The sequence below is a fragment of the Halomonas sp. MS1 genome, assembly GCF_024182575.1.
Classification (GTDB): domain Bacteria; phylum Pseudomonadota; class Gammaproteobacteria; order Pseudomonadales; family Halomonadaceae; genus Vreelandella.
The window spans coordinates 4,540,934-4,598,604 of record NZ_CP098926.1 but is presented as its reverse complement, the minus strand read 5'-3'; the positions used below and the strand labels follow the sequence as shown (position 1 = coordinate 4,598,604).

Sequence of the window (57,671 nt, the reverse complement as noted above, 5' to 3'; positions counted from 1 at the left end):
CGATTTTTCACCGGCTGCTTGTCGCCGCCATGCCGAGCAGTTTAGTAACGCCTGCTTTACTCAGCGTTTAACAATGCTGGTGGATGAAAAGTTAAGCGCAATGTCGACAAAAAAGCACTGAAACGTATCCAGTGAACGATTTGAATGCACAAGGAGCGACGCGTGATCAAGGCTGCCATCAAACAGCGACTGCGCATTATCATAAAGAAGCTGATCAGCTACCCGACGTTTAAGTGGTTAGGGCAGCGTTTGCTGAGCCCATTTCCAAGATTAAGAGGGTGGGTCATTCGATTGGTGCAGGCGGGCCAGTATAGCGACCTTGCAGTGTCAACCCGAATCGAAGGTTATGGAGAGCGTCAGCAGCGGTTGATGGATGGCCTTGAGCGGCGCAGGAAGCAAGCCACTCATGAATAATGTCACGCTTTATATTGCCGATGCTCGTCATACAACGCGATTCACCCGGCTGGAAGATTGGTTGGCTGCGTTCTCGGATGCGTTCATGCAGGATGGCTCTGCAAACATCGCTGATGCTCATGTGCTGCTGCTTGGTTTTGATCAGACTGCTCTGATAGATTGCCATCGGCATCTATTTAAGCTTGGCATTGCGCCAAGGCGCTGTCATGCCTTGCTACGTGAGCAAGAGGACGTATTGGCGTCAGTCAGTGACGCTTTGGTGGATATTGTCGTGCAGCATATGGCGAATGCCATGAATCCCGCCGCCATCGTCAATATTGCCAGCGGCGAAACATTAACGGCTGCTTCTCCAGTTCCTCCGCCAACTACTGCGGCTAAGCCTACACTGGCATTTGTGTCACCCTTACCGCCGCAGGCTACTGGCATTGCCAATTATAGCGCGGAACTCCTACCGTATTTAGCGCCTCATTTCACACTTACGTTGGTGGTTGACCAGCCTGAGCTTGATGTTGAGCTGAGTCGTGCATTTGAGTGTATCGATCCAGCTACCTTTAGTCAGCGTGCCAGCGAGTTTGATTACACCGTCTACCAAATAGGTAATTCGCTTTATCACGCTTACCAGTTTGGTTTGCTGCAACGCCACCCGGGTATTGTCGTACTTCACGACTACTTTCTGTTTGATGCTGTTTGGTGGCTTAATGAAAGCGGACTGAAGCCTAATGCATTGCTCCAGCAACTCTACATTGATCACGGTTATCCGGCGTTACTTGCCCATGCCGAAGCAGCGCAAGATGCCCGAGGTGCCGAGCAGTTCCCGGTGAATGGTTTGGTCACTCATCAGGCTGGCGGGATGATCTATCATTCCGCTTTCGCACGTTCTCTGGCCGATCGCTGGCAGTTGGGGCAGCTGGCACCCACTTACTTGGTTCCCCATCTACGTCAGTTACCGATGCCGTTTGATAAGCAAGCAACACGTAAGGCATTAGGAATAGCTGTTGACGAGCGAGTCATCGCTAGCTTTGGGGGAGTTAATCCCAAAAAGCTGACACACGTGTTGTTAGATGCTTTTCTGGGTGATGCTGATGCACAAGCGCTTCCTGTGGCTAGTGCAACAGGACGCTCCGTACGGTTGGTGCTGGTCGGTGCTCAACATAGTGGTGAATATGGGCATGCGTTGGCGCGTCGACTTAAGCAACACCCCAATGGTCACCAAGTGACTGTTACCGGCTATGCTTCTCGCGAAGAGTATCAGCACTGGTTGCAGGCAGCCGATATTGCCGTCCAGCTACGCACGCAATCTCGAGGTGAGACCTCGGGAGCTATTTTTGATGCTATGGCCCATGGCGTTGCGGTAATTGCTAATGCTCATGGTAGCAGTGCAGAACTACCTGAGCAGTGTATTTGGCAATTAGCTGATGGAGCTGGAGAGCAGTTGGTCACGCCGCTGCGAGAAGCGCTTTGCCAACTGTGTTCTCATGACGATGAACGTGAGCTCCTGGGTCAGGCAGGGCGCGACTACGTGGCGACAACTTTGGCGCCAGAGACGGTGGCTGAGCAATATCGGCAGGCGATTATAGATGCGCCATTAGTAGCACCTCGTTACCGTTATGAGCGCTTTCTGGATCAGTTGGCGGCACATGCGCCGCTGAACGCGGCACTACAAACACCTGAAACGGCTAAGCAACTGACTCGGGTACTGAGCGATGTAGATGTTACCCCCGATGAATGTACGCCAAGGCTGTTGTTTGATGTCAGTACGATCGCTTGGGAAGATTTAAAAACAGGCATCGAGCGTGTCACGCGGCGTATTGCTGACCATCTTCTACGTCATCCTCCCGCTGGCTGGAGGGTTGAGCTGATTCGCTGGGGGGGAGACGATTTTTATCTCGCACGTGGCTTCGCGAGTGAGCAACTAGGCCTTACGCCCCCAGGTCCTGACGTACCTATTGAAGCGCGTCCCGGAGATCGCTACGTAACGCTTGAATGGGCGCCGCCATTGTTAAAGCAGGCGGGGCATGTGATGCGTCGGATGCGTGCCTCCGGCGTCAGGTTCTATTTTACTGTTCATGATTTACTGCCGTTATCCCTGCCAGAGTGTTTTCCTGAACATATTCCGGCCACTATGAATGAGTGGTTTGCTTCTATAAGTGAGCTGGCGGATGGCATTACCTGCGTATCACGGCATGTTGCTGATGTAGTCGAAGCTGAGTTGGATCAGCGGGAAACTGCTAAAGAACACCGGCCCTGGGTTCAACATTTTCATCTTGGCGCTGATTTTAAGTCTCCTGCAAATAGCGCTGATGCAGCGTTAAGCAAAGTCGAGCGCCAGTGGCTTGAGCCGTTAGCGCAATGCCAGGGCGCTACCTTGCTGATGGTTGGCACGATTGAGCCACGTAAAGGCCATCGTCAGGTGCTGGACGCACTGGAGCAGTGTTGGTCTGATGGTGCCGATATCAATCTGGTGATCGTTGGTAAGCAAGGTTGGCAGGTCGGTGATTTGATCCGCCGTATTAAGCAGCATCCGCGGCGAAACACACAGTTATTCTGGGCTCAGGGTGCCAGTGATACGCTGTTGGAGACTCTTTACCGGCGCAGTGATGTGCTGGTGGCCGCGTCCTATGGGGAAGGGTTTGGTCTTCCACTGATCGAGGCGGCTCATCATGGCATCGCTATCCTCGCTCGAGATATCCCCGTCTTTCGTGAAGTGGCAGGCAAGTACGCCACATACTTTAATGCGGATACGCCGCAAGCGTTGGCTCAAGCACTTCAGGACTGGGTTCGGGACTGGCAAGCTAATCAGGTGGCAGGATCTGATGGTATGCCGTGCCTTGACTGGCAGCAAAGTAGCCAGCAATGGCTGGCGGCAGTGCTAAGCGACCATTTTTGCTAAATGATGCTAATTACTCTTCGAAGTTGATGATCCACCAAAGGAGCCATGTTCATGGCATTGCTTGGTAACAGCAAGCCACGCTTAGCGCTGGCGCAGCGACTGCGTCAAACCCTGAGCTGGTGGCGGCAGCACTTGCCGTTGATTATCCTGCTGACGCGTCAGGAGTTGGTAGACCGCCATAAAGGCTCAGTGCTAGGCCGGATATGGACGCTGCTTTCACCGCTGATTAATATCCTGGTGTTTGTGCTGATCTTCTCGGCCATTATGGGGGCGCGGCTTGAAGGCTTCGGCGCTGAAGTCGAGCGGTTTACCTATAGCATCTATCTGATCAGCGGCATTCTCGCCTGGACGGCCTTTGCGAAAAGTTTAAGTGCTATCACCAATCTGTTTATTGAACGGGCGGGGATGATCACCAAAGTCAATACCTCGCTAGCGGCGTTGCCACTCTCGGTACTGTTTGCTGAATTAGTGGTATATCTGATCAGCATGATCTTTTTTGCGATATTTTTGTTGATGATCGGGTTTTCTATTGACTGGCACTGGTTAGGGATACCCTTTGTGCTGGCCCTGCAGCTGGGCTTTACCTATGCTCTGGGATTTTTGTTGGCCATTCTAGCCGTTTATCTGAAGGATATTCGTGAAGGTGTCGCAGTGCTGTTACCCGTTTGGTTCTGGCTGACACCGATCGTATATGTTGACGATATTATTCCAGCTTGGGCACTGGGGTTGATTAGCCTTAATCCGATGTTTCAGTTTATTGACGCCTATCGTGAGCTGATACTGTATCAACGCCTGCCAAGCGTTGCAGGGTTGGCGACAATGCTGGTGATAACCCTTGGATTGATGTATGCCGCCTTCTGGTTGCTTAAACGCACCGAACGGGATTTGCGCGATTCGTTGTAATAAAAGTACAGCGCACATTGTTAGCGTTCAGCGCCTCAGGAGATGACTGTGATAGTTGTTAAAGATTTGCATAAATCCTTCAAGCTGTTCACCTCGCCACGTGAGCGTTTGAAAGAAGCCCTGACAGGCAAAAATTATCACACTCAGCATATCGCGCTGGATGGCGTCAGCTTCGAAGTTGCTGCAGGTGAAGTGCTGGGTGTTCTAGGTCGCAATGGTGCCGGCAAGTCCACGTTGCTGAAGCTGCTTACTGGTGTGCTGATGCCCGATGCCGGCAGTCTGCATATCGATGGCCGTGTCACGGGACTGTTAGAGCTAGGGACGGGGTTCAATCCAGAACTTAGTGGCATCGATAACATCACGATTAATGCCTTAATGCTGGGTATGAGCCACGCGGATATTGAGCGCCATCGAGACGCAATTATTGAATTTTGCGAGCTGGGTGACTATATCCATGAGCCGTTGCGCACTTACTCCTCGGGCATGGCCATGCGGCTTGGGTTTGCTATTGCGATTCACGCTGACCCCGCCTGCTTTCTGGTGGATGAAGCGCTTTCAGTGGGGGACGGCTATTTTCAGCAAAAATGCATTCAGCGTATTCGTCAGTTTAAGCAGGAAGGTGGGGCGATTCTGTTTGTCTCCCACGATCTTAATGCCGTGAAAGTGCTGTGTGATCGGGCGATTGTGCTTGAAGGAGGGCGTCTAATTTATGACGGAGACTCTGAAGGCGCCGTTAATCACTACAATCGCATTATGGCCGAACAGGCTGAGGGCGATGATTTACGTGATGGGGAATCCGGTGCTTTTGGTACCCAAGAAGTGTTGGTAACCCATTGCCATGTTCAGGGGCAAGATAGTCAAAGCCCGATGATTGCGAGTGGCGAAGTTTTAGAGATTCATTTACGTCTCAAAGCAAATGCTACGCTCGATGATGTCGCTCTAGGTGTACTGCTGCGTGACCGTTACGGGCAGGATGTGTTTGGCCAGAATACCCATCAACACAAGATTGTGTTCTCTGTGGTAGAAGGCGAAGAGCGCGAGGTTGTGGTACGTATTAAGGCGGATATTGCGCCAGGTAAGTACACCCTTTCTGCAGCACTACATTCCAGTGACCACCATTTGGATGATTGTTACTGGTGGCATGACAGCCTTGACACCTTTGAAGTGGCAGGCTATCGCTACAGCAAGTTTTCGGGTTTCTGTCGATTAGACTGCTCTTTTGATATGGGGCCCTTGGTATGACAGACCCTGAGCGCGACATAGATGCTCTGATCAAGCAGCTCAAAGATGAATCGATGCTAGTGGATACACAGAATTCACTGGCCATCGAGAGTTGGTTCACGCTATGGCAAAAGCGCCTTGTGCCTATTTTTAAACTGTCACGCCATCGACTTTATGAACCACTGCAGCCGCGCCTGGCTGAGCTGATGAGTGCGCATCTTGATGATGAAGTGTTTGTAGATCGTGCTTACATCTTTCTGATTGGGCGCTCATCAGACCAACAAGGTGCTGCCTACTATCAGCAGATGGCTGCCTGTGAAGGACGAATTTCCACGCTGATTGAATTGCTGGAGTCTGGTGAGGCGCAAGAGTATGCCAAGCAGCAACGGTTAAAGTTGCCTGGTCATTTACTTAGGCTGTGTGGTTTGCGGCAGCGTCTCGTTTGTCTTCCAGGTATAGGGCGCGGGGCTTGGCGATTGGTAGCGAGGCTAGTGTGGCGCCATTATGAACAGCGCTGGCGTGAAGCAGGTGAGTACTATGACATTCTCGCCCATTATGGAAAGCGTCAGGAGGAGCATCGAGCGCTTGCCATGACTCTAGCAGAAATGGCGAATGTTCAGCAGCGTATCGTGGCACAGATAAATGCTGCGTCGTATGACCAATCATCAGGTAGTGCTCAATTTGCTAAATGGCTAACTGCTGAACAAGCGGTTGCGATGATGGATATGCTGAAGCGCGCTGAGCAGGAGTTGAGCAATAACGAGGAGAAAACGCCATGAAGGTTTTGGTGACGGCCAACCATACTCCTTTTATTGCGGGCGGTGCCAACTATCACGTAGACGGGTTAGTCGCGGCGCTGAGACTCTATGGCCATCAAGTGGAGTGCCTACGCCTGCCATTTCACTACGAGGAAGCCCAAATTGAACGTCAGATGATGTTCGCCGAACAGTTAGATCTCAGTGCGCCAAACGATGTGGCGGTTGATCGTGTAATCAGCCTGCAGTTTCCTACCTACGGTGTGCAGCATCCCGAGCATGTTATCTGGTTGATGCATCAGCACCGTGTTTGTTATGAGCTCTATAACCCCTCACAAGCAAGTGCTGCCTTGACAGCCTTAAAGCCGCAGGTGGAAGCATTTGATCAGCGCCACCTTGGTGCTGCCAAGCGTTTGTATGCTAATTCGCCTCGTGTAGCTGAGCGTCTAAGTCACTACAACGGTTTGTCCGCAGTGCCGCTTTATCACCCACCTTATCAGGCAGAGCAGTTTGTCTGTGGTGACGATTGGGGGTACGTATTTTATCCAAGTCGCCTAGAGCCGTTAAAGCGCCAGTCGCTGTTAATAGATGCCTTAGCGTTGACGAAAACGCCTGTGACATTATTGCTAGCGGGAGAGGGGAGTCAGCGACGCCAGCTGGAAACTCAGATAGATAAGTTAGAGCTGAGCAACCGAGTGCGTTTTTTAGGGCATATTTCTGAGCAGGAAAAACTCACTTTGTATGCGCACTCATTGGCTGTGGCGTTCCCTACTTTCGATGAGGATTATGGCTATATCACTCTGGAAGCCATGCTGGCTTCGAAGCCCGTCATTACCTGCACAGATAGCGGTGGTCCTACAGGATTTGTTGAGCATGGAGTAACGGGGTGGCATTGTGAGCCAAGTCCTCAAGCGTTAGCTGACGTGTTAGATGAAGCCTATACTCATCGTGCTATGGCTAAGCGGATGGGAGACCAAGGTCGTGAAGCCTACCAAGCGGCAAACATTTCATGGCATCATGTTGTCACAACGTTAGTCTATGATGAATAGAAACAGTGGTTCCTGTTGTGCTTATTTAAAGGTCTATCAAAATCAGTAATCTACCTGGGGAAGCCTGCTTTTAAAGCGTTGCTAGCGATTTCTTACTAGTGTGTTCCTCTTGCCACAGCGGGCATCATGCCCATCTAGTATTGCAAGAGTTGCTCGCATCGCTTTATACTGATTATTAGCGACCAGTGTTCGAAAACGTGAGATTTCGAAAATTTACTTCATGGAAAGGTTCTGACACCGCTGGCTCAATGGTAGCGCGAAAACTTTTAGTGCTTCGGCCTAAGGTAAGTTTTGACATTGAGTACGTACTTTGTAATTTGTAAGTAGCTTGTGGAGTTCTTGCTACCGTCGCAGAGAGATTGACTTATCTTGGTACGTGACATTACATTAGGCGTGTTCCAGCTACTGTTATGTAGTGTAAGAGTATCAGCAGTATAGGTTTGAACCGCCCCGGCTTTACCGGAGACTTCATATCTTGAGAGGATGAAGTCATGAACTCACCAAAACGATATTCCCCGGAATTGCGGGAACGGGCTGTTCGTTTAGTTATTGAACAGCAAGGCGAATACCCGTCCAAGTGGGCGGCGATCTGCTCCATTGCCAGCAAGTTCGGTTGTACACCAGAGACTTTGAGAGCCTGGTGCAAACGCACAGAACTCACGCAGGAAAACAGCTCGGTTAACCTGTCTGAACATGAACGACTCAAGCAGCTAGAGCGTGAAAACACCGAATTGAAGCGGGCCAATGAAATCCTCCGTAAGGCGGCTGCTTTTTTCGCCCAGGCGGAGCTCGACCGCAAACCCAATTGATGGTGTCATTTATCGACGAGCATCGTGCTCAGTTCGGGGTCGAGTCGATTTGTAGCCAACTGCCAATCGCCCCATCGACGTATTACCACCACAAGGCACTTGAAACTGATCCTGAACGGCGGGCAGACCGGTATCGGCAGGATGAGTTTCTTACTGCTGAGATTCAGCGGGTGTGGGAGGAAAACTTCTGCGTCTACGGTGCCCGTAAGGTCTGGCGGCAACTCCGCCGTGAAGGCGTTAATGTTGCTCGTTGCACCGTAGAACGGCTCATGCGCCGCCTTGGAATTCGTGGCGTGGTGAGAGGCCAACGACCCTTCACGACCATCAGTGATCCCGGCCAGAAACGAGCACCTGATTTAGTGAAACGTGACTTTACGGCCATGCGTCCTAATCAGCTTTGGGTGGCCGATTTTACCTATGTCGCTACCTGGTCTGGCTTCGTTTACGTTGCGTTCGTCATTGATGTTTATGCACGCTGTATTGTGGGTTGGCGTGTAGCGACATCGATGAAAACGGCACTGGTGCTGGACGCTTTGGAGCAAGCTCTGTGGGCACGAAAACACAGGCAAGGGTTGATTCACCATAGTGATAGGGGAAGCCAATATCTCTCGATCCGCTACACCGAGCGTATGGCTGACGAGGGTATCAATGCCTCAGTCGGCACCACCGGCGACTCCTACGACAATGCGCTGGCTGAAACCATCATCGGCTTGTTCAAAACGGAGGTGATCCATCATCGTGGCCCATGGAGGGGACTGGATGCCGTTGAGTATGCCACGCTGGAGTGGGTTGACTGGTTCAACAACCGCCGACTGCTGGAACCCATCGGAAACGTTCCACCAGCAGAACGAGAAAGGACGTATTATCATCAACTGGAAGAGTCGGGTGAAGCTGCCTGACTCAAACAAACCGGTCTCCGGAATAACCGGGGCGGTTCAGTTCGTACCATACGCTGAAACTGCACTATTTGAGGAACCTAGAAATACCTTGAGCGCTCAAGGTGATAAGAGCCGCCTATCGTAGGTGGTATCTTTCTTAAGCAAGGAGACTATAGTCCCATGGCAACACAAGAGAATTTGAACTTGGCTCAACAACTGTATGTAGCTTATTACGGCCGTCCGGCTGACGCAGCTGGCTTGCAGTTTTGGGCAGAAGAAATTGAAGCCAACGGAATTGACGCCGCCATTAGCGCTTTCGGTAACTCTGCTGAGTTCACAGAGCGTTTTGGTGATTTAGACAACGAAGAACTGGTTAACGGTATTTATCAGCAAGCGTTTGGTCGTGATGCTGATGCTGAAGGCCTGGCTTTTTACACCGAAAAGCTTGAGTCTGGTGAATTAGATCTGGCGACTATCGCTCTGACAATCGTTCAGAACGCGACAGATACTGACGCTAAAGATGCCTCTGCGCTGGAAGCAAAAGTAGCAGCAGCAGATAAGTACACTGTGGCAGCTGGCGATAAGCATTCAGGTGAAGCAGCTGATGATTACGCGGCTGAATTCCTGACAACAATCGATGCCGATACCGACGTTGATGCACTGGACTTAGGCCCGGTTGTTGCCGGTATTCCTTCTGACGGTGGCGACGGTGACGGCGACGGCGGCGAACCGTCCGAAACCATCAACATCGACTTCAACAACACAGCTTCTGTTGGCGGTAATGGTTCTTTCATTATCGACGATGAAGGTCGCTTAGTGTTTGTTCCTGGCACCGAAGACGCCGACGGCGGTTACGTTGCCGTTGAAAATGGCACTGGTGGTACTACCGTCAGCGATATTGGCAAAATCGAGTGGGACGAAGCTGGCCAAGTAGTTACCAGCTCTAAAGACTACACTTTCAATCTGGCTGACCAGTTGCACTCAGGTGAGCAGTACAACGGCCTGTTCCTGAGCCCGGTATTGACCGCTGAAGACCGCAGCGCGGATTCCCAGCTGTTTATTGACCTGCTTGACCTGCGTACCGCGCAGACCAACCGTCCGCTGGGTGACCTGCCGGTTAACGGTTTCCGTTTCTCTGTCGGCGGCGAAACAGTTGTTGTGCAGTCTGAAGACATCTTCGCTGCAGAAACTTACCCTGAGCTGCTGACTGCGGTACAAAACGCGATTGCTGCTAGCGACGATCCGCTTCTGGAAGGCTTCCAAGCCACTCTGGGCGGCGAGTTCCGCGCTCAAGATGACCAAGGTGTTCAGGTTTCAGGTACCACCCTGGTACTGACCGACAGCAAAGGTCGTCAGATCGAAAGTGGTAACTTTACCTACAGCGAAGACGCTTCTGCCGGTGGCTTCACCCTGTACGGTGAGCAGAGCACTGAAGCGCCGCAAAGCATTCAGGAGCTGATCGAAACCAATCTGAATCTGGATAACATTGGTTACGGTTCACAAGGCGGCTCCATCAACCTGGTCGGTCAGTCTAACTCCGACAAGGGTATTGAGCAGATGAACGTCACTGCAGACAACACTGTCTGGCTGACGCGTCTGGAGTCTGACTCTGCTGGTCGTGGAAATACCGGTGCTAATGTTGATGGCTCTCAGTTCCTGAAAGAAATCAACCTGGAAGGTAAAGGTTCATTCCTCGTTGGTCAGCAGGATGGCGAAGCTGTTCTTGGTCTAGCTGATCTGGTTGGCGCTGACACAACAGCTTACGGTCTGGTTGACGTTCAGGACTTCAATGGTGGTAGCTATAACGGCGACATCAAGCTGAACGCTATCATCACTGAAGACGTAGTGGCGCGTGATCTGGATGCGATGGACGATGACGTCGATCCGAAGAGCGACAACGCTACCTTCAACTACACCACCGCTGCAGGCGACGACCAGGTTTCTCTGGCGCTTTCTGATGAGCTGATGGCGCGTGAAGATGCTAACGTTGTAGTCGACACTGGTGCCGGTGATGATGTCGTTGAGACATTCATTACTCTTGAAGACTCTATTAGCTTCGACGACTTGGCTGACCTTTCTGATCAGCAGCTGAACGCTAACCTGACCATCGCCACTGGCGAAGGTAACGATGTTGTTCGCACCTGGGGTGCAGGCGATGCCGTTATCGGTACAGGCACAGGTAACGATGTTGTCTATGCTGACAACTCTGGCTACCGTAACGATCGTTGGGAGTTCAACTCCACTGCCGCTGCTGGCGCAATGCCGACAGATGTCTCCAACAGCGATACCTCGCTGTCCGATACTGCTAATGGCGTTAAGCAGACGTTCAGCGTTGACGAAGGTGCTGACATCCAGGTTCGTGTATCCTTTAAAGGCCACGAGACCGTATGGGTTGACGTACCGAGCACCGACGGTGGCAACACTGGCGACACTATCAGCACCCTGCAGGTTAACCAGGCTATCAAAGACGCGGTTAATAACGACCACGTGCTTGCCAACCTGCTGGAAGCATTCGATGGCGATGGCAACATCCTGAACATTGAATCGCTGATCGATGGCAACAACCTTGACGCGCTGGATATCTCCTTCCGCGATCATAACAGCAACACTACCTCTACCGATGGCCTAGCGGCTATCAATGCGCTTTACGGTGAGAAGGTAGATTCTGATGTTGCTGGTCAAACGAATGGCGGAGCTGACAGCGAAGCTGAGAGCGACAACACCATTGACGTTGGTGCTGGCAACGATGTTGTTGTACTGGGTACAGGCGCATTCAGCAATGACACGCTAGTACTGGTCGATCAGTTCGGCAACAACGATATCGTTAACTTCACCGTTGGTGACGTTGATGGTCACGATATCCTTGACTTCACCAGCTATGGTGTTAACCGTGCAACTGTCGGTTCAACTGACTACAACGTTGCTAATGATGAAGTTAACCTCGTGTCTTTCAATGCAGCCGACTTCGATGCGGACACTACCTTCGGTAACCTGAATGCCGATGATATCCGTGACGCGATTGGCAATACTGTCGATAACGGCCGTGTTGATAGCATCGTGATGGTTGAGTCTGGTAACAAGGGCATGTACAAAGTCTTCGATATCAACTCTGCAAACGACTCTACTAGCTACACTGTAGAGCTGGTTGGTACTCTGGACTTCGGTGACTCTCTGGCGCTGGTTGATACCAACATCGCCTAAGCGACACTGCTCAAATGATGGGTGACTACTAAGTAAGTTGGTCACCTGTCATAAGCATCTGTTGTACACATAAGCCCCACTTAGCTTGCTAAGTGGGGCTTACTAATTTGTCTAAATATAAATAGGTAAGCATATGTCACGATATGTACCACTAGATGCTAATCAGCATGCTCAGGGTGGTTGGTTGCCTTATACGGATTATCTTTTTGCCGCTGATCAAACGTTAGTCGCTGTATCATTGGAAGAAGTGCCCCACATTCTGAAGTCGGTTCCCCTTGCATTTCGTGAGGTGGGCGCGGGTCGTTATCAGTTGGTGGCTGTTCAATCATTGACTCAAAACGTTAATCTTTGTGTGGCGCCAAACGGTCGCTGGCTAACGGGATATATTCCGGCGCTGTATCGTGCTTATCCCTTCCGGTTACAACCTAACGAAAACCAGCGCCAGTGGTCGCTTTGTGTTGATATGGATAGTGGTCTCTGGCTAGCAAATGCCGGTGAGCAGGGCAAGCGCTGTTTCAATGACAGTGGCGAGGATTCTGAGACGTTAAAGCAGCTGCGTAGCTTTTTAAACAAAGTGATGCAGGGGCAAGCATTGGCTGCTCGTGCAGTTAATGCGTTGGCAAATGAGCAGCTAATTCAGCCGTGGCCGCTGAAAACACAAGGCGATAATGAACAAGTTCAGCAAGTCGAAGGGCTATATCGCATTGACGAAAAACGGCTTAATGCCCTAGCGCCCGAAGCGTTATCAACGTTGCGTGATGCGGGCGGGCTTAGTCTTGCCTATGCGCAATTGCTATCTCAGCATCGTCTAAATAACCTAGCTGAACTTTATCGCCTACACCACACGGCTGCGCCGAATGTTGAAAGCTTAGATGAGTGGTTTGAGGAGAGTGATGACCTACAACTGAGTTTTGATGATTGATGTTGATTGATTAATTTCTTGCTTTCTGAATTAACGGTTCGATGGGGAGCAATATCTCGCTCATGACGACGTTTTGCCTTTTTTACTGAATAAATTTAGCTTTATAGGGTTGCTGCTTGGCTTTGAAAAAAGATTTTTTACCAAGCGAGTTGAATTCAGTAGAATATGGCGCTTATTTTAAAGGCGACGAGATTGGAGCCTAATGTCTAAAATGCCCAAAAGCGTCGTGCTGGAAGGACGTCGATACCCTACGTGGGTACTGAGTTCGCGTGCGCGTGCTCAGTTGGTGAACCTTCAGCAGGTAGACGCGCATATTGCAGAGCTGCGTGAGCGATTGGCGCATTACTCAATGGCTCGAACGCTTTGCCAGCAGCGTCTGCTAAGTGCACTACCTAAGCCTCTCGGTATACCTGCGGGCCGATGTTATTGGCATACGGTGCCAAGAGAGTGGGTTGAGCTTTCTGATGTGTCATGCCCTTTACACGCTGTACCGGGCGGGCATAGCTATCAGGAAGGTGATACGCTGGTCGTATATATTAAAGGGCTTGGCGTTGTTGGTTGGGGAGAGGTGACGGTTGACAGCTCTTCAGCCTGTCACTTCACTTGGCGTTGTAGAGTGGCGTCAATGGCAAGTGTTATACAGGCTAAAACGCTAAGCCAATTTGCGCTTCGCCATCCCACCAGGCCATCACAACGTCTGCCTAGTGATGCTAACATTGGTCGTTTATTTGAAATGCTGAATTCTCGATCACTTTCCAAGTGATCGGTGATTTTATATATCGTTTTTATGATCGATAAGTAATAGAAAAAATATGGCGATATTGTCGCATTAAATTTTATTTTGATTTATTAAGGAGCTTTTATGGAAAAGCAAGAAGCCAAGACAGTCACTATTGATGGTCAGGAATATAACCTTTCCGATCTCTCTGAAAATGCACGTAATCAACTGACAAATCTTCGTCTTACAGACCAAGAGATTCAGCGCCTTAACCAGCAGCTTGCTATTGCTCAAACAGCTCGCGCTGCCTACGCAAATGCACTCAAAAAAGAGCTGCCAGAGCAGCGCAAGCACTAAACCATAAAGCAGCGTTTTTGTACTGTGCGCAGCACCTCGGCGAGCGCTGTTCCTGGAAGTGGACTATTGATCCAGGAGCAGGGTAATGGCTTAAATGTTCTGCTCGAACAGTGATATAAGAAACTTTATGCGCGTTAGTGGGGTAGGGTGCCGGAGGATACTCAGGCCCCCTATCTTTGCTTGCCCACCTACTTTATTTGCCCCCTATTGCTCCCGACTGTGTGCTATCTAACGATACCATCGTCATGTCTCTTATATTGAGCATGGCTGTGGCATCTTCAGGTGGGTGGTTATGCTACTATTCGTGGTTTCCATATAACCGCTGGGTCGCCTACCTTTATGTTTAGTCGTCTTTTTTTCCTTCTGAGTCACTAAGAAGTGTTACTGGGATTGCGGTGTTTCTAATGGGAGCCTTGGCCCTCATTGTTCCATCGGGTTATTCCATTGGCCCTCTGTTGTTATTACTTGTCAGCATTTCCCTATTGTTTTTGCAAACGCCTTATTCACTCACTTCAAAAGACCGCTGGATAATTCTGACCTTAGTGGTCTACGGAGTTGTTGTGGGGGGGCTGTCCATTATAGATCTAGGCGCTAAGGGCTTTGATCGCCCATTACGCTTTTTGCTAGCCATTCCGGTATTGCTACTCATTTTGCGCTTTCCGCCACGCCAGACATGGTTATGGAGCGGGTTGTCGCTGGGTGCCATAGGAGCAGGTAGCTGGGGGTTATGGCAACGGTTTGGCAATGGAATAGAGCGTGTTGGCGGCTATTTACATCCCATCCAGTTTGGCAATCTAAGCATGTTGATGGGGGTGTTATGTCTAGCAGGTTTAGGTTGGGCGGTACTTCAGCGTCGACGCGCTATTTGGGTGGTTTTACTGTTGCTAGGGGCTTTGCTGGGAATGCTGGGGTCGCTGATGTCAGGTAGCCGTGGTGGTTGGGTGGGTCTGCCTGTCATTGGCTATGTTCTTTATCGTGGTTTTGGCCGTCAGTTACCGTTGGCGTTAAAAGTGAGTGTGGCTGGGCTGGTTGTGACACTGGCTACGTTGGTATTTGTACTGCCTCAGACGGGGGTTCAGCAGCGCGTTAATTCGGCGATTAGCGATATCAGCCTCTATGTTTCAGGCGAGGAGAGCAATACCTCTCTTGGGCTACGTTTTGAAATGTGGCGTGGGGCATCGCAATTAATTATTCAGCGTCCGCTGCTAGGCTGGGGAGAGTCGGGGTATGAAGCGGCGATGCTTAATTTGGGGCAGCAACACAGTATCTCTCCAGTGGCGGCTCAATTTGGCCATGCGCACAATGAATTTATCGATGCGCTGGCTAAGAGAGGGGTAGTGGGGTTGGCTGTGCTTGTAATGCTCTACATGGTGCCGCTTAAAATGTTTGCCTCTGGACTGGTGCACGAGAACCTGCAAATACGAACATTAGCGGTGGCGGGCACGCTGCTTCCGGTTGCGTTCATTGACTTTGGGCTTTCCCAGACCTTTTTAGCCCATAATAGCGGTGCAATGTTTTATGCGTTTTGGTTAGCTGTTATATGGGGATGTTACAGTGCTTACAGTAGAGCATTTCAAGGCTAGAACAATGTTATAAAGCTGAATCGTCTAAACGTCGGTTTATTACCAGCTGTGGCTGGATATAGGCCGACGTTTATTAACTTATGAGTCGTTTTTATGCGGCGAAGTTGTGGATTGCTCTACGGTTTCAGGAGCTACAATTGCAACTTCTTTCTGCTCCCTGGTCCATTTGCCCGCTTTTTTATCAATATACTGGAAGTGCTCGTTAGTAAAATTGCCTTGGTTGCAGGCGTGACGGTATGACACTGTGGGGACGGTGCGTTGATCTAATAGCTGAATGAATACGCCAGGACCAGTGAGCTCAAACACGTTGGTGAGAGTGTTCTCTTCAATGTTTTGCTGCACTTGATCAATCAATCTGCGTAGGTTGGGGTTACCTGGTTTGCTGGCGATGAAGTAATTGCTCAGCTCACCTTTACGGGTGGTGACGTAGAGTTCGTCAATATCACCAGGGACAACACGGGAAAGCGGCCAGATGGCATGTGCGTCAATATCAAGGTAAACGCCGCCGTATTTGTAAAGTACCATGAGGCGCCAAAAATCAGCCTGCGCCGCACCAATTTGTAACTTTGAATAGCTGGTGAATAGGGCGTCGTCGAAATTTTCTTTAATGAAGTCACTCCGCGCGTCGGTAATCATGAAACGATATTCGAAACGAGGGGCCATGAGACGATTAAACAAGTAGTTCAGGTAAACCGGAAGAGTCACTCTATTAGTGAAGTTGGTCTGCCAAATAATACGAGGAATAGTCGACTTGTTTTTAGGTTTCAGCCAGGGCGCGGCATAGGCTGGCAGCGTGAAGCGCTTGTTCGGCAGCACGGCATGAAAAATATAGCTAAGCAGCTTGGTAATGTTTGCGCATAGCTTTATCAAGCGACTAGTGGCCACGATAAGTGGTTTGCTTGTGCGGGTGGGCATGTTCATCCTTTTCATTCGTATCGCGGCAAGAGGTGAATCGGCTACCAGCCGCCTTGGCCTTCCAATAAGCTTCGGGTGTTATTATCCAGCGGCAGCTTAAAGTCAGCGCTGCCAAGCACCATCGCATCACCAGCGCGAACGACTCGTGCACTCACATAGAGATAGTCCTGGCCTTGTGCATAAGTACCCATCAGTATCGAGCGTGCATTGTGCTGGGCGCTAAGACGTTGGACTTGGCGGGATAAAATTAATTCACCAACGGTTTCTTCAATAAACATGCTGTCACGCATCTTGACTTCGCGTACCTGCATGCCTTGCCTTGCAAGTGCAGACGCCATAATTTCTGAGCTAATACGGCCAAATGTAGATGATTGGCTTAAGTTATCAATACTTACAAAAGTAGCCGCAATCATCGGGCTATAGCGTGTAAGGTCCGGGTTGCTGGCGACCATTTGCGCGGCAGCCTCATGAGCTAGTTCGGAGAGATCTGGCTGAGGCTCGGCATTTCGCGTGCCATTGTTATTGCCAAGTGCAGTGCAACCAGCCAAAAACATCATAAGCAACGCAGCGATAAGCAGGCGAGCGCCAACTGCTAAGCCGCGCAGTGGAGAAAGAGAGGAAGAGAGTGAAAGCATGTAATTACCAAGTATTGGTGATAGAAACAGTAGGGGTTACAGGCGCTTGAGGAACACGATGTGGTGCATAGTGACGTCGATCACCAGCATTTATGTAATAAATATTAGAAGAGGAGTAGAGAATGCGGTCATTATCAACGATCTGGGTAGTGATGATAACCTCCTCTTTGCCCTCATAAGTCCAACTGCCGCTGGTCGTATCTGCCACCATCGCCGCGGGAATTAATGCAAGTGCAGGTTCGCTCCAGTTTCCTAGTGCCATGCTAGCCACGGTCACGCCACCGGCAAGGGCGGTGTAAGCACCAAACGGTGGGCGTATATAGCCGCGATCACGATGCTCAACAACTTCAACGTCTACTTGGACGGTGGCGCCGCCAGTGCTGGGGTGTGTCATCACGCTTCCACCACGCGACACCAGTTCGCTTGTTAATAGCGTACGAAAGCCACGTTCAAATTCGCCACCATAGTAGGCGCTAACTGACGTATGCTCTTGCGCTGGAATATGCAGGTCTCTAAAGCGAACCCGTTCACTGCGAAGAATGCCTGCCGCTTCGTGTTGGGCTAGCACTTCCCAGTGCTGAGCCGCTTGCATGCGCTGCTGCTCACTATAAGGATAGGTAGTCGCAATGGGGGCCTGCGATGTGTTGGCATAAAAGCAGCCGCTTAGCACCAGGCTCGCCAGTCCAATACAGGCAGGGCGCAATAGTTGAACCATGGATGGTGACATTGTCGATAATGAAGCAGTTCTTGATGACATAGGTCGGGTGCGCACCTGATTGTTCCTTCTCGCTACGAAACGGCTTTTGATAGACTAGTTTGCCACGCTTACCCTATATCGGCCACGAGGTTAAAAACTTGAATGAGTGAACCCCCCCATGCTTGAAGACCACCGCGCTGGTCCGCGCCATGATTCACTGCTAACTGCCTATCCAGAAGATGAAAGTAATAGCGGTTGGATGATTAGCTATATTGACATCATGACGCTACTGGTAGCCCTGTTCGTTATTATTATTGCTGCGGCAAATGTGACAAGCCCATCATTGTTTCAGCAAGAAACAGCCGATGAGTACGGCTATGAGTCGTCACCTGCTAGAGAAATACCCTTGCCGGATGCGCTTGCTGAAGTCCGCCAGCAGCGCACGGTACTCGGTGTATCACCTAGTAGTGATACGCTCAGCCCGTTTGCGATTAGCGCTGCGTTGGGTGTGGCAGGGTTGCCTAAAGCTCGCACTGCTGTTGTGGAGGTGCCTCCTTTATTGGCGCGGATTGAAGAGGACTCGATAGATACGCAGCCATCGGCTGTCACTAGTAGTCTTCCGCAGTTGCTGCTGCCTACCGATGAGCGTAAGGCTGTTTCGCCGTTGGCGGATTACATGGTAGTGCTCACCGATCGCCCACCTATTAATGTACAAAAAGTGTCTGATGTGGCGATGAATAGCGCATTAGCACTTGATGAGAGATTGGCTGAGCGTGTGGAGGCCTCGACGTATCTACCTAATTTGGAAGGCGTTGAAGTTTCCCGGGTTGCCGAAGGGATCAGCCTGCGTGTACAAGATCGGTTGCTATTTCCCTCTGCCGATGCTCAGTTGACAGAAGGGGGCTCAACGCTAGTGGGGTCGTTGATGGATACCATTCAGCGCTTCGAGGGGGAAGTATGGGTGGAGGGGCACTCTGATAGCCAATCCATCAATACCCCAGAGTTTTCGTCCAACTGGGCGCTTTCAAGTGCGCGGGCGATTGCGATCGTTGAGGCACTGGAAGCCGCAGGGGTTGCTCCGGAGCGTTTACGAGCGGTTGGACTAGCCGCAACCCAGCCGCTAGAAGATAACGATACTGTTGAAGGGCGAGCGCGAAACCGTCGCGTTGAGGTGGTTATTCACGTTGACTAGGGAATAGATCAAAAAAAACCCGCCGGGGAGGCGGGTATGAAAGGGCTTGTCTCACTGCAGCCCACTGGTATCAGGTGAGGGGTGTACAAGGTTGCCAGTGGGTACAATTTGAGTATAGCTATTTGTGAGCTTTTGCCAAGGGCTTGTCGAATTTTTTTCAATTTATTTGCGCGCTATTTTGGTGCGTCAAGATTGCGTTGTTTTGGTGCTTATAAAAAGACAGCTGGTTTTTATGAGCCAATCTTCTGATTATTAACAATAAAATTGTATTGGCATACAAACTGCTTGGTTGCTTATCTAAAAGTGAGCGTGTGTAACGACTTTTAAGATTGCAAAAAGGTGGTGCTATGACCGAACAAAGGCATACTGCGTTGCCCAGTGATGCTCAGTCACCAATAGACCCAGCGCTTCAACCGCGTTTGGTAGTCACCGACTTGGATGGTTCATTACTAGATCACCACAGTTATGATTTCTCACCTGCCAAGCCCTGGCTTGCCCGCCTTAAACAGCTAGGGGTTCCGGTCATTCCGGTTACCAGTAAAACTCGCGCTGAACTCATTCCTCTCCGGGAAGCCCTTGGGCTAACGGCGACCCCCTTTATTGCTGAGAATGGCGCCGTTATTGGTCTGCCGCCTGGTTGGTGTCATGCGCGTTTAGATCGCCCTGGTAATGGCCGGGATGGCGTCGTTATTAAACACACCGGCGTTGATAGTGGCTTCATTAAAGCGCGACTAAACGTTTGGCGTAAGCGCTTGGGTGTTCGGTTTACCCGCATGGGCGACTTAAGTCTTCAGCAGGTAATGGCTTTAACTGGGCTTGATGAAACCCGTGCGAAAGCAGCGCGGCAGCGGGAGGGGAGTGAGCCGCTTATTTGGGAGGATAATGCAGCTGCACTTGAAACGTTCCGCATTGCGCTTGAAGGCGATGGCCTTGAACTCACTCAAGGGGGACGCTTTTGGCATGTGATTGGGCGCTTATCTGACAAAGGTGGTGCTGTAGAGTGGCTAATCAAGCGATTTACTGCATTACGAGGCAGCCAACCACTGTCATTGGGCTTGGGCGATGGTCCAAACGATATCACGATGCTGGAAACTGTCGATCAAGCGGTGGTGATTCGAGGTTGCCACGCACTTAACGTTGAGCCGCACAACAGCGCGCTATATCGAACAAACGCGACTGGGCCAACTGGCTGGGCTGAGGGGGTAGCCCACTGGTGGGGGCGAGATAACGGGCGTCTAAAAATGACGCCAGTGAATGACATCGCTGCATCAGATTACAAGTCACGGGAGGCTAGCGTATGAGTGATTTTCATCAAAATGGTGTGATAACCGATTTTCACAACTTAACGCGCCGGCCAGTTGAAGCCCTTGAACAGGAGCTTTGCCAGTTTGCCAAACGCCGCCCGATGGGGCTAATTCTACCCTCGCTTTTTTCTGAACTGGAAGGGCCTGCGCTGTCGGCGATTGTTGATGAGCTGGTGAAAGTGCCTTATCTCAATGAAATTGTCATTGGTTTGGACAGGGCAGACCGGGATCAGTTTTTATATGCACGGGAGTTCTTTTCGCGCTTGCCCCAGCACACTCGAATCTTATGGAATGACGGTCCGCGCTTGCGCGCCATCGACCAAGAATTAGAACGTCATGGTTTGGGGGCATTAGAGCCAGGTAAAGGAAGAAACGTATGGTATTGCGCTGGCTATGTGCTTAGTTCAGGTCGCTCGACCACTGTTGGTCTTCACGATTGCGATATTCTTACCTACGACCGTGGCCTTCTAGCGCGCCTTATGTATCCCGTCGCGAATCCTCGTTTTAATTACAGTTTTTGTAAAGGTTATTACCCGCGTATTGCCGAAGGAAAGCTCAATGGGCGTGTTTCTCGGTTGATGGTGACGCCGCTGCTACGTGCCTTGAAAACTGTCTGTGGCCCGTTACCCTATTTGGATTATTTAGACAGCTTCCGTTACCCGTTATCCGGTGAATTTGCCATGCGCAGCGATGTACTTGAGGGCATCCGAATTCCCGCTGACTGGGGATTGGAAATCGGCGTGCTGTCGGAGTTGCAGCGTAACTACTCCCATCGTCAGCTATGTCAGGTCGATATTGCCGACGCCTATGACCATAAGCATCAGCCCGTTAGTGAAGAGGATGCGACCAGTGGCTTGAACCGAATGAGTCTGGATATCGCTAAAGCGCTGTATCGTAAGCTGGCTACCCAAGGGGTTAGCTTTAGCAGCGAAGATTTCCGGACGCTCAAAGCAACCTACTACCGTTTAGCCTTAGACCTCATTGAAGCCTATGATCACGACGCAACAATGAATGGACTAAGTTTAGATCGCCACTGTGAAGAACAGGCAGTGGAGCTATTTGCCAGCAATTTGCTAGAAGCCGGCAATCTGTTTTTAGATAACCCCCGCGAACGTCCCTTCATTCCCAGTTGGAACCGTGTGCAAGCGGCGATGCCTGACGTGCTAGCCCGTATGCATGAAGCGGTAGAACTTGATAACCAGGGTGAGGTTTAACGCTCCATGCCTATTTTTTCTAGGAATATTTAAATTTATCAGTTGGTTGAGCTTATCAGGTCTAGAAGTAAATAAGGCTTTAAGTAGATAGAAGCTGGTGAATGTCGCTTAACCGATAATGTCACTCTCATCACAGCACCTCGTTGGCAGCGAGGTGCTTTTTTTATCTCGCGGCTACTGGTAGGCGAGCAATATTGACCATGCTCAAGAAATGGCTTTAAATTCCAGTAAAATATAAGCATATAACCTTTTTGTGGTCTATGATGGTTGCATAGCAATATCACTACTTGCCATTAGCGGGAGGCACAGAATGCAACACCCGATTGTTACTCACTTCTTTGATGAGCCCACTAATACCTTTAGTTATGTGGTGCAGGACCCAGAGAGTAATGCCTGCGCTATTCTAGATTCGGTACTCGATTTCGATTATGCCGCGGGGCATACGGATGTACGTTCTGCGGATGAAATTATTGAATTTATTCGCGATAACCGCCTTGAAGTGACCTGGATTTTAGAAACCCATGTGCATGCTGATCACCTCTCTGCGGCACCCTATTTGCACCAAACGTTAGGTGGAAAAACCGGGATTGGCGCACACATTGTCGACGTACAGGAAATTTTTGGTAAAGCATTCAATGCGGGCACTGAGTTCGCTCGGGACGGCAGCCAATTTGATGCCCTGTTTAACGAAGGCGATACGTTCACTATCGGCAGTCTTCAAGCGCGCGTGCTTCATACGCCAGGCCATACGCCTGCCTGCCTTACTTATGTGATAGGCGACGCGGCCTTCGTTGGCGACACACTGTTTATGCCAGATTACGGCACCGCCCGCTGTGATTTTCCCGGTGGCGATGCCCGTACGCTGTACCGCTCTATCCAAAAGGTGTTGGCACTGCCGCCGCAAACGCGGCTGTTTTTATGCCATGACTATAAAGCGCCAGGCCGAGACGTTTATCAGCACGAGACCAATGTGGCAGAGCAGCGTGACGCGAACGTCCATGTACATGAAGGCATTACAGAAGATGAGTTCGTGAAAATGCGCACTGAGCGTGATGCCACGCTAGGCATGCCTAAACTCATCATTCCTTCCGTACAGGTCAACATGCGCGCGGGAGAGATGCCGCCTGCCGACGACAATGGCGTTGTCTATCTAAAAGTCCCTATCAACCGTTTTTAACCGATATTGATTATTGAGGAGCCGAAAATGAAAGCAAACGTCGGCGGTATCGACAAAGTGGCACGAATCGTTGTTGGTCTTATTCTGATCATGCTGGCGCTTACCGGCACCATTGGCGCATGGGGATGGGTTGGCGTTGTACCGCTCGCCACTGGGCTGTTTAATTTTTGCCCACTGTATCCTCTGCTGGGCATCTCAACCTGTAAAAACAGGCATTAACACAGCAAGGAGACACCTGTGGACTGGATGGCAAGCCTGCAAGGGCTCGTTGGTGGTGTATTGATAGGCTTATCCGCGGTGTGGTTGATGGGAGCCTTGGGACGCATCGCCGGTATTAGCGGCATTATTGGAAACTTAATAACCCAGCGACCTAAAGGCGACAGCGCTTGGCGCTTAGCCTTTTTGGTTGGGCTGGTGAGTGGCCCGTTACTGGTCATGGCAATGGGAGGCGGGCTGGGCAACGTTGCCGATGCTCCCGGTGCGGTGATCGGTGCGCCAGCTGGCGGCGTGCCGCTGATGTTGATAGCCGGTCTGTTAGTTGGGTTAGGCACAGGGCTTGGCAGCGGCTGTACCAGCGGCCATGGCGTTTGCGGCTTGGCACGCTTATCCCCCCGCTCTATGGCCGCCACTGGGGTGTTTCTACTCACAGCGATCGCCACGGTCTATGTGATGCGTCATATGATTGGAGGTGGTGTATGAGGCGCGTGATATGAATAGTGCAACAGTAAAAACCGCTGCTGGCTATGTCGCTGGGTTGCTATTCGGGCTTGGGCTAGCTATCTCGGGTATGACGGATCCTGCCCGTGTACTTGGCTTCCTTGATGTGGCTGGCGCCTGGGATCCAACGCTGATGTTTGTGCTAGGCAGTGCGGTAGGCACAACGTTTGTGGGCTATCGGTTGGTATTTGCCCGTGGCGAGCCGCTGTTTAGCACTAATTTTCAGCTTCCAACTAAGCAAGCGTTAGACGGCAAGCTGCTGGGTGGTGCGGCGCTATTTGGCATTGGGTGGGGGCTTTCTGGCTACTGTCCTGGCCCTGCCATCGCCTCCATCGGTGGGATCTCATTGCCGTTATTGGCGCTGTTGGTCGCGATGGTGGCTGGCTGGTTTATTGCAAAACGTATTAGCCAGTAGCGTTAATGTATAAACCACTGCGATCGCCCTTGTCTCCCTAGGCAAGGGCGTTTTTGTAGCAGGTTTTTGTGAATGAGCTTTGGTAAATGAGTTTTTGTAATCAGTTTATGGCACAGCTCGCTAGCTTAATGCTGGGTTAACGTGCATTTGCCATGCTAGTAGTAATAAAAGGAAAACCGCCATGCACGTCTTACTCATTGAAGATGATCCACTTGTTGCATCAGGAATACGCTCCGGCTTAATGATGTACGACTTTGTCGTCGATCATGTGTCTACGATTCAAGCCGCGGGACAAATCATGCAGTCAGTGGTGAGTGATGTTGTGATACTTGATCGTGGTCTTCCCGATGGCGACGGCTTGCAACTGCTGCAATCGTGGCGCGACCAAGGCAACGCTACCCCAGTGTTAATGCTAACGGCGCGTGATGCGGTACGAGACCGTGTTGACGGCCTGCAGTGCGGAGCCGACGACTATCTGGTGAAACCCTTTGACCTTGATGAGTTAGTGGCCCGTCTTCATGCACTGCTGCGGCGAGTATCAGGCCGTAGCCAGGGTATGACGATACATGGGGTGCTAACGCTGGATCCCCATGCGCGTGAAGTGAAAGTCTCCGGTCAGTTGGTATCGCTATCACGCCGAGAATTGGTGCTTTTAGAGACCTTTCTGCATTCGCCACGCAGCGTGCTTTCTGCCGACCAGCTAAAAGATAGCCTTTATGGTTTGAGTGACGATGTAGAGAGCAATGCACTGAACGTGCATATCCACCACCTACGCCGAAAATTAGGCAGTGGCATCATTGAGACGGTTCGTGGGTTGGGCTATCGGTTAGGCAAGCCTGAGGCTGTTCACATTCCAGGTACGTCTTATAAGGGGCAGCAATGAGTTTACGAGCCCGCCTATTGCTCACTCTGGGGGTGACGTTGGCATTGCTGTGGGGTGTTGCTGCGGCTTGGTTACTCAATGATTTAGAAAAAAAATTCGTAGAAACGCTAGATCAGCGCCTTGCTCAGTCGGCACGCATGGTCGCCGGGCTCGTGCTTCAGCTGCCTGAAGATGTCTGGGAGCAGAGCCAATCTCACGCTTTGTCTATCCCTCCGATCGAGGGGTTGGCCTGTCAGGTGCACTCTCCACGTGGCGATATCATTGCCCGCACTCATGCCAACATGGAAACCATACTGACACCGGGTGAGCGCGGTCATGCTTACCGGCAGGAAGGCGATACTACCTGGCGTGTCTTTACCTATGAGCGGGGCAATCTGGTCATTACTACCGCCGACCGGATGGATGAGCGGGACATATTGCTAAGCGATGTATTTCGCGTCGCTGTCTTGCCGTTTGTGGTGGCATTAACAGGCAGTTTAATTGCGCTCTGGGTGGTTGTTTGGCGTGGTTTGGCGCCGCTAACAAGGCTGCGCGAATCGCTTGCCAGTCGTCATCCGGAAGCATTGGCACCCGTGTCTACCTATGGTGTGCCGAAAGAGATTAAACCGTTGATTGAGACGCTCAATGGGCTACTCGTAAGAATCCAACAAACCATTGTCCGTGAGCAGCGTTTTACCAACGATGCCGCTCATGAGTTACGTACGCCCTTAACGGCGATTAAAACCCATCTACAAGTAGCGCAGCGAGCCGACGGCGAAACGGCGAAAGAAGCGCTCAGATGCGCAGAGGCGGGGGTGGTTCGACTGGCGCATACGCTAGATCAGTTACTGACGTTAGCAAGAGTTGAAGGGCGCATGCGCTTTGATGATGGCGAGCCAAGTCAGGTAGGTGAGATTGTTGATCTGGCGATCGCCGACAGCATGGCAACCGCCGGGCAGTGCCAGATTACCTCCCAATTACCCCAAGTGTGCGTTGCTATGCCTAGAGAGCTGGCAATAACCGCACTACGTAATTTACTGGATAACGCACTGCATCATGGGGCAAGTGAGCAGCCTGTAGCGTTAAACGTGCAGTCTGCCGCTGATCAGCGTCATGTAACGTTCACGGTGCATGACCAGGGTAGCGGCGTCGATGACGCTACACTAAAACAGTTAACTCAGCGTTTCTGGCGCGTGAGCAAGCAGCAAGGTAGCGGTTTGGGCTTAGCGATTGTGGCGGCAATTGTTGAGCGTTTTGGGGGCTGGGTAAGTTTTGAAAATGTCCAGACCGGCGGGTTTAGCGCCCACTTAACCATTCCTACGGCAGAGGATGAGCAACGAGAAGGATCTGAGGCTATTCGATAGCGCTCGCTGCGTTATCTCTGTCAATGAGCAATGGCTAGTCAATAACGGGCAGGTAAGTAAATAACGAACAGCAGTCAGGGGGATATATGAATAAAAAACAGTGGGGCAAGTATCGCTTGTTGATGGGCGTCAGCCTTATAGGGGCCAGCACTCTCGCAGGTACGGCCTTTGCCGAAACAGGCGATGCCGAGCGTGGCCAGGCCGCCGCGGCAACCTGTACGGCGTGTCATCAAGCTAACGGTAGCGGGATGAATATACCGGGAGGCGAATCGTGGCCGCGTTTGGCTGGGCTGAATGCCGATTATATCGTTAAGCAGCTACACGATTTTAAAGAGGGACGTCGCCAAAACGCTACCATGATGCCCTTTGCTAATATGCTTAATGACCAGCAAATAGCGGACGTTGCCGCCTACTATAGCGAAATGCCGATCACCCCTGGCCAAGGCGGCGATGATGTGGACGAGGCGCTATTAGCCCGTGGCGAACAGTTAGCTGAGCGCGGAGATTGGGATGCCTACATTGTGTCATGCAAGAGCTGTCATGGCCCGGGTGGCACTGGTGTTGGGGAGACGTTCCCTGGTATTGCAAGCCAGCACGCAGGTTACATAAGCAATCAGTTGCATGCCTGGCAAAATGATCAGCGCCATAATGATCCCCAAAATTTGATGGGGGCCATTGCCAAGCGTATGAGCGATGAGGATATTCAGGCGGTATCAGCGTGGTATGCCACCCAGGACGTTAGTACCCAAGTCGGCAGTGAAGAAGGGGAGGTAGCGCAATGATTATGCATAAAAAACGTCTCGTGCTGGCGCTAACAGGCTGTTCATTAGCTACCGGGCTAGCCGTCAGCGCTTTCGCTGACAATGCTGCCGACCCATCGAACGAAGCGCCCTATCAGCGGTTAGTGGAGCTTGGCTTTCCTGCACCGCAAGAGGGCGAGTTAGTTCATGTTCCACCGACCATGGCAGACCTGGACGACGCTGATATCCATCCAGAGCTAAAAAAGGTCATTCGGTATGGCTATGACCTGTTTACCAACACGCAGCAGCTACGTGGTGAAAACGTTTTCAATGACATGAACTGCTCAAGCTGCCACTTAGGTGAAGGGCGTCAGCCGTTTAGTGCACCGGTCTGGGCAGCGGCGGTCACGCTTCCTGACTTCAGGGGGAAAAATCAGCACGTTAACAATCTTGAAGAGCGCATTGCTGGCTGCTTTGCTTACTCGATGAATGGAACGCCGCCTGCCTATGGCAGTGATGAGATGCTCGCACTCAGCGCTTACCATCAATGGCTGGCTACCGGTGCGCCAATGTACCCCAGTCAGCCTATTTATGGGCGTGGTTTTCCTGCGCCAGACGAGCCAGATGAATCCCCCGATTACGCCCGTGGTGAAGCCGCATACCAAGAAAACTGCGCCATTTGCCATCAAGACAACGGCGCTGGACACTATGAGAACGGCGAGTATGTGTTCCCCGCCCCCTGGGGCGATGGCTCTAATAACTGGGGCGCAGGCATTGTCAGAGTCGATACCGCTGCAGGGTTTATTTACAACAATATGCCGCTAGGACAGCCACGCTCGTTAAGTGACCAGGATGCCTGGGACATTGCCTATTACATGACTAGCCAAGAGCGACCGCAAGATCCCCGTTACACGGGTGACGTTGCTGAGACACTAGAGCGCTTCGGCCCCACCTTCCATAAGCGTTCGCTTTATGGGCAAGTACGTGAGCATGATGGCCATGTACTTGGCGACCATGCGAACTTTGGCGAAAAAGGCGATATCCAGCCATGGAACGTCGGTATGCCGCGTTTTGAAAACCTTTCAGACGAGTAGCTAGCTGGGCAGCAGCGATAGAGGCATCGCAACCAACGTATCCGGAAAAAATAGTAGCCCGTGGTGGTATAACCTCACGGGCTAGTGATTGGTTTGAGGATGCTGGATGGGCGCTTTAAAACTTGCTTATATTGTCTGCTTTAAGGCGCTTCACCGCCCATCATTTCAATTAAGCGCTCCTCGCTTGGTAAGCCTTGAATTCGGTCGATACGTAAACTGCCACTGTCTGTCTCGCGCTGGAAGGCGCTGGTGGGCGTAGCGTACAGGCCTAGCTCTTCAAAAAGCTGATTGTTGGCATATACCTGTTCTTCAATATCTCTAGGCTGAGCGCTTGCTGAAAGTGAATCGCCGCTGCTGTGGTCATGTAGCGCGGCAGAAGGGTCATCTGCACCTAATATAGTGGCCGCCAGCGCGGGACTGTTCGGTGCCAAGATGCCCACCATAATATGGCGCAGCTGCACTTCACCAGCCTCTACCCAGGGGCGGCTTTGTTGCCACAGCTGGCGACAGTAGGGACAGTTAGCATCGGTAAAGGTATAGATAACCCGCGGCGCGTTTTCATCGCCATCTTGAATCCAGTGGCTCTCTTCCAGTAACGCCCAGGTTTGCGCTTCAAGCGGAACCCGAACATGCTCCTCTATCTGTGCTTCGGTGAGATCGTTGCCTTGATCATCCATTAGCGTGCCGATAATGGTGTGTTGGCCATCAGGCGTTAAATAGATCGCCAGCTCTTGGCCCTGCACGCTAGCACCGTAACCACGCATGCCCCCTGGCGCCTCAAACTGGCCGTGAATCGTTATCCCCTGATTGGTGAGCGCTTGAACCGGTGCGGGCAGTTCTTCGGCATAACTCAACGACACGCTACTCATCGCTACAGTAAGCGCTAAGGTGCGCAATCCCGGCAAAAAAATGTGAGGCATAACACGTCCTTATACATGCGAAAAGTCGGCATCAACGCTATCGTCATTGATGATGATAGCGACAGTATCTCAGTCGTCGATTATTTGACGATTATATTGCCTAATTGCTGAGACATTATGCCGCAATGCACCTTTCACGTGTCTGCCACCATCCATCTTATTGCATAGGGAGGAAGCGCGGTTTCCTCCTGGGCGTTTTGCAGATCTAAAGCACGCCAAGCATGTTGGCTAAGTGCCTGCTCAAGTGCTTCTCCTACATTATCTAATGGCAGTAGCGTATCGGTGACATTAAACAGGGCAAGCAGGCGGCGGCCGTCGCTTAGCGGGCCTCGCTCAATGGCTAGCACTTCAGGCGGCGTGGTCAGTACGCGTTGTGTGGCGTTGGGGTGGAAGCAGGGCTCTGTGCGCCGAAGTTCCAGCAAGCGGCGAAGCGCATGAAACACATCGTGGGTCGGCGTTGAGGGGCTTTCGAGTAACAGTGTTAGCTCATCACGCTGCCAGCGGCGTCGATTAATTGAGCGCAATCGGCCACTGCGCTCCACTCCTTCGACATCGTTAAGCGTGCCGGTCAATGTATGAATATAGAGGGCAGGAATGCCCTGTAGAGTGAGCATAATAGCTTGGCTGCACAGGAAGCGGGCAATTTGCCAGGGGTCTGGTCCTCTACGCGTGCCGCGCATGGCCTCAAACCAAGTAATATTGATTTCGTAGGGCGAGTCACTGCCATCAGGATTGCTCCGCATGCTGACAAAGCCACCAAAGCGATGCATCAGTTCCAGCAGCGCATCTCGCTCATGATCGGGTAGCACTCCTTCTAAAGGACGCACGCCAATCCCATCATGGCTCGCGGTGAAGTTTAAATAGGTGCAGTGTCTGGGCAGTATCGGCAGGCTGGAAAGCCATGTTTGAAGGGTAGTGGCTTCACCACGGGTGAGTGTGTGCAATAACAAAGGGGGCAGGGCGAACTGATAGACCATGTGGGCTTCGTCTGGCTCCCCGTTGGCTAACCGTTCTAAGCCAAAGTAACTGATGTTTTCTGCGTGAGGGACATTGGTCTCGGTAATTATCAGCGTGCCCGGCGCTATTTCATCCACAATGGCGCGCAGTAAACGGACCACCGTATGGGTTTCGGGAAGGTGGATGCATGGCGTGCCCAGACGCTTCCATAAAAATGCCACTGCATCCAGGCGAATGATACGCACGCCCTGTTGAAGGTAAAACAGCAAGATGCCAACAAACTCAAGCAATACGTCAGGGTTTTCAAAGTTTAAATCGATCTGATCTTCTGAGAAGGTTGCCCATACATGGCGCGTACCCCGACGCGTGGAAATGGGCACTAGCAATGGACTGCTACGTGGTCGAACCACGTCAGAAACATCGGTTTCTGGGTCTACTTCTATAAAGTAATCACGACCTGGCAAGCTTCCGGTTAAATAATCCACAAACCACAGAGACTCGCGAGACACGTGGTTTAGCACTAAATCGCCCATCACGTCATAGTGGCTTGCCAGCTCACGGATATGCTGCCAATCGCCTAGCTCTGGATTAACCTCACGGTAATGAATGACTGAAAAGCCATCATCGCTACTCCAGGGAAAAAAAGGCAGCACATGCACGCCGCTAATACGCTCCCCCAAATAGCGCTGAAGGAACTCATTAAGCACGGCAAGAGGCGGTGTTTCCTCTGCCACAATGGAATCACCGTAGCTAATGACCCATTGATCTTTTTCGCTCCATTTTGGTGCATTATCGCCTTCAGCCGCGGTATTTTCAGTTATGGCTGGCGCCTGTGATGCACTGCGAAAGTGGTCAATGTGTTGTCCAAGACGGCGTTGTACCTCGCTGGCGCGGGGGCCGTAGAGGTGCGAAAGGAAATGGTGGACTGTCTGCTCAAATGGGGTCATAGGGATGTCCTCTTAAACAACCTACGACAAACGCTGCAGCTTGTGTGCCAAATCGTTACAATGCTAGGTTAACGCCGCGTTTAAAGAAGCGACTATTTTTGCTTGCAAGCGCCCTTAAACTGCATGTCGTTGTAGCGCGTGGCTACTCCGCTGCTAATAATAGTTTGCAATATTGCTTATATGTGCCGTTATCCGCACAAGCTGACACGCTGCACGTACTGACAACAGGTTGACTGCCATGCATTGCCCTTTTTGTGGTGCTAATGATACTCGAGTGACCGACTCGCGGCTGGTAGCCGACGGTGACCAGGTGCGCCGTCGTCGCCAATGCGCTAGCTGCCAAGAACGCTTCACCACGTATGAAACCGCAGAACTGATTATGCCGAGGGTCGTAAAATCCGACGGCTCACGCGAAACCTTTAACGAGAGCAAGCTGCGGGCAGGCATGTTGCGGGCGCTAGAGAAGCGTCCGGTGAGTGCTGAGGCAATAGAAGCCGCCGTGGAGCGTATTCGTCAATCGCTTCGTGCCCGCGGGGATCGCGAAGTTAATGCGCGGGATATCGGTGAAGCCGTCATGAAGGCATTAAGCAACCTGGATCAGGTGGCGTATATCCGCTTTGCATCGGTATATCGTAAGTTTCAGGATCTAGACGAATTTCGCGCTGAGATAGACCGTCTTTCTCAAGATCCAGGCGATCACCCTGCATCAGCCCACAGCGACCCAGATCGCGGAGAGGTTTGATGAACGAGTTGATGGAGAGAGGCTTTACCAGCGCTGATCATCAATTTATGGCGCGTGCTCTGCAATTGGCGGCGAAAGGGCTGTATACAACAGACCCCAACCCCCGGGTAGGCTGTGTTATTGTCCGCTACGATCAACACGCGGAAGGGCAGGTGGTTGGCGAGGGCTTTCACCTCCGTGCTGGCGAACCTCATGCAGAAATTCACGCGCTTAACGCCGCTGGTGCCAGGGCAGAAGGCGCAACGGCTTATGTCACGCTGGAACCTTGTTCCCATACAGGTCGCACTGGCCCTTGTGCCGTTGCGTTAGCGGATGCCAACGTTGCCCGCGTGGTCGTCGCAATGGTTGACCCTAACCCTTGCGTGAGTGGACGCGGTATCAAGCGGCTTCGGGAATCAGGAATTCAGGTAGATGTTGGGCTGTTGGAACAGGATGCCCGTGCGTTAAATCCTGGCTTTATTTCCCGTATGCAGCACAAGCGTCCCTTTGTGCGTTTAAAAATGGCCATGAGCCTGGATGGCCGTACTGCCATGGGCTCTGGAGAGTCACAATGGATTACTGGCCCAGAAGCTCGTAGCCAAGTGCAGCGTCTGCGAGCGCGTTCAAGCGCTATTTTGAGCGGCGTTGAGTCCGTCATTATGGATGATTCACGACTAACCGTGCGCGCAGACCAGTTGGGGCTGGATAACGCGGATACAATTAGTCAGCGGCAGCCACTACGCGTTATTTTGGATTCGCGTCTACGGTTACCGTTAGCGGCCGCTTGTCTTCGTGAACCAGGCCGCACATTGATTATTACCACTGAACACCACAGTGAAGAAAAACGCCAAAAGCTGGAAGCTGCAGGCGCTGACATTAAGGTACTGCCCGCGGCTCAAGAAGGCCGAATCGACCTCGCAGAGATGCTGAACTGGTTGGCTGAGCATGAGCAGGTAAATGAGCTGCTTGTTGAAACCGGCGCTACGCTGGCAGGCGCGCTGTTAGATGCAAATGCGGTGGATGAACTGCAGTTATTTGTTGCTCCCACGCTTTTGGGAGGCGAGGCTCGACCACTATTTGCGTTGCCCGGGATGACCCGCATGGCCGACCAAAAGCGTTTAACTATTAAAGAAATTCGAGCCGTTGGGAGTGACTGGCGCATCATCGCTAAACCGTGCACTGACTAGCGCGCCGGGCCAGAGCAAGGTACCCTGACGCGCGAAATCGCATGTGTTGCGACCACTTATTTTGGAGATTCCATGGCGCATTCCTCTTCAGAGGGGTTGTCCCCTATCGCTGAGCTGGTGGAAGATATCCGCCAGGGCAAAATGGTGATTCTCATGGATGATGAGGATCGCGAAAACGAAGGTGATATCATTATGGCGGCCGAAAAAGTTCAGGCCGAGCATATCAACTTCATGGCACGTTATGCCTGTGGGCTTATTTGTATGCCCATGACTCGCGAGCGTTGCGAGCAGCTAAACCTACCGTTGATGGTGCGTGATAACGGCTCTGGGTTTGGCACTAAGTTTACGCTCTCCATTGAAGCGACCGAAGGTGTGACCACCGGCATCTCAGCAGCTGATCGTGCGCGTACTGTTCAAGCGGCAGTGGCGGCGAATGCCAAGCCGACGGATATCGTACAGCCAGGGCATATATTTCCGCTGATGGCTGAGCCTGGTGGTGTTCTACGTCGTGCTGGGCATACTGAAGCAGCCTGTGATTTAGCCTCTTTAGCAGGCTGCGATCCTAGCGGCGTCATCTGTGAAATCATGAATGATGATGGCAGTATGGCGCGTCGGCCTGAGCTTGAAGAGTTTGCTAAAAAGCACGGTATTAAAATTGGCACGATTGCCGATTTGATTCACTACCGTATCGTCAATGAACAAACGGTTGATGCGGTCGAAACGACCAATGTGATGACGGCCCATGGGGAGCTGGCGCTGCATGTGTTCCGGGACCGTATACAAGGTGCTCATCATTTGGCGTTAGTTAAGGGGCAGCCGACGCCAGAGCAGGCGACAACGGTGCGTGTTCACTTGGCGGATACGCTGCGTGATATCGTAGGGTTAATGAAAGATGAGCAGTGCCGTTGGGATGCCCATCGTGCGCTGGAAGAGATCGCTAATGCGTCTGCGGGGGTCTTTGTGCTGATTGACGATGGTCGTCCTCACCAAGACTTGAAAGATCAACTCGATATTTTTCTGGATCGCGTGCGTCAACCGCGCACCAGCGATTCGGACGGTTCAGGTAACTACTTAACGATTGGTACTGGCTCGCAAATCCTACGCCATTTAGGGGTAGGCAAAATGCGGCTACTCAGCTCACCGTGGAAATTCTCGGCGCTCTCCGGTTTTGATCTCGAAGTTGTCGAGCGTCTAGGACCCAATGACACGGCGTATGAGCCAACTTCTCAGCAGGAATAAATTGATGCAATCCCTTTCGCAAGTTGAAGGCACTTTTGTGGATGTCGATGGCCGTTATGTCATCGTTGTAGGCCGTTTTAACCACCATGTGGTGGATAGCCTGGTGGAAGGCGCTATTGATAGCCTGACACGCCACGGCGTTGATGCGGACAATATTCACCTTGTCCACGTACCTGGTGCTTGGGAACTACCGCTGGCAGTAAAGCGTGTACTTAACGTCATGAAGCCCGACGCTGTTATCGCGCTGGGCGCTGTTATTCGTGGTGGCACGCCGCATTTTGAATATGTAGCTGGCGGCTGCAACACAGCCATCAACCACCTCCAGCTTGAGTTCGATACGCCGGTAGCAAACGGCGTGTTGACCGTTGAGTCTATCGAACAGGCGATTGAGCGGGCGGGTACCAAAGCGGGTAATAAAGGTACGGAAGCCGCAATGGCAGCGATGGAGATGGTCTCATTACTGCGAGCATTGCCGCTAGGAGACAACCAATGAGCGAACGTCGTGAGCGTAAGCCCTCTGCCGCGCAGCTAGGGCGCCACGCCGCGCGTGAGTTAGCGGTTCAGGGGATTTACCAGTGGCAAATGACAGGGAAATCGATCACCACTATCGAAGCTGAGTTTCGTAGCCAGGTAGCGGATGATGATCTGGAAGATTACGAAAACTGGGTGAAAGTAATGGAAATCGCTGATAAGGCGCTTTTCCATGAACTGCTGCATAACACGGTCCGGTTCAAAGCGGAGTTAGATCGTGAAATTGCGCCGCTGCTCGACCGACGCCTCGAAGACCTTGATGCTGTTGAGCTAGCCATCCTGCGCTTGGGTGCCTATGAGCTTTCTCGGCGGATGGAAGTACCCTACCGAGTAGTGATTAACGAAGGCGTTGAGCTGGCCAAATCATTTGGTGCCACCGACGGCCATAAATACGTGAACGGCATTCTCGATAAGTTAGCAAATCGCTTACGAAGTGCTGAGGTCAGCGCTCGCCGTCTGTAAGGCGAGCCTCCTGATAATGCGTTTAAGGGGCCTTTGTGCTTGGCGAATTTGAACTGATTCAGCGCTACTTCATGTCGCCGCAGGAGGCGCACGCGACAGCTGGTATAGCGCTTGAAAATGGCGACGATGCAGCGCTTTTGGTGCCCCGAGCAGGTCAGCAGCTTGTGGTCAGCGTTGATACGTCGGTGAGTAACGTGCATTTTCCTCACGATGCGCCAGCACACGCGGTAGGACATCGCGCGCTGGCGGTGGCGCTCAGCGACCTAGCAGCCATGGGCGCGACGTCGCGTTGGTGCCTGATGGCAATGACGCTGGATAAGAGCGTCTTTAATGACCGCGAAGCTGCTGAACACTGGTTAGCAGGATACGCTGAAGGGTTTCACGCGCTTTGTCAGCAGCACGCCACTGCGCTGGTTGGTGGTGATGTCACCTCTGGGGCACTGACCATTGGTGTGACGGTGATGGGCGAAGTGCCAACTGGCCAAGCACTAACTCGCTCAGGTGCGCAGGTCGGCGATGTTATCGCCGTGACCGGTGCCTTGGGTGGTGGTGCCGGTGGCCTATCGCTTTGGCGCCAGGGCGAACGCGAATTGTCGCACCCACTGCTGGCTCGTTATTTGTTGCCGCAACCTCGCTTAGCTGCGGGTGTGGCACTGCGCGGTATTGCAACGGCGGCACTGGACATTTCGGATGGCTTGTTGGCAGATTTGTCGCACGTGCGTAAGGCATCTGGCATAGGCTGCGCACTAGACGTCGACGCGCTACCGTTGGCCGTAGGATTGCAAGAAACGTTAGGCCACGATGAGGCAATTAAAGCCGCGCTATCGGGTGGCGACGACTATGAGCTGCTGGTGACACTCTCACCAACGAACCTCGCTATCGCCCAGCAGCGGCTCGTCGATCTTGGCCTCTCGCTAACGGTGATAGGCCACTGTACCGAAACCCTAGGCGTGACTGGCGTTGCCGCCAGTGACTACGAAGGATGGCAGCATTTTAGCGGGGAAGCGCCATGAACCGAGCACCAGCGAGCGTATGGCGTCGGCCAACCCATTTTTTTGCCTTTGGCCTGGGTAGTGGTGCGGTGCCCTGGGCACCTGGCACCTTCGGGACGCTAGCAGCAATCCCTTTTTACTGGATGATGGCCGACCTCCCTTTGGCCTGGTATCTCAGCATTGTGTTTGTGGCGTTTGTGGTTGGGGTGTGGTTGTGTGACAAAACTTCCCATGACTTAGGCGTGCATGATCACTCCGGTATTGTTTGGGATGAGTTTGTTGGCTACTGGATAACCATGGCGGCAGTGCCCTTCTCGTGGGAGGCCGCACTCTGGGGATTCATTGTTTTTCGTATTTTCGATGTCTTCAAACCGTGGCCTATCCGGTGGGCAGACCGGCGTGTTGCCGGTGGATTTGGCATTATGATTGATGACGTCATGGCGGGCATCTACGCGTGGAGCACGATGCATTTATGGTTTTGGCTACACTAAAAACCTACCTGCACAAACTGGCAGGTGAGCCACTTATAATAATAAATGGACTTAGCTGATTACCCGAAACTGATTACACAACGTCGGTGGTGAATGGCTCCAATCGTGGGGGTGTTCAAGGAGATCGCATGCGCAAGGAACGACTGATCGTGCCTATTCTCGCGGCCTTCGTGGTGGCGTGGGCAGTGGCACAACTGTTATCGAGCATTTTGTTTGAACGCAGCCTTCGTCAAGCACTAGAAGATTTGGAAGCGCGAGGAGAGTGGCGAGTTAGTCGCACTGAAAGCCGCCAAGGGTGGTTGACGTCTCAGGGAAAACTGCTTTTATCGCCCTTATTAGGGCGGCCATGGCGGTTAGAGCTGACTTACCGTGCTCGTCATGGTGCGTTAAGTACCGATGTTGAGGGAACGCTACTACCCCGTTTAGATAGCGTTTTGCAAAAAGCCGTAGGTGAGGTCTCTGCCCCGTCTATACCGCGCTGGCAAGGGCGCTACCATACGCTAAGTGGCCACAGTGAACTGAGGTTGGCACTTGCTCCTTTTGTGATCCAGCAAAATGGTCGTGAGTTATCTGTTCGTGGTGCCCGTATGCGCTTAGAAGGCGTATTTGGTGATTGGCGGTTGCGTGCGCTGCTCGACCAGCTCACGCTAACAGATGGCCCCGCTCATTTGACGCTGGGATCTTCGTCTCTTGAAAGCCGTTATACCTACATTGACGATGCCTACCACTTTGCTCAGCGCGACCATCTGCATGTTGAGTCGTTAGCGCTTCACTATCCTGCCTATGATATTCATGTGTCGCCGCTTGATGTTCACAGCCACATGGTGCTCGACGAACAAGAGCTTCGCTTGAATGGCGAACTGATCATTGGCGAGGTGAGCGTCCCAAGCGAAGCACCCGATACAGCTTTGTTAAGCGGTCGGATTGAGGCCGAGCTTTCACGCTTAAATGCGGATGCTGTTCGCGCAACAATCTTGCGTTTGCGGCAAGAAGCCTCATGGGGCGACGCTAGCCTGCCAATGGCAGAAGGACTGCTGGTGCGTTTAGCCCCTGATTTAAAAGGTGTGTTGAGTGACTCGCCCCGTTTAGACGTTACAACGATCGCGATTGAAAGCCCGCTGCTAGGTATCAATGTTAACGCGGATGGTGCGCTCTTTTTTGATGCGCGTGGGCTTGATGAACTCATGATGACGAGGCTAGATAAGCCAGAAGAGCGCGCTCGCTGGTTGGATCGTATTGATGGTGATTTTACTTGGCACGATGCGCCAACCGTGGCAGCCCTTTGGCTAGGCTTGCCTCTTGGTACGCGAGAATTAGAGTTTGATGTTGTTCGTGGCGAATTGCGCGTTAATGGACGCCCAATGCCTCAGCTTTGAGCATAAGTGTTTTGAGTATCACGGCTTTCTAATAAACAGCGACGAGCTCTGAAGCTGTTACCACTCTTCGAATACACTGCTACAAATGGTGCCAAGGGTTGAAGTTCACCCCCTGTGCCCACATTCCTTAGACATTGCTAAGCGGATCAATCCGCTAGTCACTGTTATGGGAGGGCGCATGAGCGACCAGGATTACGACCGCGATCACGAACATCTCGATTGGCTGACGGACGATGAGTCCGACGCACCGCAAGACGATACCTCGAACAGTGAAGAGCACCGTTCAGACGGTGAGAAAGTTAATTCGTTAGTGCCTGCCAGCGATATGCTCCCAGAGCGTATCTATCTATTGCCGATTCATAATCGGCCCTTCTTTCCCGCTCAGGTACAGCCGCTGGTCATCAACCGCGAGCGCTGGGAAGAAACCATGCGTCGGGTAGGTAATACGCCTCACCACACCATTGGTGTTGCCTTTGTTGGCGAGCAAGGTGTTGAGTCGTTGGATCACAACGGCTTTCCTGAGATTGGCACGGCGGTCAAAGTACATAAACTCCAGAGCGAAGATCAACAGATTCAGTTTATCGCTCAGGGGGTTAGGCGTTTTAAAATTCAGCGCTGGTTGTCTAAAGAGCCGCCTTATCTGGTGGAAGTCAGCTATCCCAAAGAACCAGTCGACGCTGAGAACGAAGAAACCCGCGCCTATGCGATGGCGATTATTAACGGCATCAAAGAGTTGCTGCCGATTAATCCGCTGTATGGTGAAGAGCTAAAACATTACCTCAATCGCTTTAGCCCTCATGAGCCCGGCCCGCTAACTGACTTTGCAGCTGCTATCACGTCTGCCAAGGGCCCCGACCTGCAGGATGTACTCGCCACGCTGTCGGTGGCTGAGCGTATGCACAAAGTTCTCCCATTGCTGCGTAAAGAAATCGATGTTGCTCAGTTGCAAAGCGAGATCAGTGAGCAGGTGAATGCTCAAATGCAGGAGCGGCAGCGAGAGTTTTTCTTGCGTGAGCAGCTTAAAGTCATTCAGCGTGAACTGGGTATTTCCAAAGACGACCGTGAAAACGACGTCGATACGTTTAGGAATCGCCTAGAGTCGCTGGTGGTGCCAGAACGCGTCCAAGCGCGTATTGACGATGAACTCAACAAGCTCAGCGTGTTAGAAACCGGCTCGCCAGAGTACGGCACTACTCGTAATTACCTTGATTGGCTCACCTCGTTGCCCTGGGGCGTTACCAGCCAGGACAAGCTCGACTTGACCCATGCCAGGGAAGTCCTTAATCGCGATCACGACGGCTTACAAGACGTAAAAGAGCGGATTGTTGAGTTTCTTGCCGAAGGTACCTTCAAGGGCGATGTTGGTGGCTCGATTGTGCTGCTGGTCGGCCCTCCTGGGGTCGGTAAAACCTCGATTGGGCGCTCTATTGCTGAGGCCTTGGGCCGTGAGTTTTATCGTTTCTCTGTGGGGGGGATGCGCGATGAGGCTGAAATTAAAGGTCATCGTCGTACTTACGTGGGCGCAATGCCCGGCAAACTAGTACAGGCCTTTAAAGAAGTCGAAGTCGAGAACCCTGTGATTATGCTCGATGAGATTGATAAGCTGGGTCAATCATTCCAGGGCGATCCCGCATCAGCACTGCTTGAGGTGTTAGACCCAGAGCAAAACGTCGATTTCCTGGATCACTATCTCGATGTGCGCATGGATCTATCAAAAGTGCTGTTCTTGTGCACCGCGAATACCCTGGACTCTATTCCAGGTCCGTTGCTTGATCGTATGGAGCAGATCCGTCTTTCTGGTTATATCGCCGAAGAAAAGCTACAGATCGCTAAGCACCATCTATGGCCGAAGCTGTTGAAACGCGACAACCTGGCTAAGAAACGTATCAACTTAACGGATGCCGCGCTCAAGCAGGTTATTGACGGCTATGCCCGTGAGGCAGGCGTTCGCCAGCTTGAAAAACAGCTGCATCGTATTGTTCGCAAGGCAGCCGTAAAGCTGCTGGAAGAGCAGGTGGAAACGGTAAAAATATCGGTTAAAAATCTGGAAGAGTTCCTAGGAGCACCGCTATTCCGCAAAGAGAAAGTGCTGAAAGGCGAAGGCGTTGTTACCGGGCTTGCCTGGACCTCCATGGGCGGCGCAACACTGCCTATCGAGGCGGGCAAAGTCCATGCGCTGGATCGCGGCTTTAAACTCACCGGCAAGCTTGGCGATGTGATGAAGGAGTCCGCCAATATTGCTTACAGCTACACCCTGGGCCACTTGCAAGAGTATGGTGCCGATGCTGACTTCTTTGACTCGGCGTTTGTGCATCTTCACGTGCCTGAAGGGGCGACACCCAAAGACGGCCCGTCGGCAGGGGTCACAATGACCACGGCGCTGCTTTCGCTGGCCAAGCATCAGGCGATTAACCGCCCCTTGGCAATGACCGGTGAATTGACCTTAACCGGGCAAGTCTTACCGGTGGGAGGAATCCGAGAGAAAATTATTGCCGCTCGCCGCAGCGATATTTTTGAGGTGATACTACCCGAAGCCAATAAGCGCGATTACGAAGAGCTTCCCGATTATTTGAAAGAGGGAATGACGGTGCATTTTGCAAACCGCTATCGTGATGTAGCCAATGTGGTCTTCACGTAGACGCTTCAATTAATCGTTAAACAACCGTTTAGTTAAGCCGCCGCACCAAAGAGTGCGGCGTTTTTGTAGGGTTATTCAAAGATTAAATTGCCTTGCGGCGAGTGATAATAGAGGCAAATCAAAATTAAAAAAGTCCCTGGGGAGCCTCTGTATGCGCAATAACCAACCCGTCACTCAGCGTGAGTACACGCTTGACGATGAAACTGTGCTGATTTCACGTTCCGATTTGAAGGGCAATGTGACCTACGCTAACGCTGCGTTTGTCGAGGTCAGCGGCTATACCCGCGATGAATTGATGGGAAGCCCTCATAACCTAATTCGCCACCCGGATATGCCGGAAGCAGCCTATGCAGATTTCTGGAAGACGATTAAGTCAGGTGCGAGCTGGCAGGGGACGGTCAAAAATCGTCGTAAAAACGGCGATCATTATTGGGTCACTGCTAGCGTGGCACCGCTCAGAGATGGCGACCGTATCGTAGGGTATACCTCGTTGCGGCGCAAAGCCCCGGCTCAAAGTATTGCGCTGGCAGAAACCGTCTATAAAGAAATACGCGAAAAAGGTAAATCTCGCCGCTACACGCTGGCGCAAGGGGCGCTAAGGCGCCGTGGTGTGGGAGGCTTTTTGGCTCGCTTTCAGTTTAATAGCCTAAAAGCTAAGTTAACGGGCATGGTCGTAGCGTCCATTATCTTAATGGGGTTAGCAGGCGGCCTAGGGATGTACGGCTTAATGGTTTCTGGTGAGCGTCTTGATACGTTAAATCGCTCAGGGCTAGAAGCCGTCGCCAACCTTCAGCGAGTAGAGCGCCAAATCGGCCAAGTGGTGGCTCAGTTGGAACCTGCTGTTCGTAACCCTCGCCGGGTTGATGTTGATGCAGTTGCCGCGTCAGTTAGCGAATATTCTCAGTCAATACAAACGCTTTGGAACGAGTATCGTACTGACAGTAATGCCAGTGCTGAGCGTCTACAAGCGTTTAGTGCAGGATTAGCGACCTGGATCAGCAGTGTCGATACCACGGTGACGGCGGTCAGTGACGCAAATGGCTTTGCCGCTTTCGAAGCCTTTAACGACGGCGTACAACCTACCACAGAGCAGCTAAGAGAGAGCAGTAGCCAGTTAGTTAGCGATGAGCGAGCAAATGCTGAAGCGCTGGTGGGTCAGGCACAACAGGGGCGTCAGCAGATGCTGATTGCTCAAGTGGTGTTGATGGTGATTGGTTTGCTACTAATGGTAGGCCTCAGTACGGTGATTTTAAGATCCGTACTGCGCAGTGTCGAAGGGGCGCGGCATATTACTTTTCAAATTGCAGCAGGTAATTTGGCTGCTCGCGAACGTCGTGAAACGAAAGACGAGCTGGGCGAGCTGCTCTATTCGTTGGATACCATGCGCTTTAGCTTGGCGAGTATTGTCGGTGACGTAGAGTATCGAGTGTCGGTTGTCACGCCGGCCGTTCAGCAAATTGCCGCTGAAAATGAAGAGCTGGCTTCTCGCACCGAGCAGCAGGCGTCATCACTGCAGCAAACGGCCTCTAGCATGGAAGAAATGACGTCCACGGTACAGCAAAATACTGAGAATGCCCGCCAAGCGACAGAGCTGGCGGTGCAGAATGCCTCAAGCACCCGCGATACCCGAGAGCAAATGCAGCAGTTGGTCGCAAGAATGCAGCGTATTGCCCAAAGTGCTGAAAAAATGGCGGAGATGATTGGCGTCATTGACGGAATCGCTTTCCAAACGAATATTCTGGCACTCAATGCATCGGTCGAAGCGGCACGTGCCGGAGAGCATGGCCGAGGCTTTGCAGTGGTGGCTAGTGAAGTGCGTAACTTGGCGAGCCGTAGTGCCGATGCGGCCCAAGAAATTCGCAAGATGATTGAAAGTACGACGCAAGAGGTCAGTGGCGGCCGTGGTGCGGTTGAGCAAGCGGAACGAGCCATCGATAATGTGATGCAGCAGGTCAGCCGTGTCAGTGAGCTGATGGAGTCGATTAGCACCGCCTCGAGCGAGCAAAGCAGCGGTATTGGCCAAATTAATTCCGCGATTGCTGAAATGGATAATGTGACTCAGCAAAACGCCACAAAAGTACAAACTATCGCGGCCTCTGCGGATAATTTAGCGCTAGAGACGTTTGAGCTGGCGAATGTCGTGGATGCCTTCCGTCTTGAAGGCGCTCAGGAAGAAAATATTCACTCTGCCCGGGAAAAGCTACAGCAGGTTAATCAAGCGCAGCGTAAAGCGTCACTGAAACTGCCCTCAGGGGGAGGTGCTGCGGCAAGAGAGTTGGCTAGTCAAGACCACTCTGCACAGTGGGAGACGTTTTAACTGCGACAAATTGGCAAGGGAGGTTGCTCTCAGCATCTAGTCTCCACGGTGCGCTCATGCCACAATCTAAGGCCGCTGGATTCATTTGCCTGTCGCCAAGAATGCGGCAGGCCACGATAAAGATGTAGAAGAGGACACCATGCCCGAGTATCGCTCCCGTACGACCACCGCCGGCCGTAATATGGCCGGCGCCCGCGCCCTTTGGCGCGCCACCGGCATGAAAGACGACGACTTCCATAAGCCCATTATTGCGGTTGCGAACTCGTTTACCCAGTTTGTGCCGGGCCATGTTCACTTAAAAGACATGGGCCAATTGGTCGCACGTGAAATAGAAAAAGCCGGCGGTGTGGCTAAAGAATTCAACACCATAGCGGTAGATGACGGCATCGCAATGGGGCACGATGGCATGCTCTATTCGCTGCCCAGCCGCGATATTATCGCCGATAGTGTTGAGTACATGTGTAATGCCCACTGCGCCGACGCGCTAGTGTGTATTTCCAACTGCGACAAAATCACCCCTGGGATGCTGATGGCGGCCATGCGCCTCAATATTCCGGTCATTTTTGTCTCGGGTGGGCCCATGGAAGCGGGCAAAACCAAGCTGCTAAATCACGGCCTAGATCTGGTCGACGCCATGGTTATGGCGGCTGACGACAGCGTTGATGATGAAACTCTAGCTGAAGTCGAGCGCAGTGCTTGCCCCACCTGCGGCAGTTGCTCGGGTATGTTTACCGCTAACTCTATGAACTGCCTAATGGAAGCATTAGGTTTGGCGCTGCCTGGTAACGGTACCGTGCTGGCGACCCACTCAGACCGTCGGCGCCTGTTTGAAACCGCTGGCCATCGCATTGTAGAGCTGGCCAAGCGCTACTATGAAGGCGAAGAGGCCCACTTACTGCCCCGTGCGATTGGTAACAAAGCAGCGTTCAAAAATGCCATGACGTTAGATATCGCCATGGGCGGCTCTACGAATACAATTTTGCATTTGCTGGCGGCGGCCCAAGAAGCGGAAGTTGACTTCTCCATGGCGGATATTGATCGGCTTTCCCGTGAGGTACCGCAACTATGTAAAGTGGCACCCAATACCCAGAAATACCATATCGAAGACGTTCACCGTGCAGGTGGCATTATGGCTATTCTGGGCGAGTTGGATCGTGCGGGAGTGCTGGACACGTCAGTGCCAACGGTTTACGGCGATAGCCTAAAAGCGGCGCTGGAAGAGTGGGATATTATGCGCTCGCCAAACGCTGAGGTGGTCGAGTTCTTTAAAGCAGGCCCTGGTGGTATTCCAACCCAAACCGCTTTCTCACAAAGCGCCCGCTGGCCAAGTCTAGATGGCGATCGTGCGACCGGTTGTATTCGCGACCTAGCGCATGCGTTCTCAACAGAAGGCGGTTTGGCTGTGCTTTACGGCAACATCGCCCTCGATGGTTGCGTAGTTAAAACGGCAGGCGTTGACGATTCGATTCTCGTGTTTGAAGGCAAAGCTCACGTCGTTGAATCCCAAGATCAAGCAGTGGCCAATGTATTGGACGGTAAGGTCAAAGAGGGCGATGTGGTGGTTATTCGCTACGAAGGCCCTAAAGGCGGTCCTGGCATGCAGGAAATGCTCTATCCGACCTCGTACTTAAAATCCAAAGGGCTGGGTAAGGCCTGTGCATTGTTGACGGATGGCCGCTTCTCTGGCGGGACTTCTGGGCTTTCCATTGGTCATGTTTCCCCCGAAGCGGCGGCAGGCGGCGCGATTGGTTTGGTTGAGCAGGGCGATACCATTCTGATTGATATTCCCAACCGTACGATTAACGTGCAACTACCTGATTCAGTATTAGCGCAGCGTCGCGAGGAGATGGAAGCTAAAGGCAAAGACGCCTGGAAGCCCGTCGAACAGCGTCCCCGTAAGGTAACTCCCGCACTGAAAGCCTACGCATTGCTGGCCACGTCAGCAGACAAAGGGGCGGTTCGCGACCTTTCCAAGCTCGACTAGGTGTAGGTACTATGTAAAACAGCCCGTGCAAAGCGGGCTGTTTTATGTGGACTGCTTTTATGCCCAATGCAAACCGTCAAAACGACTAAGGAATGTAATGAAGGCGATTATCAACGTTGGCCTCGTTGGCTATGGATTTGCGAGTAAAACGTTTCATGCGCCACTCATTCAGGCAACGGAAGGCCTGGATTTAGTCGCAGTATCCTCTAGCGATGCCGCCAAAGTGCATGCTGACTTAGATGTCGAGGTTGAGCGCCAAGCACTGGCGTTATGTCAGCGCAGCGATATTGACCTCATCGTTATCCCTACACCTAATGACACGCATTTTCCACTCGCCAAAGCAGCGTTGATGGCGGGTAAACACGTAGTCGTCGATAAGCCGTTTACCGTCACACTTTCGGAAGCCAAGCAGCTCAAAGCGCTAGCGATTGATAAAGAGCGCTTGGTATCGGTATTTCATAACCGTCGTTGGGATAGTGACTTCCTTACCGTTAAAGCGCTGCTGGAAGCCGGTACGTTAGGCCGTGTCACTGGGTTTGAATCGCGTTTTGATCGTTTTCGGCCTGAGGTTCGTGACCGCTGGCGCGAAAAAGCCACGCCGGGAGGTGGGATTTGGTATGACCTAGGCCCTCACTTGCTTGATCAAGCCTGTGAGCTGTTTGGGATGCCCAATGCCATCATGCTGGATCTGGGCGTGCGCAGAGATGACGCTAAAGCCGATGATGACTTTTTAGCGTTGCTGGAGTACGACGGCTGTCGCGTTAGCCTTAGCGCTGGCACGCTGGTTGCCGAATCAACACCGCGCTTCCGCATTAATGGAACGCAAGGCAGCTACCTGAAATATGGCCTAGACCCTCAAGAGGATCGCTTAAAAGCGGGTGAGGTGCCAACACCTGCGTGGGGTGCCGACTCCCCAGGTACGCTAATCCTTCGCGAGGGTGATGGCGAAGAAGCACTGCTAGTGCGTCACGAGCATGCTACCCAGGCGGGTGATTACCTGGCTTATTATCAAGGCGTGGCCGTCGCAATCCGTGATAAAACGCCGCTGCCTGTTGATATCGAAGATGCGTTACGCAGCATGACACTCTTAGAAGCTGGCCTAGACAGCCACCGCCAACGCCGCTGGATACCGTTGAAGCATCACTTGTAAGCATTGGATCAAAAGCCTTTTGGCAGTGGCCAGGCACCCCTGGGGTCATCATTGTAGGAGGCCGATTTATCGGTGGTCCGACATCTCGGCGATGGCGGCGCAGCCGCCCATAGCTGGCACAGGCAGAAAAGCCTGGGTCATCGCGAGCTGAAGCTCCCTCCCACAAGGTACCGTGCCACTGATCTATTTTAGGAGGCCAAACCATCGCGAGCTGAAGCTCCCTTCTAGACTATTTGCCCGCGTTGAACATTAACGCTTTACAACAAATCCATTGCGCTATTGCGTTTCTCTTCGCGCAGCTTATCCCTTGCGATATAGAGCGCGGCGATGGCGCGGGCTTCGTGGAAGTCGTCACGTAATAGCAGTGCCGGCAGTTCTTCAATGGCGTGGGTTTCGACAATCAACGGCTCTGGCTCGTCGCCTGGCAGGCGCTTGGGATAAAGATCGGTGGCGATGAGTACCTGCATGCGGTGGCGCATGTAGTTAGGCGCAAGCGATAACTCCACCAGTGGCTCAATGCGATGCGCGCCAAAGCCGCACTCTTCCATTAGCTCGCGGTTGGCAGCAGTGACAATATCTTCGCCGGGGTCAACTAGCCCCTTTGGCAGCGTCAGCACATAATCTTCAAAGCCCGCCGCATATTCACGAATAAGCAGTACGTGCTCCGGATCGGGCATGGCAATAATCATTACCGCGCCTCGGTCTGCGCCGGTTAAACGTTCAAACTGGCGCTCTTCACCATTAGAAAAGCGCAAGTCAAGCGACTCAATCTGGAATAAACGGCTTTTGGCGACGTTGGTTCGCGCCAAGATTTGCGGCTTTTTCAGGTAGTCATGTGGGGTATTGCCTGTTGAAGCGTCGTGGAGTGACATCATGCCTCCGTGGCTGCAAAAAACGGGTTACGCTACAATAGCATGCTTACTCTTTCATACTGGAGCGGCAATGATTGATTGGCGCGAGATTGATACTGTCCTACTCGATATGGATGGCACGCTGCTGGATCTGCACTTCGATAGCCATTTCTGGCTAGAGCATCTGCCAAAACGCTATGTTGAGCTTCATCAGCTAGACGCAGCGAGCCAAGAAGCGCTGCGTGCGCGCATTATCGGTGAGCAGGGCACGCTGAACTGGTACAGCCTTGCGTACTGGAGCCGCGAACTTGGGGTGGATATCGTGGCGCTGAAACGCGAAGTACAGCACTTGATAGGCCTGCGTAGCGATGCACTAGACTTTTTAACCTGGCTGAAGCAAGCCCATCCCCGTGTCATTCTAGCGACCAACGCAGACCGTGCCAGCCTCGCGCTAAAATTACCGCTGACAGGGTTGGAAAACTACCTCGACGCCATCATCTCATCAGAAGATGTGGGGGCTGCCAAAGAGGAGCAGGCTTTCTGGTTTGCGCTTCAAGAGCGGGAACCGTTTGATTCAGCGCGCACGCTGTTTATCGATGATAACGCACGCGTACTCGAAAGTGCCCGTGAGTTTGGTATCAAACACTTACTCGGTATTAAGCAGCCAGATAGCCAGCGGCCTGAAAAAGAACTGCAGGAGTTTATTGCCCTAGACCGGTTTGCCCAACTGCTGCCAGATAACCTGCCAGGGCAGCGAGGAGAGCGTTAATGAGCGACAGCGTTCGCTTGGATAAGTGGCTATGGGCCGCACGGTTTTTCAAAACCCGTGCCCTGGCTAAAAAAGCGATAGAAGGCGGTAAAGTGCATTATGACGGTGGCCGCGTAAAAACCAGCAAAAATGTCGAGCTGGGGGCGCTTATTCGCGTTCCCCAAGGGTGGGATATTTTTGAGGTGGAAGTGATTTCGCTTTCCGACCAGCGTCGCGGCGCGCCAGAAGCGCGTAAACTCTACGCTGAAACGGAGGAAAGCGTGCAACGCCGAGCCAAAGAAGCTGAAGCTCGTCGTCTCACCAATGAAGCCATGCAGCACCCACTCAAACGCCCTGATAAAAAACAGCGGCGTGACATCCAGCGCTTCCAGCGCCAACAGGGCGATTAAACACGCGTTTATTCGTCATGGCGGTAAGCCTTCTCTCTACTCCTCCGACGGTTTCCTTATGTCTGATCAAATCCAACGTTTTATGTTTGACCAAACCAACGTGCGAGGTGAAATCGTCACGCTCAGCACTGCCTATCATGAGGTGCTTGACCGCCACGCTTACCCGCCAGCGGTTAATGAGCTGCTGGGTGAGCTGTTGGCGGCGGTCGCTTTGCTAACCGACACGGTAAAACTAGACGGCACCTTAAGCATTGAAGTGCGAGGACGAGGCTCATTGGCGCTCTTAATGGCCGAGTCCAACCCCGGTGGTGAGCTGCGTGCGATCGCGCGAATCGCGGAAGACGCTGTGCTGCCCAGCGAATATGCCAGTTTCCGAGAGCTGGTGGGGGAAGGGCAAATTGTGATTACCCTAGATCCAAGGGAAGGGCATCGATATCAGGGTATTGTTGCGCTTGATCACGCTACCTTGGGGGGCTGCCTAGAAGCCTACTTTGGCCAATCAGAACAGTTGCCAACCCGCCTTTGGCTCGCGGCTGACGGCGAGCGTGCAGGTGGGCTGCTGCTTCAGCGCCTGCCCGATGCCTCACAAAACCAAGATGTTGATGCCTGGGAACGCAGCGTTCATCTCGCTGACACCATTAAGACTGAAGAGCTTCTAGGGCTGGAACAGCGCGAAGTACTGTACCGGCTCTATCACGAAGAGACGGTTAGAGTGTTCGAGCCGAAAGCACTACGCTTTGGCTGCACCTGCTCGCGGGAGCGAATGAGCCATGCGTTATACACTCTTGGCGAACAGGAGCTGCGCGATATTTTGCGCGAAGAAGGCGCAATCGATACGCAATGCCACTTTTGCCACACGAAATATCACTACACAGCCGCAGAGATTGAAATTTTATTAGAAAATCCGGACGCGCCACCCCCAGTGATTCATTGATTGTGTAGTCGCAGATGATGGCGTGGGTATTGAAGTCGTATGTCTACCGCACTAGTCATAGCATAGCCTATAGGATGCCTGTCGAACGATTGTTTGAAAGACTTGCTGCGATGCAACACAAAATGTAGTGTCATTGTAGTAGTTTAACTACAAGATATTTGATGAAAGCCCCCGTTTCCCGGGGGCTTTCTTTTTGCCATAATGCGCCGGACTTCAGCGCACTCAGCCCATGGTATTGGAAACAATAAGCGGCTGAGGTGATTTCTCAAGGCGTCGTTGACGCCCGGTAAATTCGAGACCCAGGAATCGACATGACCACGACTCAAGCCGCTCCCCAAGCCCACGTTAATCTTAGCAGCGCCGAACTGATCGAGCGCGCCGTGGCCCGTGGTGAAGGCCGCCTGTCGGCTAATGGTGCGCTGGTGGTAAACACCGGTCTGCGCACAGGGCGTTCACCGAAAGATCGCTATATCGTCGACGAGTCCTCTACTCGCGATAGCATCGACTGGGGAAGCGTGAACCGCCCGTTTGATGCTGAGAAATTTTCAGCGCTGTGGGCACGTGTAGAAGACTATCTGGGTAGCGGTGAGCACTTCGTAGCTGAACTGCATGTAGGCAGTGATAACACGCACTACTTACCCGTTCGTGTTACCACAGAAACGGCTTGGCAAAACCTGTTTGGCCGCACCATGTTTGTGCGCCCGCAGGCATACAACACAGCGGTTAAAGATGAGTGGACGATTCTGAACGCCGCGGGCTTTGAGTGTGACCCCAGCCGCGACGGCACCAACTCTGATGGCTGTGTCATTATTAACTTTGCCGAGCGCAAAGTATTGATTGCTGGTATGCGCTATGCCGGTGAAATGAAGAAAGCAATGTTCTCTGTGCAGAACTACTTGTTGCCAGAAGCTGATGTTCTGCCGATGCACTGCTCTGCGAACGTTGGTGAAGACGGCGAAACCTGTTTGTTCTTCGGCCTTTCAGGTACGGGTAAAACCACGCTTTCCGCTGACCAAGCGCGTTACCTGATTGGCGATGATGAGCACGCGTGGGGCGACGGTATCGTCTTTAACATGGAAGGTGGCTGCTACGCTAAGTGTATCGACCTTTCTGAGAAGAACGAGCCGGTTATCTGGAACGCGATTAAGTTTGGTACCGTGCTGGAGAACGTTGTTCTTGACGATCGTCGCGAGCCGGATTACGCCGACGACAGCCTGACTCAAAACTCTCGTGCCGCCTATCCGCTAGAGCACGTTGAAAAGCGTGTACCGGAGAACCTGGCTGGTGAGCCTAACGCTATCGTCTTCCTGACCTGCGATATGTCTGGCGTATTGCCGCCCGTATCGATTCTTTCCAAAGAAGCCGCCGCGTACCATTTCTTGTCAGGCTACACTGCGAAAGTGGGCTCTACCGAAATGGGTTCATCTGAAGGCTTGGCTGCCACATTCTCTACCTGCTTCGGTGCGCCGTTCTTCCCGCGTCCTGCGCGTGAATACGCCGATCTGTTGATCAAGCGGGTAGACAAAAAAGATGCTCAGGTTTATCTCGTCAACACCGGTTGGACAGGTGGTGCCTACGGCGAAGGTGGCTCACGTTTCTCTATCCCGACTACTCGCGCCATCATCAGTGCTATTCAGTCCGGCGTGCTGCGTGATGTTGAAACCCAGCACATCGACGGCCTGAACCTTCAAGTGCCTGTAGCCGTGCCGGGTGTCGACTCTAGCCTGCTCAATCCTCGCGAGACGTGGGCTGACCAAGATGCCTACGACCGTCACCTGCAAGATCTTGCCACTAAGTTCGTTGATAACTTCAAGAAGTTTGAAGGCGTTAACGCGGCAATTATCAAGGCAGGTCCGCAGTTAACCTGATATGTACGATAGGGTAAAGATTGTCAAACGTTTGAATAACTAATCGAACGTTTGGGCAGTCAAGTAGTCAAAACGGGACGGTGCTAAGGCGCCGTCCCGTTTTTGTGTCTATGTGCTTGACGTATTAAGGGGGAGTGCGCAAATGAAACGTCGTCACTTTTTGGGTCTTGCGGGACTAACGGGACTAACGGGACTGGCAGGTGCTCTTCCGGGCGTCTCGTTTGGCTTTCCGCGATTAGACCTTGAAGCAGCTCCTGGCCTTGAAAAGCTTGAATTAAGCGAAGAGGAATGGCGTGAACGCCTGACTGATGAAGCATTTTACGTGCTCCGCGAAGAGGGAACTGAGCGCGCCTTTTCAAGCCCCCTGGACGGAGAGGTTGGGGAAGGTGAGTACCGCTGTGCTGGGTGCGATCTTGTGCTTTTCACCAGCGCAATGAAGTATGACTCTGGCACCGGTTGGCCCAGTTTTTTCGAGCATGTTGAGGGCCACTTGTTAAGCAAGTTGGATTTCAAGCTGGTGTGGCCACGTACAGAGTATCACTGTGCGCGCTGCGGCGGTCATCAAGGTCATGTCTTTGGTGATGGCCCAGAGCCTACCGGTTTGCGTTGGTGCAACAACGGTGTAGCGTTGCGGTTTGTGCCTGCATAAAACACTATCCGCGGGTGCCTCGTTTGCTAGTCCCTCGCAAGACTCGTTACACCGCGCTACAGGGATGCAACCATTGAACTCAGTGGGATTGTAGCGCGTGGTAAGCGAAGCGCACCCGCGAGGGCAGCTTCCCCATCGTGGCCAATTCATGCCAGCATCGTGCGATTGTGGTACCTTGTCGGCACCTCGAATGCTGCATGAGTTAGTTGCACGTTATGGATGTCAAACAACGTATTATTTCACGCTTAGCCACTGAGCTAAACGTACGGCCTGAACAGGTCTCCGCCACGGTAGAGCTTCTGGATGGTGGCGCTACCGTGCCGTTTATTGCTCGTTATCGTAAAGAGGTAACGGGTGCCCTCGATGATATTCAGCTGCGCCAACTGGATGAGCGCCTGCGCTATTTGCGCGAGCTGGAAGAGCGCCGTGAAGCCGTACTAGCGGCTATCGATGAGCAAGGCAAGCTGGATGCCACGCTAAAAGCAACGATTCAGGCAGCTGAGACGAAGCAGCGCCTAGAAGACTTATACCTACCGTTTAAGAAAAAGCGCCGCACGAAAGCGCAAATTGCCCGTGAAGCGGGCTTAGAGCCACTGGCGGATGCCCTGTTGGCCAGTCCGCAGCTTAATCCCGAAAGCGAAGCCGCGCAGTACCTGCGCTCTGCAGAAGGCGATATTCCAGCCATTGAAGATGCCAAAGCCGCCCTTGATGGTGCTAAGCAAATTCTCATGGAACGCTTCGCCGAAGACCCTGAACTTATTGGCCGGTTGCGTGAACGGTTATGGCAAGAGGGCGAATTAAGTGCCCGCGTGCTAGATGGCAAGCAGCAGGAGGGCGCAAAGTTCTCTGACTACTTCGAACATGACGAGAAACTGGCCAAGGTGCCATCTCACCGTGCGCTTGCTATGTTCCGTGGTCGCAACGAAGGTATTCTAAGTCTGGCGATTCGTCTGCCTGGCGAAGAGGACGCGCCAATTCATCCGGCCCAGGTCGCCATTGCCAAACAAGTGGGTATTAGCGATGAAGGCCGCCCCGCCGACAAATGGTTGAGCGAAGTAGTGCGCTGGACGTGGCGTGTAAAGCTCTATACCGCGCTTGAAACCGAGCTGTTGGGTCGCCTGCGCGAGCAGGCAGAGTTAACCGCTATCGAGGTGTTTGCCGCCAACCTGAAAGACCTTTTGCTGGCAGCACCTGCAGGGCAAAAAGTGACGCTCGCGATTGACCCGGGCCTAAGAACCGGCTGCAAGGTTGCGGTGGTGGATGCGACCGGTCAATTTATCGACCAAGCGACGATTTACCCTCATGCGCCGCAGAATCGCTGGGACGAATCGCTCAATGTGCTCGCTAAACTGGTTAAACAGCATGGCGTTCAACTCGTTGCTGTTGGCAATGGTACTGCCAGTCGCGAAACCGACAAGCTGGCAGGTGATCTGCTGAAGGCGTTAGCGCCCGAACATCGTTTAAGTAAAGTCATGGTGTCTGAGGCCGGTGCGTCGGTTTACTCCGCGTCGGAATACGCCTCTCGCGAGCTGCCAGATCTTGATGTCACCGTACGCGGCGCCGTCTCTATTGCTCGCCGCCTGCAAGACCCGCTTGCAGAACTGGTGAAAATCGAGCCGAAATCTATCGGTGTTGGTCAGTATCAGCACGATGTCTCCCAGGTGCAGCTGTCGCGTAGTCTAGAAGTCGTGATAGAAGACTGTGTTAACGCAGTCGGTGTGGATCTCAATACGGCATCTAGCGCATTGCTTTCACGTGTTGCTGGGCTAAGTGCTGCCATTGCTGAAAATATTGTTGCCCAACGCAACGTTAAAGGTGCCTTCACAAGCCGTAAAGAGCTGTTGGAAGTCAGCCGCCTTGGGCCAAAGACGTTTGAGCAGTGTGCTGGTTTTTTACGCATCAGCAACGCCGAAAATCCGCTGGATGCCAGCGCCGTTCACCCAGAGGCTTATACGCTGGTAGAGCGTATTGCCAAGCAGAATAGTCGAGATATAAAAGGTCTGATTGGTGATAGTGCAACGCTAAAAGCACTGAAACCCGCCGACTTCGCTGATGAGCGTTTTGGTGTTCCTACCGTCAGCGATATTCTCAAAGAGCTAGATAAGCCAGGACGCGACCCGCGCCCTGAGTTTAAGGCGGCTGAATTCCGTGAAGGCGTCGAAACGCTCAAAGACCTGAAGCTGGGCATGGTACTGGAAGGTACCGTCACCAACGTGACCCACTTCGGTGCCTTTGTAGATATTGGCGTTCATCAAGACGGGCTCGTGCATATTTCAGCGCTCTCTGACCGCTTTATCGATGACCCCCGCAGTGTAGTAAAAGCAGGCGATATCGTTACCGTTAAGGTGATGAGCGTGGATATCCCCCGCAAGCGGGTAGGGCTTTCAATGCGTTTGGATGATGAGCCAGAGCAGGCGCAAGCCGCTTCAAATTCCACTAACGACGAGCCCCGTAAGCCTGCGCGTAGTCAGCGGTCGGCCAGTTCTGGACAGAACGGTCGTGGTCAACGCCAGGGAGGAAAGTCCAGCGAAGCAGCGGCACCAATGGGCGCGCTCGGCGCAGCACTGCTTAAAGCAAAGCAGGGCAAATAGTCGCGCGTCTTGAATATTTAATGGTTGCCGCCATATCCTGCTGTCTATTCTCGGTAAAAAACGTGATAAACCGCATGGCGATGCCAGCTGATTTCAACAAGGCCTGCTTTAAGCAGGCCTTACTAACAAGGAGTGTTCACCTTGTCTGAACCTCTCACTGTGCCATCCACACTGACCGCCCAGGTTGAGCGTTTGCTCCCTAGCGCGCGTTTAGGGCGTCTAGGCCGCCTGCGTCGCGGGGTGGAAAAAGAGGGCCTACGCGTTGACGCCAACGGCCATATTGCTCAAACGCCGCACCCTTACGCGCTGGGTTCAAAGCTAACCCATCCACATATCACCACTGACTACTCCGAAGCGCTATTGGAGTACATCACACCGGTGTATTCAGAGCCAAAAGAGGCGTTGGCATTTTTATCAGACCTGCACACGTTTACCTATCACCACTTGGAAAATGAGTGGATTTGGCCAGGCAGCATGCCGTCTCGGCTTTCCGGCAACGATAGCGTACCGATTGCTGACTACGGCAGCTCCAATGTGGGCACCATGAAGCATGTCTATCGTAAAGGGTTGGATGTGCGCTACGGGCGTATAATGCAGGCTATCGCCGGGGTGCATTACAACGTATCGCTACCCGATGATATGTGGCATGCCCTGCGTGAGCTTGAAAAAGCCACCAATATTCCTTTTAACGATTATCGCTCTACGCGTTATTTCGGCATGATTCGACACTTTCGTCGTCATAGCTGGCTGCTGCTCTACCTATTCGGCGCATCGCCCGCCATCGACAAAAGCTTCCTGCCAACTGGCACAGTGCCTGAAAAACTGCAGTCGTTGAGCGACGACACCTATTACGCCCCCTATGCGACCACGCTACGTATGTCGGATTTGGGCTATCAGAATAAAGTGCAGTCGCAGCTTAAAATCTGCTTTAACTCGTTGTCCAACTACGTCAACACCCTGCGGCATGCTATTTCCACTCCGTGGCCAGACTACGAAAAGCTGGGCGTGAAGAACGGCGACGAGTGGCAACAGTTAAACGCCAATATTTTGCAGATTGAAAACGAATACTACAGCGATATTCGCCCTAAACGAGTCGCCAAGCACAACGAAACACCCAGTCAAGCCCTGGAAGCGCGTGGGGTAGAGTACATCGAAGTACGCTGTTTGGATCTTAATCCATTCGACCCACTAGGTGTCACCGAGGCTCAGATGCGCTTTGTTGATACCTTCTTAATGTGGTGTCTATTAAGCGATAGCCCGTGGATTTCAGACGAAGAGTGCGACCGCTTAGACGACAATCGCCGTTTTGTCGTTGAGCGTGGGCGTGACCCAGCGCTGAAGCTGATCCATGACGGCAAAACGACGACGGTGAAGGAGTGGGGCGAGCAGATTTTTGCGGAAATGGCCGAAGTAGCACGCCTGTTGGATGCGGTAGAAGAGGGCGCTCCCCATGCGTCAGCACTCGCTGAGCTAGCGCCGCGGCTGAAAGACCCTTCTCTAACCCCCTCAGCGCAACTGCTGGCGCGCCTGGAAGCCGGTAATGGCTCGCTCAGCGATACGCTGTTGCAATTGGCTCAAGAGCAAGCTGACAAGCTTAAATCCACGCCCATGCTACGTTCTCGTGAAGCACTGCTTGCTCAGTTGATCGAAACCTCGCACCAACAGCAGCACGATATCGAAGAAGCCGATCAAGAGAGCTTTAGTGAGTTCCTAAGTGCTTACTTTGCCAAAGCGCGTGAATCCAGAGCGCTGTCTGCTATTTCACCAGAGGATGGTCAATGACATCATTAGCAGTTCGCCCTATCGCGTTAGCGGGCTTCGCCTTTTGTGTTCTGATGATGGCGGTAGCCTTGGGGCTTGAGCATATTATGGGGTTGGAACCCTGCCCGTTGTGTATTTTTCAGCGGGTCGCGGTGATTGCCGCAGGGCTAGTGCTAGGTATCGCTGCCCTGCACAACCCAAGTGGCAAAGTAGGCAAAGCTATCTACGGTTTGCTGAGCTTGGCCGCAGTAGGTACCGGTGCTTTTGTTGCCGGAAGGCATGTATGGCTTCAAGGCTTGCCCGCTGACGAAGTGCCGACCTGTGGCCCAGGCCTTGAGTACATGATGGATATCTTGCCGATGCAAGAAGTGGTTGCCATGGTGCTTACCGGCTCTGGTGAGTGTGCTGACATTGATTTCATGTTCTTAGGCCTGTCGCTGCCTGCATGGACCTTGATCGGCTTTTTATTGCTCGCCATTGCGCCTCTGCGTATTCTGTGGTCTTTAAAAACATAGTCTGTAAAAACATGGTCTGTAAAAAAGAGTTAAATAAGTGGTATGGTTTACGTTAATCGTTTGGCCTCATTTAATTAAGTAAACCGTACCCGCTAGGATTGACAGGTGTCCACGGACGCGCGAGTCTAGCTCAGTTGAAGACGGCTATCTGTAAGGAGAAAGCCCCATGCTCGAAGATTGCAAAAATGCCCTGGAGCGCTGGGGGGGCGTGCACAGTTTGATTGATCGCTGGCTTGATCAGCGCCGTTCGCTGTTAGTCAGCTTCATTGAGCTGCAAGAAGCCTGTGACGCCGAATTAGAGGCGATTAGCAAAGCACGAATTGACACCTTTAGTGAGTTGTTGATGGACTACATCAGCGCTGGGCACTTCGAGATTTACCCCCAGCTTGCTGAGGAAGCAAAGGCATTCGACGATGAGAGTGCGCTACAAATCGCGGCAAAGCTCCTTGAGCGCTTAGAAATGTCAACGGCCATGGTGCTGGAGTTCGATGAAGACTTCGCCTCACCGGTACGCTGTCAGCAGAATCTAGTGCGTTTACCCGCCTGGATTGACCGCTTAGCGAAAGGCTTGGCAGAGCGCTTCGCCCTAGAAGACCAGCTAATCGCCCGCCTGCACGCCGCCCACAGCCCTCAGCAGATGAAGTCACCAGCGTAGCGCTTTGCGCTGCCCCGCGGGTGCGCTTCGCTTACCACGCGCTACAACCCCTGTGAATTCAGTATGTTTTGTAGCGCGGTGTAACGAATCTTGCGAGGCTCGAGCAAATGAGGCACCCGCGAATGGTGCCCCGGCCCCGTCTGCTATGCAGCCTCACTTCTCACTCTTCTCACTGCTCACCTATCACGCCTTAGCTTGCCGCCTATCACTAGCATGCAGGGGGTTAATAAGAGTGTCAGGGCGGTGGCGAAAGTGAGGCCGCCGGCAATCGCGCTGGACATTTGTGTCCACCACTGAGCCGAAGGGGCATTGAAACCTAGCGCGGGTGCGAAAAGATTAACGTTGATTCCCAGCACCATCGGCATTAACCCCAGCACGGTGGTAATGGCGGTGAGAAGCACTGGGCGTAAGCGCAGGGTGCCTGCTTCTAGTGCCGCTTCGGTTGGGGGCATGCCTTGGCCGCGCAGCTCGTTGTAAGTGTCGATCAAAACGATATTGTTGTTAACGACAATACCTGCCAGGGCGATAATGCCCATGCCCACCATGACAATACCAAACGCTTGGCCAGTAATGAGCAGCCCCATCAAAACCCCCGCAGTGGAGAACACAATGGCCGATAGCACCAGTGCTGCTTGATAGTAGCTATTGAATTGAGTTACTAGAATCAGCGCCATTAGCCCAATCGCGATCAAGAAAGCGCTAATCAAGAACTGCATGGATTCCTGCTGATCTTCTTGTTCACCCGCCACAT

At 52.4% G+C, this 57,671-nt stretch carries 52 protein-coding genes and 1 other annotated feature (2 of these 53 running past the window's edge); of the genes, 45 read left to right on the top strand and 7 right to left on the bottom strand.

Features of this window, described 5'->3' with window-relative positions; translation table 11 throughout:
• The 13 genes from NF683_RS21165 to NF683_RS21105 all read left to right on the top strand — a co-directional run.
• Positions 1-121, top strand: the end of a protein-coding gene (locus NF683_RS21165) for a glycosyltransferase (RefSeq protein WP_253920926.1). Its footprint begins 1,055 nt before the window's first position; the window shows 121 of its 1,176 coding nt (coding positions 1,056-1,176); its start codon lies beyond the left edge, outside the window; the stop codon is at positions 119-121.
• Positions 122-162: 41 nt separating this feature from the next.
• Positions 163-414, top strand: coding sequence for a hypothetical protein (locus NF683_RS21160; RefSeq protein ID WP_089037392.1), 252 nt, complete (start codon positions 163-165; stop codon positions 412-414).
• On the top strand, positions 407-3,304 hold the full coding sequence (locus NF683_RS21155; RefSeq protein ID WP_253920924.1) for a glycosyltransferase: 2,898 nt from the start codon (positions 407-409) through the stop codon (positions 3,302-3,304). Before NF683_RS21160 ends, NF683_RS21155 begins: the two co-directional genes overlap by 8 nt.
• Positions 3,305-3,355: 51 nt before the next feature.
• Positions 3,356-4,207, top strand: coding sequence for an ABC transporter permease (locus NF683_RS21150; RefSeq protein ID WP_232471446.1), 852 nt, complete (start codon positions 3,356-3,358; stop codon positions 4,205-4,207).
• Between the two features lie 48 nt (positions 4,208-4,255).
• On the top strand, positions 4,256-5,449 hold the full coding sequence (locus NF683_RS21145) for an ABC transporter ATP-binding protein (RefSeq protein WP_089037395.1): 1,194 nt from the start codon (positions 4,256-4,258) through the stop codon (positions 5,447-5,449).
• Positions 5,446-6,207 carry a DUF4214 domain-containing protein gene (locus tag NF683_RS21140; protein ID WP_253920923.1) on the top strand — a complete coding sequence of 254 codons (762 nt, stop codon included), beginning with the start codon at positions 5,446-5,448 and terminating at the stop codon, positions 6,205-6,207. Before NF683_RS21145 ends, NF683_RS21140 begins: the two co-directional genes overlap by 4 nt.
• Complete coding sequence (locus NF683_RS21135) at positions 6,204-7,232, top strand: glycosyltransferase family 4 protein (protein WP_253920922.1); 1,029 nt, start codon at positions 6,204-6,206, stop codon at positions 7,230-7,232. Before NF683_RS21140 ends, NF683_RS21135 begins: the two co-directional genes overlap by 4 nt.
• Before the next feature lie 491 nt (positions 7,233-7,723).
• A protein-coding gene (locus NF683_RS21130) for an IS3 family transposase (RefSeq protein ID WP_253920403.1) occupies positions 7,724-8,940 on the top strand; the annotation gives its coding sequence in 2 pieces (ribosomal slippage) (positions 7,724-8,009 and positions 8,009-8,940; 1,218 coding nt in all).
• Positions 7,999-8,115: a sequence feature (AL1L pseudoknot), on the top strand. (Overlaps the previous gene by 117 nt.)
• A 159-nt stretch (positions 8,941-9,099) precedes the next feature.
• Positions 9,100-12,120, top strand: coding sequence for a DUF4214 domain-containing protein (locus NF683_RS21125; protein ID WP_253920921.1), 3,021 nt, complete (start codon positions 9,100-9,102; stop codon positions 12,118-12,120).
• A gap of 133 nt (positions 12,121-12,253) precedes the next feature.
• The gene (locus NF683_RS21120) at positions 12,254-13,042 is read left to right on the top strand and encodes a SapC family protein (RefSeq protein WP_253920920.1); all 789 of its coding nucleotides are present in this window, start codon (positions 12,254-12,256) and stop codon (positions 13,040-13,042) included.
• Between the two features lie 202 nt (positions 13,043-13,244).
• Positions 13,245-13,805 (top strand): hypothetical protein, encoded by a 561-nt coding sequence (locus tag NF683_RS21115; RefSeq protein ID WP_089037400.1) that lies wholly within the window; start codon positions 13,245-13,247, stop codon positions 13,803-13,805.
• Positions 13,806-13,904: 99 nt separating this feature from the next.
• Positions 13,905-14,117 carry a DUF6447 family protein gene (locus NF683_RS21110; RefSeq protein WP_089037401.1) on the top strand — a complete coding sequence of 71 codons (213 nt, stop codon included), beginning with the start codon at positions 13,905-13,907 and terminating at the stop codon, positions 14,115-14,117.
• Positions 14,118-14,521: 404 nt separating this feature from the next.
• Positions 14,522-15,700 carry an O-antigen ligase family protein gene (locus tag NF683_RS21105; protein ID WP_253920919.1) on the top strand — a complete coding sequence of 393 codons (1,179 nt, stop codon included), beginning with the start codon at positions 14,522-14,524 and terminating at the stop codon, positions 15,698-15,700.
• A gap of 78 nt (positions 15,701-15,778) precedes the next feature.
• Here the strand turns inward: NF683_RS21105 and NF683_RS21100 are convergent, their stop codons facing one another.
• The 3 genes from NF683_RS21100 to NF683_RS21090 are packed head-to-tail and all read right to left on the bottom strand — an operon-like array spanning position 15,779 to position 17,965.
• Entirely contained in the window at positions 15,779-16,615 is an 837-nt protein-coding gene (locus NF683_RS21100; RefSeq protein ID WP_253920917.1) for a glycosyltransferase family 32 protein, read from the bottom strand.
• Positions 16,616-16,656: 41 nt separating this feature from the next.
• Positions 16,657-17,250, bottom strand: a complete 594-nt coding sequence (locus tag NF683_RS21095; RefSeq protein WP_253920916.1) for a FlgO family outer membrane protein — start codon at positions 17,248-17,250, stop codon at positions 16,657-16,659.
• A 4-nt stretch (positions 17,251-17,254) separates the two neighbouring features.
• A complete protein-coding gene (locus tag NF683_RS21090; RefSeq protein WP_089037404.1) occupies positions 17,255-17,965 on the bottom strand; it encodes a hypothetical protein in 711 nt (236 codons plus the stop codon).
• A gap of 160 nt (positions 17,966-18,125) precedes the next feature.
• On the opposite strand from NF683_RS21090, the gene NF683_RS21085 reads away from it, so the two are divergent.
• From NF683_RS21085 to NF683_RS21035, 11 genes are all read left to right on the top strand, one after another.
• A complete protein-coding gene (locus tag NF683_RS21085) occupies positions 18,126-19,139 on the top strand; it encodes an OmpA family protein (protein ID WP_089037405.1) in 1,014 nt (337 codons plus the stop codon).
• Between the two features lie 347 nt (positions 19,140-19,486).
• Positions 19,487-20,440 carry an HAD-IIB family hydrolase gene (locus NF683_RS21080; RefSeq protein WP_253920915.1) on the top strand — a complete coding sequence of 318 codons (954 nt, stop codon included), beginning with the start codon at positions 19,487-19,489 and terminating at the stop codon, positions 20,438-20,440.
• Positions 20,437-21,657: a glycosyltransferase family protein gene (locus NF683_RS21075; protein ID WP_193085556.1), complete on the top strand. Its 1,221-nt coding sequence runs from the start codon at positions 20,437-20,439 to the stop codon at positions 21,655-21,657. The genes NF683_RS21080 and NF683_RS21075 overlap by 4 nt, the downstream gene beginning before the upstream one ends.
• 310 nt (positions 21,658-21,967) lie before the next feature.
• Entirely contained in the window at positions 21,968-22,834 is an 867-nt protein-coding gene (locus NF683_RS21070; RefSeq protein ID WP_253920914.1) for an MBL fold metallo-hydrolase, read from the top strand.
• 27 nt (positions 22,835-22,861) lie between these two features.
• Positions 22,862-23,053 (top strand): YgaP family membrane protein, encoded by a 192-nt coding sequence (locus NF683_RS21065; RefSeq protein WP_253920913.1) that lies wholly within the window; start codon positions 22,862-22,864, stop codon positions 23,051-23,053.
• Positions 23,054-23,071: 18 nt separating this feature from the next.
• The gene (locus NF683_RS21060; RefSeq protein ID WP_089037410.1) at positions 23,072-23,533 is read left to right on the top strand and encodes a YeeE/YedE family protein; all 462 of its coding nucleotides are present in this window, start codon (positions 23,072-23,074) and stop codon (positions 23,531-23,533) included.
• Positions 23,534-23,543: 10 nt separating this feature from the next.
• Positions 23,544-23,966, top strand: a complete 423-nt coding sequence (locus tag NF683_RS21055) for a DUF6691 family protein (protein ID WP_089040813.1) — start codon at positions 23,544-23,546, stop codon at positions 23,964-23,966.
• A gap of 181 nt (positions 23,967-24,147) precedes the next feature.
• Positions 24,148-24,849, top strand: a complete 702-nt coding sequence (locus NF683_RS21050) for a response regulator (RefSeq protein ID WP_089037411.1) — start codon at positions 24,148-24,150, stop codon at positions 24,847-24,849.
• Positions 24,846-26,192 (top strand): ATP-binding protein, encoded by a 1,347-nt coding sequence (locus NF683_RS21045; protein WP_253920912.1) that lies wholly within the window; start codon positions 24,846-24,848, stop codon positions 26,190-26,192. Before NF683_RS21050 ends, NF683_RS21045 begins: the two co-directional genes overlap by 4 nt.
• Positions 26,193-26,278: 86 nt before the next feature.
• Positions 26,279-26,974 (top strand): c-type cytochrome, encoded by a 696-nt coding sequence (locus tag NF683_RS21040; protein ID WP_253920911.1) that lies wholly within the window; start codon positions 26,279-26,281, stop codon positions 26,972-26,974.
• Positions 26,971-28,026 carry a c-type cytochrome gene (locus tag NF683_RS21035; protein WP_253920910.1) on the top strand — a complete coding sequence of 352 codons (1,056 nt, stop codon included), beginning with the start codon at positions 26,971-26,973 and terminating at the stop codon, positions 28,024-28,026. The genes NF683_RS21040 and NF683_RS21035 overlap by 4 nt, the downstream gene beginning before the upstream one ends.
• A gap of 140 nt (positions 28,027-28,166) precedes the next feature.
• On the opposite strand, the gene dsbG is transcribed toward NF683_RS21035, so the two are convergent.
• Together dsbG and NF683_RS21025 are read right to left on the bottom strand one after the other, a co-directional pair.
• Positions 28,167-28,946 carry a thiol:disulfide interchange protein DsbG gene (gene dsbG, locus NF683_RS21030; protein ID WP_443605843.1) on the bottom strand — a complete coding sequence of 260 codons (780 nt, stop codon included), beginning with the start codon at positions 28,944-28,946 and terminating at the stop codon, positions 28,167-28,169.
• 134 nt (positions 28,947-29,080) lie between these two features.
• Positions 29,081-30,850: a sugar phosphorylase gene (locus tag NF683_RS21025; protein WP_253920909.1), complete on the bottom strand. Its 1,770-nt coding sequence runs from the start codon at positions 30,848-30,850 to the stop codon at positions 29,081-29,083.
• A 238-nt stretch (positions 30,851-31,088) separates the two neighbouring features.
• On the opposite strand from NF683_RS21025, the gene nrdR reads away from it, so the two are divergent.
• From nrdR to NF683_RS20965, 12 genes are all read left to right on the top strand, one after another.
• Entirely contained in the window at positions 31,089-31,592 is a 504-nt protein-coding gene (nrdR, locus tag NF683_RS21020; protein WP_089037417.1) for a transcriptional regulator NrdR, read from the top strand.
• On the top strand, positions 31,592-32,758 hold the full coding sequence (gene ribD, locus NF683_RS21015; RefSeq protein WP_253920908.1) for a bifunctional diaminohydroxyphosphoribosylaminopyrimidine deaminase/5-amino-6-(5-phosphoribosylamino)uracil reductase RibD: 1,167 nt from the start codon (positions 31,592-31,594) through the stop codon (positions 32,756-32,758). Before nrdR ends, ribD begins: the two co-directional genes overlap by 1 nt.
• Positions 32,759-32,830: 72 nt before the next feature.
• Positions 32,831-33,997 carry a bifunctional 3,4-dihydroxy-2-butanone-4-phosphate synthase/GTP cyclohydrolase II gene (gene ribBA / locus NF683_RS21010; protein WP_193085563.1) on the top strand — a complete coding sequence of 389 codons (1,167 nt, stop codon included), beginning with the start codon at positions 32,831-32,833 and terminating at the stop codon, positions 33,995-33,997.
• 4 nt (positions 33,998-34,001) lie between these two features.
• A complete protein-coding gene (gene ribH, locus NF683_RS21005) occupies positions 34,002-34,490 on the top strand; it encodes a 6,7-dimethyl-8-ribityllumazine synthase (RefSeq protein WP_009721753.1) in 489 nt (162 codons plus the stop codon).
• Entirely contained in the window at positions 34,487-34,990 is a 504-nt protein-coding gene (gene nusB, locus NF683_RS21000) for a transcription antitermination factor NusB (RefSeq protein ID WP_009721754.1), read from the top strand. The genes ribH and nusB overlap by 4 nt, the downstream gene beginning before the upstream one ends.
• A gap of 35 nt (positions 34,991-35,025) precedes the next feature.
• Positions 35,026-36,003 carry a thiamine-phosphate kinase gene (thiL, locus tag NF683_RS20995; protein ID WP_253920907.1) on the top strand — a complete coding sequence of 326 codons (978 nt, stop codon included), beginning with the start codon at positions 35,026-35,028 and terminating at the stop codon, positions 36,001-36,003.
• Positions 36,000-36,473 (top strand): phosphatidylglycerophosphatase A family protein, encoded by a 474-nt coding sequence (locus NF683_RS20990; RefSeq protein WP_083006254.1) that lies wholly within the window; start codon positions 36,000-36,002, stop codon positions 36,471-36,473. Before thiL ends, NF683_RS20990 begins: the two co-directional genes overlap by 4 nt.
• A 128-nt stretch (positions 36,474-36,601) precedes the next feature.
• Positions 36,602-37,849 carry a DUF945 family protein gene (locus tag NF683_RS20985; protein WP_253920906.1) on the top strand — a complete coding sequence of 416 codons (1,248 nt, stop codon included), beginning with the start codon at positions 36,602-36,604 and terminating at the stop codon, positions 37,847-37,849.
• Positions 37,850-38,027: 178 nt separating this feature from the next.
• Positions 38,028-40,487 (top strand): endopeptidase La, encoded by a 2,460-nt coding sequence (gene lon / locus NF683_RS20980; protein ID WP_253920904.1) that lies wholly within the window; start codon positions 38,028-38,030, stop codon positions 40,485-40,487.
• Between the two features lie 151 nt (positions 40,488-40,638).
• Positions 40,639-42,804 (top strand): methyl-accepting chemotaxis protein, encoded by a 2,166-nt coding sequence (locus NF683_RS20975; protein ID WP_253920903.1) that lies wholly within the window; start codon positions 40,639-40,641, stop codon positions 42,802-42,804.
• 139 nt (positions 42,805-42,943) lie between these two features.
• On the top strand, positions 42,944-44,788 hold the full coding sequence (gene ilvD, locus NF683_RS20970; protein WP_253920902.1) for a dihydroxy-acid dehydratase: 1,845 nt from the start codon (positions 42,944-42,946) through the stop codon (positions 44,786-44,788).
• A gap of 97 nt (positions 44,789-44,885) precedes the next feature.
• On the top strand, positions 44,886-45,938 hold the full coding sequence (locus tag NF683_RS20965) for an oxidoreductase (RefSeq protein WP_253920901.1): 1,053 nt from the start codon (positions 44,886-44,888) through the stop codon (positions 45,936-45,938).
• Positions 45,939-46,195: 257 nt separating this feature from the next.
• Here the strand turns inward: NF683_RS20965 and nudE are convergent, their stop codons facing one another.
• On the bottom strand, positions 46,196-46,810 hold the full coding sequence (gene nudE, locus NF683_RS20960; protein ID WP_038486060.1) for an ADP compounds hydrolase NudE: 615 nt from the start codon (positions 46,808-46,810) through the stop codon (positions 46,196-46,198).
• A gap of 70 nt (positions 46,811-46,880) precedes the next feature.
• On the opposite strand from nudE, the gene yrfG reads away from it, so the two are divergent.
• From yrfG to rsd, 9 genes are all read left to right on the top strand, one after another.
• Positions 46,881-47,558 carry a GMP/IMP nucleotidase gene (gene yrfG, locus NF683_RS20955; RefSeq protein ID WP_089037425.1) on the top strand — a complete coding sequence of 226 codons (678 nt, stop codon included), beginning with the start codon at positions 46,881-46,883 and terminating at the stop codon, positions 47,556-47,558.
• Positions 47,558-47,947: a ribosome-associated heat shock protein Hsp15 gene (hslR, locus tag NF683_RS20950; protein WP_038486056.1), complete on the top strand. Its 390-nt coding sequence runs from the start codon at positions 47,558-47,560 to the stop codon at positions 47,945-47,947. Before yrfG ends, hslR begins: the two co-directional genes overlap by 1 nt.
• Positions 47,948-48,005: 58 nt before the next feature.
• Positions 48,006-48,881, top strand: a complete 876-nt coding sequence (gene hslO / locus NF683_RS20945; protein WP_253920900.1) for an Hsp33 family molecular chaperone HslO — start codon at positions 48,006-48,008, stop codon at positions 48,879-48,881.
• A gap of 311 nt (positions 48,882-49,192) precedes the next feature.
• A complete protein-coding gene (locus NF683_RS20940) occupies positions 49,193-50,749 on the top strand; it encodes a phosphoenolpyruvate carboxykinase (protein ID WP_253920898.1) in 1,557 nt (518 codons plus the stop codon).
• 142 nt (positions 50,750-50,891) lie between these two features.
• Positions 50,892-51,398 (top strand): peptide-methionine (R)-S-oxide reductase MsrB, encoded by a 507-nt coding sequence (msrB, locus tag NF683_RS20935; protein WP_253920897.1) that lies wholly within the window; start codon positions 50,892-50,894, stop codon positions 51,396-51,398.
• A 215-nt stretch (positions 51,399-51,613) separates the two neighbouring features.
• A complete protein-coding gene (locus NF683_RS20930) occupies positions 51,614-53,989 on the top strand; it encodes a Tex family protein (RefSeq protein ID WP_253920896.1) in 2,376 nt (791 codons plus the stop codon).
• Between the two features lie 141 nt (positions 53,990-54,130).
• A complete protein-coding gene (gene gshA, locus NF683_RS20925; RefSeq protein ID WP_253920895.1) occupies positions 54,131-55,771 on the top strand; it encodes a glutamate--cysteine ligase in 1,641 nt (546 codons plus the stop codon).
• A complete protein-coding gene (locus tag NF683_RS20920; RefSeq protein ID WP_038486044.1) occupies positions 55,768-56,265 on the top strand; it encodes a disulfide bond formation protein B in 498 nt (165 codons plus the stop codon). Before gshA ends, NF683_RS20920 begins: the two co-directional genes overlap by 4 nt.
• 166 nt (positions 56,266-56,431) lie before the next feature.
• The gene (rsd, locus tag NF683_RS20915; protein ID WP_089037433.1) at positions 56,432-56,920 is read left to right on the top strand and encodes a sigma D regulator; all 489 of its coding nucleotides are present in this window, start codon (positions 56,432-56,434) and stop codon (positions 56,918-56,920) included.
• Positions 56,921-57,096: 176 nt separating this feature from the next.
• On the opposite strand, the gene NF683_RS20910 is transcribed toward rsd, so the two are convergent.
• A protein-coding gene (locus NF683_RS20910; RefSeq protein ID WP_253920894.1) for an efflux RND transporter permease subunit crosses the window boundary here: on the bottom strand, positions 57,097-57,671 show its end. 2,500 nt of this gene lie beyond the right edge of the window; 575 of the gene's 3,075 nt are visible here — the last part of the coding sequence; its start codon lies beyond the right edge, outside the window — the gene reads right to left on this strand; it ends in the stop codon at positions 57,097-57,099.

Bases quoted from the DNA above. Each gene is read 5' to 3' on its own strand.
- ribBA (WP_193085563.1), top strand. From the start codon at position 32,831: ATGGCGCATTCCTCTTCAGAGGGGTTGTCCCCTATCGCTGAGCTGGTG.
- NF683_RS21150 (WP_232471446.1), top strand. From the start codon at position 3,356: ATGGCATTGCTTGGTAACAGCAAGCCACGCTTAGCGCTGGCGCAGCGA.
- NF683_RS20940 (WP_253920898.1), top strand. From the start codon at position 49,193: ATGACCACGACTCAAGCCGCTCCCCAAGCCCACGTTAATCTTAGCAGC.
- NF683_RS20985 (WP_253920906.1), top strand. From the start codon at position 36,602: ATGCGCAAGGAACGACTGATCGTGCCTATTCTCGCGGCCTTCGTGGTG.
- NF683_RS21025 (WP_253920909.1), bottom strand. From the start codon at position 30,850: ATGACCCCATTTGAGCAGACAGTCCACCATTTCCTTTCGCACCTCTAC.
- lon (WP_253920904.1), top strand. From the start codon at position 38,028: ATGAGCGACCAGGATTACGACCGCGATCACGAACATCTCGATTGGCTG.
- NF683_RS20930 (WP_253920896.1), top strand. From the start codon at position 51,614: ATGGATGTCAAACAACGTATTATTTCACGCTTAGCCACTGAGCTAAAC.
- rsd (WP_089037433.1), top strand. From the start codon at position 56,432: ATGCTCGAAGATTGCAAAAATGCCCTGGAGCGCTGGGGGGGCGTGCAC.
- yrfG (WP_089037425.1), top strand. From the start codon at position 46,881: ATGATTGATTGGCGCGAGATTGATACTGTCCTACTCGATATGGATGGC.
- dsbG (WP_443605843.1), bottom strand. From the start codon at position 28,946: ATGCCTCACATTTTTTTGCCGGGATTGCGCACCTTAGCGCTTACTGTA.
- NF683_RS20965 (WP_253920901.1), top strand. From the start codon at position 44,886: ATGAAGGCGATTATCAACGTTGGCCTCGTTGGCTATGGATTTGCGAGT.
- nudE (WP_038486060.1), bottom strand. From the start codon at position 46,810: ATGTCACTCCACGACGCTTCAACAGGCAATACCCCACATGACTACCTG.
- NF683_RS21050 (WP_089037411.1), top strand. From the start codon at position 24,148: ATGCACGTCTTACTCATTGAAGATGATCCACTTGTTGCATCAGGAATA.
- hslO (WP_253920900.1), top strand. From the start codon at position 48,006: ATGTCTGATCAAATCCAACGTTTTATGTTTGACCAAACCAACGTGCGA.
- ribD (WP_253920908.1), top strand. From the start codon at position 31,592: ATGAACGAGTTGATGGAGAGAGGCTTTACCAGCGCTGATCATCAATTT.
- msrB (WP_253920897.1), top strand. From the start codon at position 50,892: ATGAAACGTCGTCACTTTTTGGGTCTTGCGGGACTAACGGGACTAACG.
- ilvD (WP_253920902.1), top strand. From the start codon at position 42,944: ATGCCCGAGTATCGCTCCCGTACGACCACCGCCGGCCGTAATATGGCC.
- NF683_RS21135 (WP_253920922.1), top strand. From the start codon at position 6,204: ATGAAGGTTTTGGTGACGGCCAACCATACTCCTTTTATTGCGGGCGGT.
- NF683_RS21040 (WP_253920911.1), top strand. From the start codon at position 26,279: ATGAATAAAAAACAGTGGGGCAAGTATCGCTTGTTGATGGGCGTCAGC.
- nusB (WP_009721754.1), top strand. From the start codon at position 34,487: ATGAGCGAACGTCGTGAGCGTAAGCCCTCTGCCGCGCAGCTAGGGCGC.
- NF683_RS21065 (WP_253920913.1), top strand. From the start codon at position 22,862: ATGAAAGCAAACGTCGGCGGTATCGACAAAGTGGCACGAATCGTTGTT.
- NF683_RS21070 (WP_253920914.1), top strand. From the start codon at position 21,968: ATGCAACACCCGATTGTTACTCACTTCTTTGATGAGCCCACTAATACC.
- NF683_RS21035 (WP_253920910.1), top strand. From the start codon at position 26,971: ATGATTATGCATAAAAAACGTCTCGTGCTGGCGCTAACAGGCTGTTCA.
- ribH (WP_009721753.1), top strand. From the start codon at position 34,002: ATGCAATCCCTTTCGCAAGTTGAAGGCACTTTTGTGGATGTCGATGGC.
- NF683_RS21155 (WP_253920924.1), top strand. From the start codon at position 407: ATGAATAATGTCACGCTTTATATTGCCGATGCTCGTCATACAACGCGA.
- NF683_RS21125 (WP_253920921.1), top strand. From the start codon at position 9,100: ATGGCAACACAAGAGAATTTGAACTTGGCTCAACAACTGTATGTAGCT.
- NF683_RS21110 (WP_089037401.1), top strand. From the start codon at position 13,905: ATGGAAAAGCAAGAAGCCAAGACAGTCACTATTGATGGTCAGGAATAT.
- NF683_RS20920 (WP_038486044.1), top strand. From the start codon at position 55,768: ATGACATCATTAGCAGTTCGCCCTATCGCGTTAGCGGGCTTCGCCTTT.
- NF683_RS21085 (WP_089037405.1), top strand. From the start codon at position 18,126: ATGCTTGAAGACCACCGCGCTGGTCCGCGCCATGATTCACTGCTAACT.
- NF683_RS21115 (WP_089037400.1), top strand. From the start codon at position 13,245: ATGTCTAAAATGCCCAAAAGCGTCGTGCTGGAAGGACGTCGATACCCT.
- NF683_RS21120 (WP_253920920.1), top strand. From the start codon at position 12,254: ATGTCACGATATGTACCACTAGATGCTAATCAGCATGCTCAGGGTGGT.
- NF683_RS20990 (WP_083006254.1), top strand. From the start codon at position 36,000: ATGAACCGAGCACCAGCGAGCGTATGGCGTCGGCCAACCCATTTTTTT.
- NF683_RS21045 (WP_253920912.1), top strand. From the start codon at position 24,846: ATGAGTTTACGAGCCCGCCTATTGCTCACTCTGGGGGTGACGTTGGCA.
- NF683_RS21095 (WP_253920916.1), bottom strand. From the start codon at position 17,250: ATGCTTTCACTCTCTTCCTCTCTTTCTCCACTGCGCGGCTTAGCAGTT.
- NF683_RS21105 (WP_253920919.1), top strand. From the start codon at position 14,522: ATGGGAGCCTTGGCCCTCATTGTTCCATCGGGTTATTCCATTGGCCCT.
- NF683_RS21090 (WP_089037404.1), bottom strand. From the start codon at position 17,965: ATGGTTCAACTATTGCGCCCTGCCTGTATTGGACTGGCGAGCCTGGTG.
- NF683_RS21055 (WP_089040813.1), top strand. From the start codon at position 23,544: ATGAATAGTGCAACAGTAAAAACCGCTGCTGGCTATGTCGCTGGGTTG.
- hslR (WP_038486056.1), top strand. From the start codon at position 47,558: ATGAGCGACAGCGTTCGCTTGGATAAGTGGCTATGGGCCGCACGGTTT.
- nrdR (WP_089037417.1), top strand. From the start codon at position 31,089: ATGCATTGCCCTTTTTGTGGTGCTAATGATACTCGAGTGACCGACTCG.
- NF683_RS21080 (WP_253920915.1), top strand. From the start codon at position 19,487: ATGACCGAACAAAGGCATACTGCGTTGCCCAGTGATGCTCAGTCACCA.
- NF683_RS21140 (WP_253920923.1), top strand. From the start codon at position 5,446: ATGACAGACCCTGAGCGCGACATAGATGCTCTGATCAAGCAGCTCAAA.
- NF683_RS21075 (WP_193085556.1), top strand. From the start codon at position 20,437: ATGAGTGATTTTCATCAAAATGGTGTGATAACCGATTTTCACAACTTA.
- NF683_RS21100 (WP_253920917.1), bottom strand. From the start codon at position 16,615: ATGCCCACCCGCACAAGCAAACCACTTATCGTGGCCACTAGTCGCTTG.
- NF683_RS20975 (WP_253920903.1), top strand. From the start codon at position 40,639: ATGCGCAATAACCAACCCGTCACTCAGCGTGAGTACACGCTTGACGAT.